Origin of the sequence: Aeromonas sp. s6 (genome assembly GCF_040907815.1) — a bacterium.
In the GTDB taxonomy this organism is placed as follows: domain Bacteria; phylum Pseudomonadota; class Gammaproteobacteria; order Enterobacterales; family Aeromonadaceae; genus Aeromonas; species Aeromonas caviae.
Map to the genome: position 1 here is coordinate 1 of NZ_JBFOCN010000011.1, position 53,534 is coordinate 53,534.

At 60.6% G+C, this 53,534-nt stretch carries 63 protein-coding genes and 1 pseudogene (1 of these 64 running past the window's edge); 19 read left to right on the plus strand and 45 right to left on the minus strand.

Annotated features, from left to right (window positions below):
- A pseudogene (locus AB5Y50_RS00470) lies at positions 1-589 on the plus strand (IS5 family transposase); the annotation flags it as partial.
- A gap of 160 nt (positions 590-749) precedes the next feature.
- On the opposite strand, the gene rplQ reads toward AB5Y50_RS00470, so the two are convergent.
- The 28 genes from rplQ to rpsJ all read right to left on the minus strand — a co-directional run bounded on the left by rplQ (position 750) and on the right by rpsJ (position 14,372).
- A complete protein-coding gene (rplQ, locus tag AB5Y50_RS00475) occupies positions 750-1,133 on the minus strand; it encodes a 50S ribosomal protein L17 (RefSeq protein WP_005307999.1) in 384 nt (127 codons plus the stop codon).
- Between the two features lie 43 nt (positions 1,134-1,176).
- Positions 1,177-2,166 carry a DNA-directed RNA polymerase subunit alpha gene (rpoA, locus tag AB5Y50_RS00480; protein WP_005307997.1) on the minus strand — a complete coding sequence of 330 codons (990 nt, stop codon included), beginning with the start codon at positions 2,164-2,166 and terminating at the stop codon, positions 1,177-1,179.
- A 25-nt stretch (positions 2,167-2,191) separates the two neighbouring features.
- A complete protein-coding gene (gene rpsD, locus AB5Y50_RS00485) occupies positions 2,192-2,812 on the minus strand; it encodes a 30S ribosomal protein S4 (RefSeq protein ID WP_010672568.1) in 621 nt (206 codons plus the stop codon).
- 39 nt (positions 2,813-2,851) lie between these two features.
- Positions 2,852-3,241, minus strand: coding sequence for a 30S ribosomal protein S11 (rpsK, locus tag AB5Y50_RS00490; RefSeq protein ID WP_005319702.1), 390 nt, complete (start codon positions 3,239-3,241; stop codon positions 2,852-2,854).
- A 14-nt stretch (positions 3,242-3,255) separates the two neighbouring features.
- Complete coding sequence (rpsM, locus tag AB5Y50_RS00495) at positions 3,256-3,612, minus strand: 30S ribosomal protein S13 (protein WP_005307991.1); 357 nt, start codon at positions 3,610-3,612, stop codon at positions 3,256-3,258.
- 139 nt (positions 3,613-3,751) lie between these two features.
- Positions 3,752-3,865: a 50S ribosomal protein L36 gene (gene rpmJ / locus AB5Y50_RS00500; RefSeq protein ID WP_005319705.1), complete on the minus strand. Its 114-nt coding sequence runs from the start codon at positions 3,863-3,865 to the stop codon at positions 3,752-3,754.
- Between the two features lie 27 nt (positions 3,866-3,892).
- The gene (gene secY / locus AB5Y50_RS00505) at positions 3,893-5,221 is read right to left on the minus strand and encodes a preprotein translocase subunit SecY (protein ID WP_010672567.1); all 1,329 of its coding nucleotides are present in this window, start codon (positions 5,219-5,221) and stop codon (positions 3,893-3,895) included.
- Between the two features lie 8 nt (positions 5,222-5,229).
- The gene (gene rplO / locus AB5Y50_RS00510; protein WP_005307987.1) at positions 5,230-5,667 is read right to left on the minus strand and encodes a 50S ribosomal protein L15; all 438 of its coding nucleotides are present in this window, start codon (positions 5,665-5,667) and stop codon (positions 5,230-5,232) included.
- Between the two features lie 2 nt (positions 5,668-5,669).
- On the minus strand, positions 5,670-5,849 hold the full coding sequence (gene rpmD / locus AB5Y50_RS00515; protein WP_005307985.1) for a 50S ribosomal protein L30: 180 nt from the start codon (positions 5,847-5,849) through the stop codon (positions 5,670-5,672).
- A gap of 6 nt (positions 5,850-5,855) precedes the next feature.
- On the minus strand, positions 5,856-6,356 hold the full coding sequence (gene rpsE, locus AB5Y50_RS00520; protein ID WP_005340605.1) for a 30S ribosomal protein S5: 501 nt from the start codon (positions 6,354-6,356) through the stop codon (positions 5,856-5,858).
- A gap of 14 nt (positions 6,357-6,370) precedes the next feature.
- Positions 6,371-6,724 carry a 50S ribosomal protein L18 gene (rplR, locus tag AB5Y50_RS00525; protein ID WP_010672566.1) on the minus strand — a complete coding sequence of 118 codons (354 nt, stop codon included), beginning with the start codon at positions 6,722-6,724 and terminating at the stop codon, positions 6,371-6,373.
- A gap of 9 nt (positions 6,725-6,733) precedes the next feature.
- Positions 6,734-7,267, minus strand: a complete 534-nt coding sequence (gene rplF, locus AB5Y50_RS00530; RefSeq protein ID WP_010672565.1) for a 50S ribosomal protein L6 — start codon at positions 7,265-7,267, stop codon at positions 6,734-6,736.
- Positions 7,268-7,280: 13 nt separating this feature from the next.
- Positions 7,281-7,673, minus strand: coding sequence for a 30S ribosomal protein S8 (rpsH, locus tag AB5Y50_RS00535; RefSeq protein WP_010672564.1), 393 nt, complete (start codon positions 7,671-7,673; stop codon positions 7,281-7,283).
- A 19-nt stretch (positions 7,674-7,692) separates the two neighbouring features.
- Positions 7,693-7,998: a 30S ribosomal protein S14 gene (rpsN, locus tag AB5Y50_RS00540; protein WP_005331161.1), complete on the minus strand. Its 306-nt coding sequence runs from the start codon at positions 7,996-7,998 to the stop codon at positions 7,693-7,695.
- A 10-nt stretch (positions 7,999-8,008) separates the two neighbouring features.
- Entirely contained in the window at positions 8,009-8,548 is a 540-nt protein-coding gene (rplE, locus tag AB5Y50_RS00545) for a 50S ribosomal protein L5 (protein WP_005331162.1), read from the minus strand.
- Between the two features lie 13 nt (positions 8,549-8,561).
- Complete coding sequence (rplX, locus tag AB5Y50_RS00550; protein ID WP_005307977.1) at positions 8,562-8,879, minus strand: 50S ribosomal protein L24; 318 nt, start codon at positions 8,877-8,879, stop codon at positions 8,562-8,564.
- An 11-nt stretch (positions 8,880-8,890) separates the two neighbouring features.
- Complete coding sequence (gene rplN / locus AB5Y50_RS00555) at positions 8,891-9,259, minus strand: 50S ribosomal protein L14 (RefSeq protein WP_005307975.1); 369 nt, start codon at positions 9,257-9,259, stop codon at positions 8,891-8,893.
- Between the two features lie 148 nt (positions 9,260-9,407).
- Positions 9,408-9,656 carry a 30S ribosomal protein S17 gene (gene rpsQ, locus AB5Y50_RS00560; RefSeq protein WP_005307966.1) on the minus strand — a complete coding sequence of 83 codons (249 nt, stop codon included), beginning with the start codon at positions 9,654-9,656 and terminating at the stop codon, positions 9,408-9,410.
- Complete coding sequence (gene rpmC / locus AB5Y50_RS00565) at positions 9,656-9,847, minus strand: 50S ribosomal protein L29 (RefSeq protein ID WP_005307965.1); 192 nt, start codon at positions 9,845-9,847, stop codon at positions 9,656-9,658. Before rpmC ends, rpsQ begins: the two co-directional genes overlap by 1 nt.
- Positions 9,847-10,260, minus strand: a complete 414-nt coding sequence (gene rplP, locus AB5Y50_RS00570; RefSeq protein WP_010672562.1) for a 50S ribosomal protein L16 — start codon at positions 10,258-10,260, stop codon at positions 9,847-9,849. Before rplP ends, rpmC begins: the two co-directional genes overlap by 1 nt.
- Positions 10,261-10,273: 13 nt before the next feature.
- Entirely contained in the window at positions 10,274-10,987 is a 714-nt protein-coding gene (gene rpsC, locus AB5Y50_RS00575; RefSeq protein ID WP_005331168.1) for a 30S ribosomal protein S3, read from the minus strand.
- Positions 10,988-10,990: 3 nt separating this feature from the next.
- Positions 10,991-11,335, minus strand: coding sequence for a 50S ribosomal protein L22 (gene rplV / locus AB5Y50_RS00580; protein WP_010672561.1), 345 nt, complete (start codon positions 11,333-11,335; stop codon positions 10,991-10,993).
- Between the two features lie 10 nt (positions 11,336-11,345).
- The gene (gene rpsS / locus AB5Y50_RS00585; protein ID WP_005307960.1) at positions 11,346-11,624 is read right to left on the minus strand and encodes a 30S ribosomal protein S19; all 279 of its coding nucleotides are present in this window, start codon (positions 11,622-11,624) and stop codon (positions 11,346-11,348) included.
- Positions 11,625-11,646: 22 nt separating this feature from the next.
- Positions 11,647-12,468, minus strand: coding sequence for a 50S ribosomal protein L2 (gene rplB / locus AB5Y50_RS00590; RefSeq protein WP_010672560.1), 822 nt, complete (start codon positions 12,466-12,468; stop codon positions 11,647-11,649).
- Between the two features lie 15 nt (positions 12,469-12,483).
- The gene (gene rplW / locus AB5Y50_RS00595) at positions 12,484-12,783 is read right to left on the minus strand and encodes a 50S ribosomal protein L23 (RefSeq protein WP_342690021.1); all 300 of its coding nucleotides are present in this window, start codon (positions 12,781-12,783) and stop codon (positions 12,484-12,486) included.
- On the minus strand, positions 12,783-13,388 hold the full coding sequence (gene rplD, locus AB5Y50_RS00600; RefSeq protein ID WP_005340616.1) for a 50S ribosomal protein L4: 606 nt from the start codon (positions 13,386-13,388) through the stop codon (positions 12,783-12,785). Before rplD ends, rplW begins: the two co-directional genes overlap by 1 nt.
- A 17-nt stretch (positions 13,389-13,405) precedes the next feature.
- A complete protein-coding gene (gene rplC, locus AB5Y50_RS00605) occupies positions 13,406-14,038 on the minus strand; it encodes a 50S ribosomal protein L3 (RefSeq protein WP_010672559.1) in 633 nt (210 codons plus the stop codon).
- 22 nt (positions 14,039-14,060) lie between these two features.
- Positions 14,061-14,372 carry a 30S ribosomal protein S10 gene (rpsJ, locus tag AB5Y50_RS00610; protein ID WP_005307944.1) on the minus strand — a complete coding sequence of 104 codons (312 nt, stop codon included), beginning with the start codon at positions 14,370-14,372 and terminating at the stop codon, positions 14,061-14,063.
- Positions 14,373-14,727: 355 nt separating this feature from the next.
- Between rpsJ and AB5Y50_RS00615 the strand changes: the two genes are divergently transcribed.
- Positions 14,728-15,642 (plus strand): DMT family transporter, encoded by a 915-nt coding sequence (locus AB5Y50_RS00615; protein ID WP_041214072.1) that lies wholly within the window; start codon positions 14,728-14,730, stop codon positions 15,640-15,642.
- Between the two features lie 35 nt (positions 15,643-15,677).
- On the opposite strand, the gene envZ is transcribed toward AB5Y50_RS00615, so the two are convergent.
- Together envZ and ompR are read right to left on the minus strand one after the other, a co-directional pair.
- Positions 15,678-16,988: a two-component system sensor histidine kinase EnvZ gene (gene envZ, locus AB5Y50_RS00620; RefSeq protein WP_010672557.1), complete on the minus strand. Its 1,311-nt coding sequence runs from the start codon at positions 16,986-16,988 to the stop codon at positions 15,678-15,680.
- Positions 16,985-17,704, minus strand: coding sequence for a two-component system response regulator OmpR (gene ompR, locus AB5Y50_RS00625; protein WP_010672556.1), 720 nt, complete (start codon positions 17,702-17,704; stop codon positions 16,985-16,987). The genes envZ and ompR overlap by 4 nt, the downstream gene beginning before the upstream one ends.
- 202 nt (positions 17,705-17,906) lie before the next feature.
- Between ompR and greB the strand changes: the two genes are divergently transcribed.
- Together greB and AB5Y50_RS00635 are read left to right on the plus strand one after the other, a co-directional pair.
- Positions 17,907-18,380, plus strand: a complete 474-nt coding sequence (gene greB, locus AB5Y50_RS00630) for a transcription elongation factor GreB (protein WP_010672555.1) — start codon at positions 17,907-17,909, stop codon at positions 18,378-18,380.
- Between the two features lie 268 nt (positions 18,381-18,648).
- On the plus strand, positions 18,649-20,955 hold the full coding sequence (locus AB5Y50_RS00635) for a Tex family protein (RefSeq protein WP_103261585.1): 2,307 nt from the start codon (positions 18,649-18,651) through the stop codon (positions 20,953-20,955).
- Between the two features lie 58 nt (positions 20,956-21,013).
- Here AB5Y50_RS00635 and AB5Y50_RS00640 read toward each other — a convergent pair whose 3' ends face one another.
- The 3 genes from AB5Y50_RS00640 to bioH form a co-directional block, all read right to left on the minus strand.
- The gene (locus AB5Y50_RS00640; protein ID WP_042015263.1) at positions 21,014-21,775 is read right to left on the minus strand and encodes a putative metalloprotease CJM1_0395 family protein; all 762 of its coding nucleotides are present in this window, start codon (positions 21,773-21,775) and stop codon (positions 21,014-21,016) included.
- 1 nt (position 21,776) lies between these two features.
- Positions 21,777-22,010 (minus strand): hypothetical protein, encoded by a 234-nt coding sequence (locus tag AB5Y50_RS00645; protein ID WP_010672552.1) that lies wholly within the window; start codon positions 22,008-22,010, stop codon positions 21,777-21,779.
- 72 nt (positions 22,011-22,082) lie between these two features.
- Positions 22,083-22,847 carry a pimeloyl-ACP methyl ester esterase BioH gene (gene bioH, locus AB5Y50_RS00650; protein ID WP_069784165.1) on the minus strand — a complete coding sequence of 255 codons (765 nt, stop codon included), beginning with the start codon at positions 22,845-22,847 and terminating at the stop codon, positions 22,083-22,085.
- Between the two features lie 38 nt (positions 22,848-22,885).
- Between bioH and AB5Y50_RS00655 the strand changes: the two genes are divergently transcribed.
- Positions 22,886-23,614: a ComF family protein gene (locus tag AB5Y50_RS00655; RefSeq protein ID WP_029313494.1), complete on the plus strand. Its 729-nt coding sequence runs from the start codon at positions 22,886-22,888 to the stop codon at positions 23,612-23,614.
- Positions 23,615-23,762: 148 nt separating this feature from the next.
- The gene (gene nfuA / locus AB5Y50_RS00660; RefSeq protein WP_010672549.1) at positions 23,763-24,341 is read left to right on the plus strand and encodes a Fe-S biogenesis protein NfuA; all 579 of its coding nucleotides are present in this window, start codon (positions 23,763-23,765) and stop codon (positions 24,339-24,341) included.
- 69 nt (positions 24,342-24,410) lie between these two features.
- Here the strand turns inward: nfuA and gpsA are convergent, their stop codons facing one another.
- From gpsA to AB5Y50_RS00675, 3 genes are read right to left on the minus strand one after another with little or no spacing between them, the layout of a single operon-like run.
- Entirely contained in the window at positions 24,411-25,415 is a 1,005-nt protein-coding gene (gene gpsA / locus AB5Y50_RS00665) for an NAD(P)H-dependent glycerol-3-phosphate dehydrogenase (RefSeq protein ID WP_069784166.1), read from the minus strand.
- A 2-nt stretch (positions 25,416-25,417) separates the two neighbouring features.
- Positions 25,418-25,888 carry a protein-export chaperone SecB gene (secB, locus tag AB5Y50_RS00670; RefSeq protein WP_010672547.1) on the minus strand — a complete coding sequence of 157 codons (471 nt, stop codon included), beginning with the start codon at positions 25,886-25,888 and terminating at the stop codon, positions 25,418-25,420.
- Positions 25,889-25,935: 47 nt separating this feature from the next.
- Positions 25,936-26,367, minus strand: coding sequence for a rhodanese-like domain-containing protein (locus AB5Y50_RS00675; RefSeq protein WP_010672546.1), 432 nt, complete (start codon positions 26,365-26,367; stop codon positions 25,936-25,938).
- 348 nt (positions 26,368-26,715) lie between these two features.
- Between AB5Y50_RS00675 and gpmM the strand changes: the two genes are divergently transcribed.
- Both gpmM and AB5Y50_RS00685 read left to right on the plus strand, forming a co-directional pair.
- Positions 26,716-28,245, plus strand: a complete 1,530-nt coding sequence (gpmM, locus tag AB5Y50_RS00680; RefSeq protein WP_039039496.1) for a 2,3-bisphosphoglycerate-independent phosphoglycerate mutase — start codon at positions 26,716-26,718, stop codon at positions 28,243-28,245.
- Positions 28,246-28,254: 9 nt separating this feature from the next.
- Positions 28,255-29,658: a peptidoglycan DD-metalloendopeptidase family protein gene (locus AB5Y50_RS00685; protein ID WP_039039497.1), complete on the plus strand. Its 1,404-nt coding sequence runs from the start codon at positions 28,255-28,257 to the stop codon at positions 29,656-29,658.
- A gap of 206 nt (positions 29,659-29,864) precedes the next feature.
- Here the strand turns inward: AB5Y50_RS00685 and AB5Y50_RS00690 are convergent, their stop codons facing one another.
- Positions 29,865-30,515: a Qnr family pentapeptide repeat protein gene (locus AB5Y50_RS00690; RefSeq protein WP_041214078.1), complete on the minus strand. Its 651-nt coding sequence runs from the start codon at positions 30,513-30,515 to the stop codon at positions 29,865-29,867.
- An 88-nt stretch (positions 30,516-30,603) separates the two neighbouring features.
- On the opposite strand from AB5Y50_RS00690, the gene AB5Y50_RS00695 reads away from it, so the two are divergent.
- Both AB5Y50_RS00695 and AB5Y50_RS00700 read left to right on the plus strand, forming a co-directional pair.
- Complete coding sequence (locus tag AB5Y50_RS00695; protein ID WP_039039499.1) at positions 30,604-31,611, plus strand: substrate-binding domain-containing protein; 1,008 nt, start codon at positions 30,604-30,606, stop codon at positions 31,609-31,611.
- Between the two features lie 110 nt (positions 31,612-31,721).
- Complete coding sequence (locus tag AB5Y50_RS00700; protein ID WP_069784167.1) at positions 31,722-32,111, plus strand: nuclear transport factor 2 family protein; 390 nt, start codon at positions 31,722-31,724, stop codon at positions 32,109-32,111.
- A gap of 55 nt (positions 32,112-32,166) precedes the next feature.
- Here the strand turns inward: AB5Y50_RS00700 and AB5Y50_RS00705 are convergent, their stop codons facing one another.
- The 4 genes from AB5Y50_RS00705 to AB5Y50_RS00720 form a co-directional block, all read right to left on the minus strand.
- Positions 32,167-32,859 (minus strand): AraC family transcriptional regulator, encoded by a 693-nt coding sequence (locus tag AB5Y50_RS00705; RefSeq protein WP_082189139.1) that lies wholly within the window; start codon positions 32,857-32,859, stop codon positions 32,167-32,169.
- Positions 32,860-32,995: 136 nt separating this feature from the next.
- Entirely contained in the window at positions 32,996-33,637 is a 642-nt protein-coding gene (locus AB5Y50_RS00710; RefSeq protein WP_039039502.1) for a bifunctional 4-hydroxy-2-oxoglutarate aldolase/2-dehydro-3-deoxy-phosphogluconate aldolase, read from the minus strand.
- A 9-nt stretch (positions 33,638-33,646) separates the two neighbouring features.
- On the minus strand, positions 33,647-35,443 hold the full coding sequence (edd, locus tag AB5Y50_RS00715; RefSeq protein WP_069784169.1) for a phosphogluconate dehydratase: 1,797 nt from the start codon (positions 35,441-35,443) through the stop codon (positions 33,647-33,649).
- Between the two features lie 60 nt (positions 35,444-35,503).
- Positions 35,504-36,013: a gluconokinase gene (locus AB5Y50_RS00720; RefSeq protein WP_041214083.1), complete on the minus strand. Its 510-nt coding sequence runs from the start codon at positions 36,011-36,013 to the stop codon at positions 35,504-35,506.
- 165 nt (positions 36,014-36,178) lie between these two features.
- Here AB5Y50_RS00720 and AB5Y50_RS00725 point away from each other — a divergent pair, with 165 nt between their 5' ends.
- From AB5Y50_RS00725 to AB5Y50_RS00740, 4 genes are all read left to right on the plus strand, one after another.
- Positions 36,179-37,540, plus strand: coding sequence for a GntP family permease (locus tag AB5Y50_RS00725; protein ID WP_223918078.1), 1,362 nt, complete (start codon positions 36,179-36,181; stop codon positions 37,538-37,540).
- Positions 37,541-37,692: 152 nt separating this feature from the next.
- Positions 37,693-39,042 carry a CDP-diacylglycerol--serine O-phosphatidyltransferase gene (gene pssA, locus AB5Y50_RS00730; protein ID WP_053288825.1) on the plus strand — a complete coding sequence of 450 codons (1,350 nt, stop codon included), beginning with the start codon at positions 37,693-37,695 and terminating at the stop codon, positions 39,040-39,042.
- 176 nt (positions 39,043-39,218) lie between these two features.
- Entirely contained in the window at positions 39,219-41,288 is a 2,070-nt protein-coding gene (gene recG / locus AB5Y50_RS00735) for an ATP-dependent DNA helicase RecG (protein ID WP_010672534.1), read from the plus strand.
- A gap of 254 nt (positions 41,289-41,542) precedes the next feature.
- The gene (locus AB5Y50_RS00740) at positions 41,543-43,603 is read left to right on the plus strand and encodes an AsmA-like C-terminal region-containing protein (protein WP_069784170.1); all 2,061 of its coding nucleotides are present in this window, start codon (positions 41,543-41,545) and stop codon (positions 43,601-43,603) included.
- A gap of 46 nt (positions 43,604-43,649) precedes the next feature.
- Here AB5Y50_RS00740 and AB5Y50_RS00745 read toward each other — a convergent pair whose 3' ends face one another.
- The gene (locus AB5Y50_RS00745; RefSeq protein WP_010672532.1) at positions 43,650-44,558 is read right to left on the minus strand and encodes a bifunctional GNAT family N-acetyltransferase/hotdog fold thioesterase; all 909 of its coding nucleotides are present in this window, start codon (positions 44,556-44,558) and stop codon (positions 43,650-43,652) included.
- A 173-nt stretch (positions 44,559-44,731) separates the two neighbouring features.
- On the opposite strand from AB5Y50_RS00745, the gene AB5Y50_RS00750 reads away from it, so the two are divergent.
- The gene (locus tag AB5Y50_RS00750) at positions 44,732-45,412 is read left to right on the plus strand and encodes a spermidine synthase (protein WP_053288961.1); all 681 of its coding nucleotides are present in this window, start codon (positions 44,732-44,734) and stop codon (positions 45,410-45,412) included.
- A gap of 65 nt (positions 45,413-45,477) precedes the next feature.
- Here AB5Y50_RS00750 and dtd read toward each other — a convergent pair whose 3' ends face one another.
- From dtd to typA, 3 genes are all read right to left on the minus strand, one after another.
- A complete protein-coding gene (dtd, locus tag AB5Y50_RS00755) occupies positions 45,478-45,915 on the minus strand; it encodes a D-aminoacyl-tRNA deacylase (RefSeq protein WP_010672529.1) in 438 nt (145 codons plus the stop codon).
- A gap of 126 nt (positions 45,916-46,041) precedes the next feature.
- The gene (locus AB5Y50_RS00760; protein ID WP_039039511.1) at positions 46,042-46,914 is read right to left on the minus strand and encodes a virulence factor BrkB family protein; all 873 of its coding nucleotides are present in this window, start codon (positions 46,912-46,914) and stop codon (positions 46,042-46,044) included.
- Between the two features lie 177 nt (positions 46,915-47,091).
- Positions 47,092-48,903: a translational GTPase TypA gene (gene typA / locus AB5Y50_RS00765; protein ID WP_042882265.1), complete on the minus strand. Its 1,812-nt coding sequence runs from the start codon at positions 48,901-48,903 to the stop codon at positions 47,092-47,094.
- Between the two features lie 350 nt (positions 48,904-49,253).
- Between typA and glnA the strand changes: the two genes are divergently transcribed.
- The 4 genes from glnA to glnG form a co-directional block, all read left to right on the plus strand.
- Entirely contained in the window at positions 49,254-50,663 is a 1,410-nt protein-coding gene (gene glnA, locus AB5Y50_RS00770; protein ID WP_010672526.1) for a glutamate--ammonia ligase, read from the plus strand.
- Between the two features lie 192 nt (positions 50,664-50,855).
- Entirely contained in the window at positions 50,856-51,425 is a 570-nt protein-coding gene (locus tag AB5Y50_RS00775; RefSeq protein WP_010672525.1) for a DUF4124 domain-containing protein, read from the plus strand.
- A gap of 86 nt (positions 51,426-51,511) precedes the next feature.
- Positions 51,512-52,567, plus strand: coding sequence for a nitrogen regulation protein NR(II) (glnL, locus tag AB5Y50_RS00780; protein WP_069784172.1), 1,056 nt, complete (start codon positions 51,512-51,514; stop codon positions 52,565-52,567).
- Between the two features lie 9 nt (positions 52,568-52,576).
- Positions 52,577-53,534 carry the 5' portion of a nitrogen regulation protein NR(I) gene (glnG, locus tag AB5Y50_RS00785; RefSeq protein WP_010672523.1) on the plus strand. It continues 461 nt past the right edge of the window, so only the first 958 of its 1,419 coding nucleotides appear in the window; the start codon lies at positions 52,577-52,579; its stop codon lies off the right edge, out of view.

The following is a 53,534-nucleotide window of genomic DNA, read 5'->3' on the forward strand; positions in this document are numbered from 1 at the left end:
AAGGGCTCATCGATTTCGACCTGTGGTGCCTGGACGGCTCCAATGTCAGAGCATCCAAAGATGCTGCCGGTGCACGTAAAAAAACACCTCAATGAATCAAGCCCTTGGCCGTTCGCGGGGAGGTTTCGGCAGCAAAATTCACTTGGTCACGGACGGTCATGGCTTACCACTGAGCTTCTGCCTGTCACCGGGGCAATCAGCAGAAATCAGCTATGCAACAAGCGCGTTGGCCATGGCGAGGATACCAACGTCATCAGGTCGCTACCGAACACGGCCAGCGCATCTTGCCGCAGACAAGGCCTATAGCAGCAAAGCCTTTCGAGCCGAGCTACGGCGGAGAAGGATAAAAGCGGTCATTCCGCAACGCAGCGACCAGCAACGGCGCCATAAGGGGCGTCCATTGGTACTGGACAAGGTGCATTACCGCAGGCGCAATGTCGTGGAGCGGTGCTTCGGTTGGTTGAAGAAGTTTCGCCGGTTTTCAACGAGATATGAAAAGCTAGCCAAGAGTTTTGCAGCCTTTATCAAACTGGCTTTCTGCCTTCGCTACTTGCGCGAGTTATGTGTGGACAGAAAACCAGCATTTTGAGAACACAGCCTAGAGGCAGTAGAGGCAGTAGAGGCAGTAGAGGCAGTAGAGGCAGTAGAGGCAGTAGAGGCAGTAGAGGCAGTAGAGGCAGTAGAGGCAGTAGAGGCAGTATCAGAATCCACCAAAAGAAAAGCCGGGACAAGCCCGGCTTTTTCTTTTATCACTCAGCAGCTGCTTCAGCAGCGGCCGGGCGGTCTACCAGCTCAATGTAAGCCATAGGAGCGTTGTCGCCAGCACGGAAACCGCATTTCAGAATGCGAGTATAACCGCCGGCGCGCTCCAGGTAGCGCGGGCCCAGTTCATTGAACAGCTTAGCCACGATCGCGTTATCGCGAGTACGGGCAAATGCCAAGCGACGATTAGCAACGCTATCAGTCTTGGCAAGGGTGATCAGCGGTTCAACTACACGACGCAGCTCTTTTGCCTTAGGCAGAGTCGTCTTGATGATCTCATGACGAACCAGGGAGCTGGCCATGTTGCGGAACATAGCCTGACGATGGCTGCTGTTCCGGTTCAGTTGACGACCACTCAAACGATGGCGCATGACCTTATCCTTCTAACTAAATCTGTGAAACCCGTAATCTGGATTACTCGTCAGCGATGCTGGCGGGCGGCCAGTTCTCAAGGCGCATGCCAAGAGACAGACCACGGGAGGCCAACACGTCCTTGATCTCAGTCAGGGACTTCTTACCGAGGTTAGGAGTCTTAAGCAACTCAACTTCGGTACGCTGTACCAGATCACCAATATAGTGGATAGCTTCTGCCTTCAGACAGTTCGCTGAACGAACTGTCAGCTCCAAATCATCGACAGGACGCAGCAGAATCGGATCAAACTCGGGTTTCTCTTCTTTCTTCTCGGGCACGCTGACATCGCGCAGATCCACGAAGGCTTCCAGTTGCTCTGCCAGAATAGTGGCGGAACGACGGATGGCTTCTTCCGGATCCAGAGTACCATTGGTCTCCATGTCGATAACCAGCTTGTCCAAGTCGGTGCGCTGTTCCACACGTGCCGCCTCGACATTGTAGGCGATGCGAACGATGGGGCTGAACGCGGAGTCCAGCAGCAGGCGACCGATAGGACGCTCTTCATCATCGTTGTGAACACGAGCAGAAGCAGGCACATAACCACGACCGCGCTGAACTTTCAGGCGCATGCTGATCTCAGCATTTGCACCAGTCAGGTGGCAGATTACGTGCTCCGGGTTTACGATCTCGACTTCATCACCGTGAGTGATATCACCAGCGGTAACGGGGCCTGTTCCAGACTTGGTCAGGGACAGAGTTACCTCGTCCTTGCCTTCCAGCTTCACAGCGATACCTTTCAGGTTGAGCAGGATTTCAAGAATGTCTTCCTGTACACCTTCTTTGCTGCTGTACTCGTGCAGTACTCCGTCGATCTCGACTTCAGTAACCGCACAACCGGGCATAGATGACAGCAAAATACGACGCAGGGCATTGCCCAGCGTGTGGCCAAAGCCACGCTCAAGCGGCTCGAGAGTCACTTTCGCGTGAGTCGGGCTAACTTGCTCGATGTCAACTAGCCGCGGTTTAAGAAAATCTGTTACAGAACCCAGCATTGTGTCCTCTCTTTAGAAGCTAGCTTTACTTGGAGTAAAGCTCGACGATCAGCTGTTCGTTAATGTCGGCAGACAGGTCGGAACGCTCCGGCAGGCGCTTGAAGGCACCTTCCATCTTAGCAGCGTCAACCTCTACCCAAGTCGGCTTCTCGCGCTGACCAGCAACTTCCAGGGAAGCTTTGATACGCGCTTGCTTCTTAGCCTTCTCGCGAACGCAGATCACGTCCTCAGGGGATACCTGGAAAGAAGGAACATTCACAACGCGGCCGTTTACCATGATGGCTTTGTGGCTCACCAGCTGACGAGATTCAGCACGAGTGGCGCCGAAGCCCATGCGGTAGACGACGTTGTCCAGACGACCTTCCAGCAGCTGCAACAGGTTTTCACCGGTGTTACCCTTTTGACGGGCAGCGTCGCGGTAGTAGTTGCGGAACTGTTTTTCCAATACGCCGTAGATACGACGTACTTTTTGTTTCTCGCGCAGTTGCACACCGTAGTCGGACAGACGCGCTTTACGCGCACCGTGTTGACCAGGAACGGTGTCAATCTTGCACTTAGAATCAATCGCACGAACACCAGACTTCAGGAAGAGGTCGGTGCCCTCACGACGGCTAAGCTTAAGCTTAGGACCGATATATCTTGCCATCTTCTTTCTCCAACAATCCTAGACCAAGTAGCTACAGCGTTACACGCGGCGCTTCTTGGGAGGACGACAACCGTTGTGCGGGATCGGAGTCACATCAGTAATGTTAGTGATGCGGAAACCAGCCGCGTTCAGAGCGCGGATGGAAGACTCACGACCGGGACCCGGACCTTTGACCATGACTTCCAGGTTCTTCACGCCGTATTCTTTGGCGATCTCACCAGCACGCTCAGCAGCTACCTGGGCAGCAAACGGAGTGGACTTACGGGAACCACGGAAACCGGAACCACCAGAGGTAGCCCAAGACAGAGCATTGCCCTGACGGTCAGTAATGGTCACGATTGTGTTGTTGAAAGATGCATGAACGTGCGCAATACCGTCGCTCACTTGCTTTTTAACGCGCTTGCGAGCACGAGTCGGAGTTTTAGCCATTTTCTACCTTCCCGTTACTTCTTGATAGCCTTGCGCGGACCCTTACGGGTACGAGCGTTGGTCTTGGTACGTTGACCACGAACAGGCAGGCTACGACGGTGACGCAAACCACGGTAGCAACCCAGATCCATCAATCGCTTGATGTTCATGGAAATCTGACGACGCAGGTCACCTTCGACGGTGAATTTACCTACTTGTTCACGCAGACTCTCGATCTGAGCTTCGTCCAGGTCTTTAATTTTCACATTCTCAGCGATACCGGCTGCGGCACAGATGGCCTTGGAGCGGGTACGACCGACGCCATAAATAGCAGTCAACGCAATGACTGCATGTTTATGGTCAGGAATGTTAATGCCAGCGATACGGGCCACTATTCACTCCTACATATAGTAGATAACGACCACCACAAAGCCCGTGAGCGGATACGTGGCGGTCAACCAATACACAACAAAAGTTGGCTGGCTATATTAGCCAGCACAACTATTTGTTGCAAGTACTAACCGTAAAAAATTAGCCTTGGCGCTGTTTATGCTTTGGCTCGCTGCAAATCACACGCACCACACCGTGACGCTTGATGATTTTGCAGTTACGGCAGATTGCCTTAACGGAAGCACGAACTTTCATTGCTTAACTCCGTAACTACGCCGACCTTTAGCGGCCGTAGCCCTTCAGGTTGGCCTTCCTCAGGACGTCGCCATATTGATGAGACATCATATGGGTCTGAACCTGAGCCATGAAGTCCATGATAACTACCACGATAATCAGCAGCGAGGTGCCACCGAAGTAGAACTGTACGTTCCAGGCAGTCATCAGGAACTGGGGTACCAGACAGATAAAGGTAATATAGAGCGCACCTGCCAATGTCAGGCGTGTCATAACCTTATCGATGTAACGTGCTGTCTGCTCGCCCGGGCGGATCCCCGGGATAAAGGCTCCACTCTTCTTCAGGTTATCTGCTGTCTCGCGGGGGTTGAACACCAGCGCGGTATAGAAGAAGCAGAAGAAGATAATGGCTGCTGCATAGAGCATCTCGTACAAGGGCTGACCCGGCTGCAGGACCATAGAGACCTGTTGCAGAATGTCAGCGATCTTGCCCTCGCCCTGACCAAACCAGGAGGTAATGGTACCCGGGAAGAGGATGATGCTGGATGCGAAAATCGCAGGAATCACACCGGCCATATTCACTTTCAACGGCAGGTGTGTGCTTTGCGCAGCGAATACCTGGCGGCCTTGTTGACGCTTGGCATAGTTAACGACGATACGACGCTGACCACGCTCCACGAACACCACAAAGTAAGTCACAGCGAAAACAATCAAGCCCAGCAACAACAACAGCAGGATGTGCAATTCCCCTTGACGTGCCTGTTCGGCCGTAGCGCCAATGGCATGAGGCAGACCGGCGACGATACCTGTGAAGATAATCAACGAGATACCATTACCAATCCCACGCTCGGTAATCTGTTCACCCAACCACATCAAGAACATGGTACCGGTGACCAGACTCACAACGGCTGTGAAATAGAAGCCCAAACCCGGATGAGTCACGAGTCCTTGCATCATATTCGGCAGACCTGTTGCAATACCAATGGCCTGGAACGTTCCCAAAACCAGCGTGCCCCAACGGGTATATTGGCTAATCTTGCGACGGCCGGATTCACCTTCTTTCTTGAGTTCAGCAAGAGCAGGGTGAACCACAGTCAGCAGCTGGATAATAATCGACGCCGAAATGTACGGCATGATCCCCAGTGCAAGAATAGAAGCACGCGAGAGTGCACCACCACTGAACATGTTGAACATCTCAATGATGGTGCCCTTCTGTTGTTGGAACAACTCGGCCAGTACGGCGGCGTCAATACCAGGGATCGGCACATAAGAGCCTGCACGGAACACGATAATTGCCCCGAGAACGAAGAGCAGACGGCTCTTCAGTTCGCTCAGACCACCTTGTGCTTTAACATCCAATCCTGGTTTCTTAGCCATTGTACTGATTATTCCTCGATTTTACCGCCAGCGGCCTCGATGGCTGCACGTGCACCCTTGGTGACGGACAGACCACGAACGGTCACAGCACGGTCAATGTTGCCAGACAGAACAACTTTAGCGAACACGATGTTTTTGGTAATAACACCGGCTTGCTTCAGAGTGCTCACGTCGACCACATCACCTTCTACCAGGGCGATTTCGTTCAGGCGCACTTCGGCAGAAACCAAAGATTTGCGAGAGAAGAAACCGAACTTCGGCAGACGGATTTTCAAAGGCATCTGGCCGCCTTCGAAACCGTTGCGGACCTTGCCGCCACCGGAACGAGAGGTCTGACCTTTAACACCACGACCACCGGTCTTGCCCAGACCAGAACCGATACCACGGCCCGGACGGTGCTTGACGCGCTTGGAGCCAGCGGCCGGAGACAGAGTATTCAGACGCATGCTTAGCCCTCCACCTTAACCATGTAATAAACCTGGTTGATCATGCCGCGTACGCAGGGAGTATCTTCCAGCTCAACGGTGTGACCAATGCGACGCAGACCCAGACCACGCAGAGTCGCCTTGTGCTTTGGCAGACGGCCGATAGAGCTGCGAGTTTGAGTTACTTTTACAGTGTTAGCCATGTCGCATTACCCCAGAATTTCTTCAACGCGCAGACCACGCTTGGCCGCGATCTGTTCCGGTGATTGACCGTGAACCAGAGCGTCGACAGTTGCGCGAACAACGTTGATTGGGTTGGTGGAACCGTAGGTCTTGGCCAGCACGTTGTGGATACCAGCAACTTCCAGTACGGCACGCATGGCGCCGCCTGCAATGATACCAGTACCTTGGGAGGCCGGCTTCATGAACACGGTGGAACCAGAGTGAACGCCACGCACCGGGTGGTGCAGGGTGCCGTTGTTCAGCTCAACCTTGTTCAGGTTACGCTTAGCCTGTTCCATCGCCTTTTGAATTGCGGCTGGAACTTCACGGGCCTTACCGTAACCGTAACCTACACGGCCGTTACCATCACCCACCACGGTCAACGCGGTGAAGGACATGATACGACCACCTTTAACAGTTTTCGAAACACGGTTTACTGCAATGAGCTTTTCTTGCAGTTCGCCGGCTTGAGATTCGACTTTAGCCATCTTCGACTCCTAGCTTAGAACTGAAGACCAGCGTCACGAGCAGCGGCAGCCAGAGCGGCTACACGACCGTGATACTTGAAACCGGAACGATCGAAAGATACGTTCTGAACGCCTTTGGCAATAGCACGCTCAGCGATAGCCTTACCTACAGCGGTAGCAGCATCTGCGTTACCGGTGTATTTCAGAGCTTCACTGATGGCTTTCTCTACTGTGGAAGCAGAGGCCAGAACTTCGGAACCGTTGGCTGCAATAACCTGCGCATAGATATGACGCGGGGTACGGTGAACAACCAGACGGGTAGCTCCCAGTTCCTGCATCTTTTTCCGAGCACGAGTAGCACGACGGAGACGAGCTGCTTTCTTGTCCATAGTGTTACCTTACTTCTTCTTAGCTTCTTTAGTACGCACTTGCTCGTTGGCATAGCGTACACCCTTGCCCTTGTAGGGCTCCGGAGCGCGGTAAGCACGGATATCGGCGGCGACTTGGCCAACCAGCTGCTTGTCCACACCACGCAGAACGATCTCGGTGGCGGACGGACATTCAGCGGTGACACCAGCCGGCAGCGCATGCTCTACCGGGTGAGAGAAGCCCAGTGCCAGCGCAACAGCATTGCCCTTGATGGAGGCTTTGTAACCTACACCAACCAGCTGCAGCTTGCGCTCGAAGCCTTGGGTAACACCGACTACCATGTTGTTGACCAATGCACGGGCAGTACCGGCCTGAGCGTCAGCACCAGCGATGCCGTCGCGCGGGGCGAACTTCAGTACATTGTCTTCTTTGGTCACTTCTACACCGGCGTGGATGGAACGAACCAGGGAACCCTTGCCACCTTTGATGGACAGTTCTTGGCCGTTCAGAGTCACCTCTACGCCAGCAGGAATAGTGACGGGTGCCTTAGCAACGCGAGACATTTCCGACCTCCTATTAAGCGACGTAGCAGATGATCTCACCACCCATGCTTGCCTTGCGGGCAGCACGGTCGGTCATCACACCTTTAGACGTGGACACGATAGCAACACCGAGACCGCCCATTACTTTCGGCAGATCAGTAGTGCGCTTGTAAATACGCAGGCCGGGACGGCTCACGCGTTGGATCAGTTCTACAACCGGCTTGCCCTGGAAATACTTCAGTTCGATTTCCAGTTCCGGTTTCACGTCACCAGCTACGTTGTAGCCAGCGATGTAACCTTCTTCTTTCAGCACTTTGGCGATAGCCACTTTCAGCTTGGAAGAAGGCATGGAAACCGCAACTTTGCTCGCCGCCTGACCGTTACGGATGCGGGTCAGCATATCCGCGATCGGATCTTGCATGCTCATAGTCTAACTCCCGAGATTCTTACCAAGAGGCCTTTTTGAGGCCCGGAATTTCGCCCTTCATGGCATGCTCACGCACCTTGATGCGAGAGAGGCCAAACTTCCGCAGGAAACCGTGCGGACGACCAGTGATGTTGCAACGGTTACGCTGGCGGGACGGACTGGAATCACGGGGCAGCTGTTGCAGTTGCAAGACAGCATCCCAACGCGCTTCTTCAGAAGCGTTCATATCAACGATGATAGCTTTCAGCTCGGTACGCTTGGTCGCGAACTTGGCTGCCAGCTTCGCACGCTTTGCTTCACGTGCTTTCATGGATGTTTTAGCCATAACCCTAACCTTACTTGCGGAATGGGAAGTTAAAGGCAGCCAGCAGAGCACGGCCTTCTTCGTCGGTATTCGCGGAAGTGGTGATGGTGATATCCAGACCACGGACGCGATCGACCTTGTCATAGTCGATTTCCGGGAAGATGATTTGCTCACGCACGCCCATGGAGTAGTTACCACGGCCATCGAACGCCTTGGCGTTCAGACCACGGAAGTCACGGATACGCGGTACGGAGATGCAAATCAGCCGTTCCAGGAACTCCCACATACGCTCGCCACGCAGGGTTACTTTACAACCTATCGGGTAGCCTTCACGAATCTTGAAGCCCGCAACAGATTTGCGTGCTTTGGTGATCAGCGGCTTCTGACCGGAAATGGCAGCCATATCGGCAGCAGCATTTTCCAGCAATTTCTTGTCAGAGATCGCTTCACCAACACCCATGTTCAGGGTGATTTTCTCGATCCGAGGGACTTGCATGATAGTCTTGTAACCGAACTGCTTGGACAGTTCATTTACTACATCGGATTTGTAGTAATCATGCAGTTTCGCCATCGTTAAACTCCAATTACTTCACAAGTTCGCCGGTGGATTTGAAGAAACGGACTTTCTTGCCGTCTTCAATCCGGAAACCAACGCGGTCAGCCTTGCCAGTGGCAGAGTTGAACAGCGCGACGTTAGATACATCGATGGGGGCTTCTTTGGTGACGATGCCGCCAGCCTGACCCAGTGCGGGTACCGGCTTTTGGTGTTTCTTCACCTGGTTGATGCCTTCCACGATTACCTTACCTTTTGCAATCAGGACTTGAGTGACTTTGCCACGCTTGCCCTTGTCTTTGCCGGTAAGAACAATTACTTCGTCTTCGCGACGGATTTTAGCTGCCATCGTTCGACTCCTTACAGTACTTCGGGTGCCAGGGACACAATCTTCATGAACTTCTCGTTACGGAGTTCACGGGTCACCGGGCCAAAAATACGAGTACCGATTGGCTGTTGGTTGTTGTTAAGCAACACAGCCGCATTGTTGTCGAAACGGATGACAGAGCCGTCCGGACGACGAACGCCTTTACGGGTGCGTACGACCACCGCGTTATACACATCACCTTTCTTCACTTTACCGCGAGGAATGGCTTCCTTGATGGAAACCTTGATGATGTCGCCGATGCCGGCATAACGGCGGTGCGAACCACCCAGAACCTTAATACACATTACACTGCGAGCGCCGGAGTTGTCGGCAACACCCAGCATACTTTGCATCTGGATCATCTTAGTGCTCCGCTTTGTTTACTTCTTATCCCTGATGGGATCTGGCTGCCTTCAAAAGGCGCGAAACTATAACACAGCTATTTTTGAAAAGGTAGCCTAAAAAACAAACGGCCCCGATGGGGGGCCGTTTGGGCTAAAAAGTACCGAATTAGGCCTTTTCTACGACAGCAACCAGGGTCCAGGACTTGGTCTTGGACAGCGGGCGGCACTCGCGGATTTCCACGAGATCGCCAGCCTTGCACTCGTTGTTCTCGTCATGCACGTGCAGCTTGGTAGTGCGCTTGATGATCTTACCGTAGATCGGGTGCTTTACCTTGCGCTCGATAGCGACGGTGATGGACTTGTCCATCTTGTCGCTAATTACACGACCTTGCAGAGTACGGATCTTGTCAGTCATTACGCACCTGCCTTCTCAGTCAGTACAGTCTTGATACGTGCGACGTCACGACGCACTTGTTTCAGAGTGTGAGTCTGAGCCAGCTGGCCGGTGGAAGCTTGCATGCGCATGTTGAATTGCTCACGCAGCAGACCCAGCAGCTCCTGGTTCAGTTCTTCGACGCTCTTTTGACGCAGATCTTGGGCTTTCATCACATCACCGTCTTAATTACGAAAGTGGTCTGAACAGACAGCTTAGCTGCGGCCAGGGCAAACGCTTCACGCGCCAGAGCCTCAGGTACACCATCCATCTCGTACAGAACCTTGCCAGGCTGGATCGGGCAAACCCAGTATTCCACGTTACCCTTACCTTTACCCATACGAACTTCGAGGGGCTTTTCGGTGATGGGCTTGTCCGGGAACACACGGATCCAGATCTTGCCTTGACGCTTAACGTGACGGGTCATGGCACGACGGGCTGCTTCGATTTGACGAGCAGTCAGTTGACCACGAGATGTCGCCTTCAGGCCAAAGGTACCGAAGGATACTTCGTTACCGGCATTGGCCAGACCGCGGTTACGACCCTTGTGGGTCTTGCGGAATTTAGTACGCTTAGGTTGCAACATTTACCGAATCTCCTTACTTGGCAGCGCGGCGCTTGTTGTCACGCTTGGGCTTCGCAGGAGCCTGCTCTTGAGCAGCGGCAGCATTGACTGCAGCCAGACCGCCCAGAACTTCGCCCTTGAAGATCCAAACTTTAACGCCGATCACACCGTAAGTGGTGTGGGCTTCAGAAGTTGCGTAGTCGATGTCGGCGCGCAGGGTGTGCAGGGGCACACGACCTTCACGGTACCATTCGGTACGCGCGATTTCAGCACCGCCCAGACGACCGGAAACTTCCACTTTGATGCCCTTGGCACCCAGGCGCATGGCGTTCTGTACGGCGCGCTTCATAGCACGACGGAACATTACGCGACGCTCCAGCTGGGAAGTGATGCTGTCGGCAACCAGTTTGCCATCCAGCTCCGGCTTGCGGACTTCGGAAATGTTGATCTGAGCAGGCACGCCAGCGATTGCGGCTACAGCTTTGCGCAGTTTTTCAACGTCTTCGCCTTTCTTGCCGATCACGACACCCGGACGAGCGGTGTGAATGGTCACACGAATGCTCTTGGCCGGACGCTCGATAGTGATCTTGGACAAGGAAGCGTTTTTCAGCTCCTTGGTCAGGAACTGGCGTACTTGGAAATCGCTGTACAGGTTGTCAGCGAAGTCTTTGGTGTTCGCGAACCAGGTAGAATTCCAAGGCTTGGTAATACCCAGGCGAATGCCATTAGGATGTACTTTCTGACCCATTGCTTATCTCCCAGCCTTAGCGTCGGATACCACTACAGTGATGTGAGCGGTACGCTTGAGGATACGATCCGCGCGACCTTTGGCACGCGGGCGGATGCGCTTCATGGAGGGACCTTCGTCTACCATGATGGTGGCAACACGCAGGGTGTCGATATCGGCACCTTCGTTGTGCTCAGCGTTGGCAATGGCAGATTCCAGCACTTTCTTCACCAGAACAGCAGCCTTTTTCGGGCTGAAGGTCAGGATGTTCAGAGCCTTGTCTACGGACAGACCACGTACTTGATCGGCTACCAGACGAGCTTTCTGGGCAGAAGTACGGGCATAACGGTGTTTAGCGATAGCTTCCATCATTTATCCCTTAGCGCTTCTTAGCCTTCTTATCAGCAGCATGGCCGCGATAAGTACGAGTCGGTGCGAATTCACCCAGTTTGTGACCGATCATTTCTTCGGTAACGAAAACCGGAACGTGCTGACGACCATTATGGACAGCGATGGTCAAACCGATCATGTTCGGGATGATCATTGAACGACGGGACCAGGTCTTAACCGGCTTTTTATCCCCGCTTTCCACCGCTTTCTCTACCTTCTTCAGCAAGTGCAGGTCGATAAATGGACCCTTCTTGAGAGAACGTGGCATGGTGATTCCTCTATGTTAACAATTACTTGTTACGACGACGTACGATGTACTTGTCGGTACGCTTGTTCTTACGGGTCTTGAAGCCCTTAGCCTTCTGGCCCCATGGGGACACAGGCTGCATGCCCTTGTTACGACCCTCACCACCACCGTGCGGGTGATCAACCGGGTTCATCGCCATACCGCGAACGGTCGGACGAATACCACGCCAGCGGTTAGCACCGGCTTTACCCAGTTGACGCAGCATGTGCTCGGAGTTACCCACTTCACCGATGGTAGCGCGGCACTCGGCCAGAACTTTACGTACTTCGCCGGAACGCAGACGCAGAGTTACATAGTTACCTTCACGAGCCAGGATCTGGATAAAAGTACCAGCGGAACGAGCCAGCTGGGCACCTTTACCAGGCTTCATCTCAACGGCGTGAACGGTAGAACCGACCGGGATGTTGCGCATCGGCAGGGTGTTACCTACCTTGATGGCAGCATCAGCACCAGAGGCGATTGCATCACCAGCTTTCAGGCCTTTCGGAGCCAGGATGTAACGACGCTCACCGTCTGCATACAGCACCAGGGCGATGTTTGCGGTACGGTTAGGATCGTATTCCAGACGCTCAACTTTGGCCGGAATGCCGTCTTTGTCGCGCTTGAAGTCGATCAGACGGTAGTGTTGCTTGTGACCACCACCGATATGACGAGTGGTGATACGACCGTTGTTGTTACGGCCACCGGACTTGCTTTTGCTGTCCAGCAGAGCGGCGAAGGGCTTGCCCTTGTACAGCTCTTGGTTGACGATCTTGACGACGTGGCGGCGGCCCGGAGAAGTAGGCTTGCACTTAACGATTGCCATTTTTCAGAACTCCTCTTACTCGGCTGCGCCCATGAAGTCGATGTCCTGACCAGCTTTCAGGGTCACATAAGCCTTTTTCCAATCGGAACGACGGCCTACGCGTGCACCTGCGCGCTTGGTCTTACCCTTCATGTTCAGGGTACGGACGGTCTCAACTTCGACCTCGAACAGTTTCGCAACTGCAGCTTTGACTTCCGCCTTGGTGGCATCAACAGCAACTTTGAACACGATAGTGTTCTGCTTTTCTGCGACCATGGTGCTCTTTTCAGAGATGTGCGGAGCCTTCAGAACTTTCAGCAGACGCTCTTCACGGATCATGCCAGCATCTCCTCGATTTGCTTAACTGCGTCAGCAGTCATCAGAACCTTGTCGAAAGCGATCAGGCTGACCGGGTCGATACCGGCAACGTCACGCACGTCAACTTTGTACAGGTTACGAGCAGCCAGGAACAGGTTCTCATCGACTTCAGCAGTCACGATCAGAACGTCAGTCAGTTCCATTTCTTTCAGCTTGGCGATCAGTTCTTTGGTCTTCGGCGCTTCGATGCCGAACTTCTCAACAACGATCAGGCGCTCTTGACGTACCAGCTCGGACAGGATGCTACGGATAGCGCCGCGGTACATCTTCTTGTTTACTTTCTGGCTGTGATCTTGCGGCTTAGCAGCAAAGGTCACACCACCGGAACGCCAGATGGGCGAACGGATGGAGCCAGCACGGGCACGACCAGTACCCTTCTGACGCCACGGCTTTTTGCCGCCACCAGACACTTCAGAGCGAGTCAGCTGCGCACGAGTACCCTGACGGGCACCAGCGGCATATGCAACGACAACCTGGTGAACCAGAGCTTCGTTGAATTCGCGCCCGAAGGTAGTCTCGGAAACTTCAAGAGCGCTCTTGGCGTCTTTCATTACCAATTCCATTACTATCTCCTCAGACGTTACGCTTTGACGGCAGGTTTGACGATCACGTTGCCGTTGGTTGCACCCGGTACTGCGCCTTTGATGAGCAGCAGGTTGCGTTCAGCGTCAACACGAACCAGTTCCAGGTTCTGAGTCGTTACACGCTCAGCACCCATGTGACCAGCCATCTTCTTGCCCTTGAATACACGGCCCGGGGTCTGGTTTTGACCGATGGAGCCAGGTACACGGTGGGACAGGGAGTTACCGTGGGTCATATCCTGGGTACGGAAGTTCCAGCGCTTAACAGTACCGGCAAAACCTTTACCCTTGGATGTGCCGGTAACGTCTACCAGCTTAACGTCAGCGAGAAGATCTACTTTCAGCTCGCTACCAACAGTGAAAGTTTCACCGTTGTTCAGGCGGAATTCCCACAGACCGCGACCGGCTTCTACACCAGCTTTGGCGAAGTGGCCAGCTTCCGGCTTGGTTACGCGGCTGGCTTTCTTGGCGCCAGTGGTAACCTGAATAGCGTTGTAGCCGTCGGTTTCTACAGATTTGACCTGAGTTACACGGTTAGCTTCAACTTCGATAACAGTCACCGGGATAGAAACGCCATCTTCAGTGAAGATGCGAGTCATACCCACTTTGCGACCTACAAGACCGATTGTCATTGTTATCAACCTCTTTCCGTAATTAACCCAGGCTGATCTGGACGTCTACACCAGCTGCCAGATCCAGACGCATCAGAGCGTCTACGGTCTTGTCAGTCGGCTCAACGATGTCTACCAGACGCTTGTGAGTGCGGATCTCGTACTGATCACGCGCGTCTTTGTTGACGTGCGGGGAGATCAGAACGGTGAAACGCTCTTTGCGAGTCGGCAGCGGGATAGGACCGCGAACCTGCGCGCCAGTGCGCTTAGCAGTTTCAACGATTTCCGCAGTGGATTGATCGATCAGGCGATGATCAAAAGCCTTCAGGCGGATACGGATTCTTTGGTTCTGCATTGACAGAGCTCCAATAGATAAAAGAACATAAACCAACACCGCCCGACCGGGACTACTCCCGCCAGAGGTGTGATTTTTCACGTTTCCTCCCATATCGGGAGGACTGTATGGCTGGCAACTCGTAAACGGGAAGCTCAGCAAGCAGACATATCGTCTGGCTGCCTCATGGGCAAGCGGAGGGGATTATACGGATTTTTTCCACTCACGCAAGTGAAGGCGGACAGATTGTGCGCAATTTTATGTGACAGATGGATCTCGCCAACGGCTGGGCAAGCCCTTGCCTGGCAGGGGTAACGACAATGTTGCAAACAGGCTGATAGACTGCGCCCTCGCCCCTGTCTGCGGAACCCATCCCATGCTCAAGAATCAGAAGAAAGCCTACCAGTACGGGCTCTGTGCCGTCGCCCTCTGGTCCACGGTGGCCAGCGCCTTCAAGATCTCCCTCGCCTACTTTGAACCGGTACAGCTGCTGCTGGTCGCGGCCTGCACCTCGACCCTGACCCTGGGGTGCATCGTGGCCTGTCAGGGCAAACTGCCACTACTGCTCGACTACATCAAGAGTCGCCCCCTCTACTACCTCGCTCTCGGGGTCCTGAACCCCTTTCTCTATTACCTGCTGCTGTTCAAGGCATATGATCTGCTGCCCGCCCAGCAGGCGCAGACTCTCAACTACACCTGGGCCATCACCCTCAGCCTGCTGGCCGTTCCCTTCCTCGGTCAAAAGCTGCGCCGCCGCGATGGCGTCGCCATCGTGCTCGGCTATTTCGGCGCCCTGGTGATCGCCACCAGGGGGGACGTGTTCGGTCTGCAGTTCGACAGCCCCCTCGGCGTCACGCTGGCGCTGGTGTCGACCCTGATCTGGGCCGGTTACTGGATCCTCAACACCCGCAATCAGGGGGATCCCGTCGTCAGCCTACTGCTCGGCTTCCTCATCAGCCTGCCCTTCATCATCGTGGCGACCTGGTTGCTCTCGGACTTTGCCATGACTGCCTGGCAGGGATGGGCTGGCGCCATCTATGTGGGGCTGTTCGAGATGGGTTTCGGTTTCGTGCTCTGGCTGATGGCCCTGCGCCACGCCACCAACACGGCCCCCATCAGCAACCTTATCTTCATCTCGCCGTTTGCCTCTCTGGTGCTGCTCAACCTGTTGATCGGCGAAACCATTCACCCGGCAACCCCCATCGGGCTGGTTCTCATCGTCGCCGCCCTGCTTATCCAGCAACTCAAATATGGCAAGCGCTACCGCAAGGTGAGCGACCCCCACCCCTGACAGACAAAGGGCGTATCCCTCGATACGCCCTGCTTTCAATCCATCCACTCCAGCGGCTGGTTCTTGGGTAGCCGGATCTCCACCTGCAAGCCCCCCAGTTCGGAGCGCCCCAGCCTGATGGTGCCGTGATGCTGGGAGACTATCTTGGCAACGATGGCCAGCCCCAGCCCACTCCCGCCACCGGTGCGCGCCACATTGCCCTGGGTGAAGGGCTTGAGCACCCGGGAGTAGTCCTCTTCTGCAATCCCCGGGCCATTGTCGGAGAGTCGCAGCCGCACCCAGTGACCATCATCCCTGAGCTCGGCCTGCAACCGAGTCGCACCATAGCGCAGGGAGTTGCCCGACAGATTGTTGAGGATACGGCGAATGCTGATGGGATGGCAGGCCACACGCACCGCCTCCTCCGGCAGGAGCAGCTCCACTTCCAGTCCCTGATCGGTCTGCATCAGCAACGCATCGTGAATGAGCTGGGTCAGGTCGACGGGCCGGGCATCGAGCCCCTCGTTCGGGCGAATGTAATCGATGAACTGATCGATGATACCGTTCGACTCATCGATGTCCGCATTGATGCTCTCCTTGAGGTACTCATCCCCCGAGGACATCATCTCGGTTGCGAGACGAATGCGGGTGAGAGGGGTGCGCAAATCGTGGGATACCCCGGCCATCATCAGGTTGCGCTCCTCGATCAGCCCCTTGATGGAGCTCGACATGTGGTTGAAGGTGCGGGTCAGACGGCGCACCTCCCGCGAGCCCTGCTCCCCCAGGGCATCGGGAAAGTTGCCGCGCGCCACCGCCACGGCTCCCGCTTCCAGATCCTCCAGCGGCCGCACCAGCTGACGGGCAAAACGCCAGGCTGCAAACAGGGTCACCACCAGCAAGACGCTCATATAGAGGATGAGCGGTTCGATGTCGTCATCTTCAATTTCCGTCAGGGGAATGCGCACCCACATCTGGCTGGCCTGGGGAGGCTGGATCCAGATGATGTAGTGATCCTGGATTTCAACCCTGACCCTGGTATCCCCTTTCAATTCGCGGCTGATGCTCTGCTCCAGATAGGGGTAGGGCTTGGAATCATTCAGCCCGTGCTGCTCCGCCTCGCTCTGGGTATAGATGTCGCTGCCAGTGGTCACATAGACCAGCGCCTCGGCATCTTCACTGAGCGCCAGCTGGTTGTTGTCCACCGGGAAGATGAGTTTGACCTGGTTTGCCAGCAGGTGGCTGATCTGCTTGACGGTCGGCGCCAGCAGGTAGTTGTAGAAGGTAACGTAGGAGACGACTTGATAGACCACCAGCACGGCAGCCAGAAACCAGAGCATGCGGGAGAACATGCTGCCCACTTTCTTCATGCGTTCTCACCGTCCGGTACGAACACATACCCCAGACCCCAGACGGTCTGCAGATAGCGGGGCTGGGCCGGGTCCTGTTCCAGCAGGCGGCGCAGGCGGGAGACCTGCACATCGATGCTACGCTCGGTGGCCGTGTACTCGCGACCACGGGCCAGGTTCATCAGCTTGTCACGGGAGAGCGGTTCGCGAGGATGACTCACCAGCACCTTGAGCACGGCGAACTCCCCGCTGGTCAGGGCAACCGGTTCGCCATCACGGCTCAGTTCACGGGTCGCCAGATTGAGCTGGTAGGCCCCGAAACTCACCATCTTCTCCGCCGCGGAAGGGGCGCCGGGCAGCTCCACGGTATGGCGGCGCAGCACGGCGCGGATCCGGGCCAGCAGCTCACGGGGGTTGAACGGCTTGGGCAGATAATCGTCGGCCCCCATCTCCAGACCGACGATGCGATCCACCTCGTCTCCCTTGGCGGTGAGCATCAAGACGGGGATCTGGTTGCCGGCCTCGCGCAGGCGGCGGCAGATGGAGAGGCCATCTTCCCCCGGCAGCATCAGATCAAGCACCATCAGGCTGAAGTTTTCACGCGTCAGCAGGCGATCGGCCTGCTCCCCGTTGGCAACACCCCGCACTACAAACCCCTGCTCGGTGAGGTAGCGCTCCAGCAAGGAACGCAGTTTCAGATCGTCGTCCACCACCAGGACCTTGTATTGCTGACTCATTGCCACCTCTCTTCTCTGTCTCCCCTCATACTAGAGCCGCCCCCTGCAACCACAAAGCATAAATATGTTACCGGTTATTGCCCTCATTCGGCCCCAGAGCCGGGAAGGATGGATGGCCAGCTCTGCTTTTTGCTCGACAGGGCGGCGACAATGACTAAGATCCCGGGCTACCGGATGCAATTGGCGAGGGAGTGATAACCCCATGAAAACCAAACTCATTACCCGTGAAGGCTACACCAGGCTCCGGCAGGAGCACGACATGCTCTGGCGGGAGGAGAGGCCCGATGTCACCAAAAAAGTGGCCTGGGCGGCGAGCCTGGGTGATCGCAGCGAGAATGCCGATTACCAGTACAACAAGAAACGCCTGCGGGAGATCGACCGCCGCGTGCGCTACCTGCGCAAGTGCCTGGAAGAGCTGACCATAGTCGACTACTCCCCCTCCCAGGAGGGCAAGGTCTTCTTCGGTGCCTGGGTCGAGGTGGAAAACGACGAGGGTGAGACCAAGCGCTTTCGCATCGTCGGCTATGACGAGATCTTCGGCCGCAAGGATTACATCTCCATCGACTCCCCCATGGCCCGCGCCCTGCTCAAGAAAGAGGTGGGCGATGAAGCCATGGTGCGAACGCCAGTGGGTGACGCCTGCTGGTACATCAATGAGATCAGCTATCCCAAATAAGCCAGGCCGACCCTCACTGCCAAATCGGCTGACAAGGCCAGGAGAGACCGAGCATGTCCGCCCACTGGGTATGAGAAACGTCATTTCTGCCAGGGTGGCATCCCGCTGCCCGACCCCATATAGTGCTCACACCCGGCGCCTTGCGGCGCCAACCGGCCCGCGCGGCAGTGGCCTGGCAGGTATCTAAAGTATCGCCAGGACAGACCCCCTGTTCGGCGACATAGCCCCACGCTGGCCAGTTAGACAGGACCCGACCAAGAGACCCTCGATGCAAAGCCACGTAATAGAACATCAGATCGCCGGTGAGCTGAATGCCCGCCCGGAACAGGTGCAGGCAGCCGTTCGCCTGCTGGACGAAGGCGCGACCGTTCCCTTCATCGCCCGTTACCGCAAAGAGGTGACCGGCGGTCTGGACGACAGCCAGCTGCGTACCCTGGAGAGCCGCCTCGGCTACCTGCGTGAACTGGCGGATCGCCGCCAGGTGATCCTGCGCTCCATCGAAGAGCAGGGCAAACTGACCCCCGAGCTGGCCCGCGAGCTGAACGAGGCCGACAGCAAGACCCGTCTGGAAGACCTCTACCTCCCCTACAAGCCCAAGCGCCGCACCAAGGGACAGATGGCCATCGAGGCGGGGCTGGAGCCACTGGCGGATTTGCTGCTGGGTGACCCCATGAAGGATCCCGAACAGGAGGCGGTTCGCTTCCTCAATGCCGAGCAGGGGATCACCGACGGCAAGGCCGCCCTCGACGGTGCCCGTTACATCCTGATGGAGCGTTTCGCCGAGCAGGCCGATCTCCTTGAGAAGTTGCGGGACTACCTGTGGCAGAACGCCACCCTGTGTGCCCGCGTGGTGGCCGGCAAGGAGCAGGAAGGGGCCAAGTTCAAGGACTACTTCGAACATAACGAACCCCTGCACAAGGCCCCCTCCCACCGGGTGCTGGCCATGTTGCGCGGCCGCAACGAGGGGATCCTCAACCTGGCGCTGGTCACCGGCGAGGATGAGGGTACCAGCCCTTGCGAGGGGATTATTGCCCATCACCTCAAGCTCAACCTGCAAAATCGCCCGGCCGACAAGTGGCTGCAAGGGGTGGTGAGCTGGACCTGGAAGATCAAGCTCTCCCTGCAGATGGAAACCGAGCTGATCGGCCGCATCCGCGAGTCAGCAGAGGAGGAGGCGATCAAGGTGTTCGCCATGAATCTCAAGGATCTGCTGATGGCGGCACCGGCCGGCATGCGCTGCACCATGGGGCTGGATCCCGGCATCCGCACCGGGGTCAAGGTGGCGGTGGTGGATGCCACCGGCAAGCTGGTCGATCACGCGACCATCTATCCGTTCGAACCCAAGCGCCAGGTTGACCAGAGTCTCAAGACTCTGAGCGAGCTGTGCCAGAAGCACAAGGTCGAGCTCATCAGCATCGGCAACGGCACCGCATCCCGGGAAACCGACCGCCTGGTGAGCGATCTGTTCGAGCGCTACCCGGCCGCCAAGGCGCAGAAAATCGTGGTCAGTGAAGCGGGGGCATCGGTCTACTCCGCCTCCGAGCTCGCCTCCCAGGAATTCCCGGATCTCGACGTCTCCATTCGCGGCGCCGTCTCCATCGCCCGCCGGTTGCAGGATCCCCTGGCCGAGCTGGTCAAGATCGACCCCAAGAGCATAGGTGTGGGCCAGTACCAGCACGACGTCGGCCAGAGCCAGCTGGCCCGCCGCCTCGACGCGGTGGTCGAGGATTGCGTGAACGCGGTGGGGGTGGATGTGAATACCGCCTCGGTCGCCCTGCTCAACCGGGTTTCCGGCCTCTCCCAGACCCTGGCCCAGAACATCGTCGCCTACCGGGATGAGAACGGCGCCTTCCAGCATCGTCAGCAGCTGCTGAAAGTAAGCCGACTCGGGCCCAAGGCATTCGAGCAATGCGCCGGCTTCCTGCGCATTCGGGGCGGCAGCAACCCGCTGGACGGCTCGGCGGTGCACCCGGAATCCTACCCTGTGGTGGAGCGGATCCTCGCCAAGCTGGAGCAGACCGTGGGCAGCCTGCTCGGCAACAGCAGCCTGCTGCGCACCCTCAAGCCCACCGACTACACCGACGAGCAGTTCGGGGTGCCTACCGTCACCGACATCATCGGCGAGCTGGACAAGCCAGGCCGCGACCCTCGTCCCGAGTTCAAGACCGCCGCCTTCAAGGAAGGGGTGGAGAAAATCAGCGATCTGGTGCCCGAGATGGTGCTGGAGGGTGTGGTCACCAACGTCACCAACTTCGGCGCCTTCGTCGACATCGGCGTCCATCAGGACGGGCTGGTGCACATTTCTTCCCTCACCGATCGCTTCGTCAAGGATCCCCGCGAGGTGGTCAAGGCCGGTGACATCGTCCGGGTCAAGGTGCTGGAAGTCGACGTACCGCGCAAACGCATCAGTCTGACCATGCGTCTGGATGAAAAAGCCGGCCAACCTGCACGCAAACCGACCGAGCCGCGTCACACCGGCAACGCCCGACCGAAACAGGCGCCCCGTCAGAGCGCTCCGACCGAGGGAGCCATGGGCAACGCCTTCGCGGCCGCCCTGTCGAAACTGAAGAAATAAGCCACCAGAATGCAAAAAAGCCCCGAAAGGGGCTTTTTCATGCCTGCACGGAGCGGGATCAAACGTCCTGACTCAGGCTATGCGGGGAGGCTGGCCTCACCGCTTGCTGATAGTGCCTGGCAATCACCTGGTTTCGATTGTCCATATAAGCACCGAGCGGGCCTGTGGTTTCCTGCCTGAGAGTCATCAGATCCTTGCGGGCCTGTGCCTCCTTGCCAGAGGCGGCACGGGCCACACTCATGTCTTGTGACGATGGTTCATCGGGCGCGAGTGCAGCGGCACGCACCTGCTGCATCTTGGCGATGGTCGCGGCGGGATCCCCGGGAATGGTCCCCATGTCGATGACCACCTCCCCCCCGGTGGCATAACGCTTGCCATCCGGCCCACGGGAAAACTGGTAGGTAGGGCTCCCCGCATGCTCGCCGCCGGCTGCCTGGTGAGCCTGCTCGTGCTTGCGAACTTCGAGATCCCGTTCGACCAGCGCAGCCACCTGACGCTGCTGCTTTTGCTGCTCCTGCTGTTCACCCTCCTGACGTTGTCGACGCTCCCCCTCCTCCCCCGTTGCCTCGACAAAACGGTGCGCCACCATCACGGGGCCGGTCTGGCCGTTCTCTTTCGTGGACGAGGATGGGGTGGCGGGATTGGCCTGGGCGGCCCGGGATCTCTCTTTCTGGGAACCGACGCCGGACTCGGCGTTGGACGCTTCGCTCTGGCGGCTGGGGGGCACCAGTTCTGCACGGCGGTTGTCAGTCTGTGCCGATTCCGTCTGCGGCTGCAGTTGATTCGGAATGATGGTCGGCAGACTGACGTTGATGTTCATGTCACACCCGGATATCGATCAGGGTGCCCAGCATGTCGCTGGCCGTCTGGATCACCTTGGCGGATGCCCCGGCATGCAGCTCGGCCACCTTGAGATTCACCAGTTCATCCGGCAACTGCACCTGATCACCCGCTGGCGTATTGAGACGGGCGATCTGGCTGGACGCCTGTCCGGCCAACTGCTCGGCCCGTTGGAACCCCTGCACGCCCGCCGTCATGGCTGATTCGATACGCATTGGCACACTCCTCTGTAGGGTTGGCTAATTATCCACCAACCTGACGAGTTATTGAAGCCTGCCGCTCAAATCTCAGTCAATGAACCGCCGCAGGAGGGTGATGAACTGCTCTGGATGGGAGATGAAGGGAGCATGGGATGCCTTCTCCAGCACCAGACTGTGGCTGGCAGGATAACGCGCATCCAGCAAGGGAATGGCGGCCTTCGGCACCAGGGTATCTAGCCTGCCGTAAAGACGCAGCCAGGGCAGATCCAGGCCGATCAGTTCATCCCGCAGATCGACCTCGGCCAGCAGGCCCAGACCCGCCTCCAGGGCCGCAAGCCGGGGAGCGGGTCGCTCCGCCAGCCAGTGACGCAACTGGCGAATGTCGTTTCTGGCGTGCTCGCTGCCCATGGCCTGGATCGCGAGGAAGCGCTCTATGGTCTGCATGAAGTCGCCGGCCAGCATCTGGTTGAACCCCGCCAGCACCTTGGGGGCAATCCCGGGCCACTCGTCGCGGCCCATGAAGCAGGGAGAACTGGCTACGGTAATGAGAGAGTGAAGGCGTTCAGGCATGGTCAGCGCCAACTGACTCGCCACCAGACCACCGAGGGACCAGCCGAGCAGATGGCATTTTTCAGGCAATATGGCCGCCACCTGCTCTGCCAGCCAGGGCAGGGTGTAGTCTGTCCCTGCTTGCAGGGGGCTGTTGCCAAAGCCGGGTAGGTCCACCAGATGCAGCCGATAGTGGGCAGCCAGTTCTTGGGCAATACCGTGCCAGACGGCCCCGTTCATGCCCCAGCCATGCAACAACACCAGGTCCGGGCCCTGGCCAAACCGCTCAACCGATACGCTCATCTAGACTCAAGATCCCTGTTTATCTGCTTGGAGCCTGCATGTTAAAGCGGCTGCTCGCCAAAGCAAGTCCGATCCTTGGCACCCAGTCCGACTGGCTCGGTCTGTGCCTGCTCTGTCGCCAACCCTGTGACGAGACGCCCTTGTTGTGCTCCTGGTGCCGCCACGCCCAGCGCCAGCACGACAGACGATGCCTGATGTGTGCAGCACCGCTGCCGGAGCAACATCGCGAGAGCGAACTGCTGTGCGGACGATGCCAGCGCAGACCCGCCCCCTGGGAGCGTTTGCAGGTGATCGGCGATTATCAGGCTCCTTATGCCCAACTCATCCCCCGGCTGAAGTATTCCGGTCAGATCCTGCTAGCGCCGCTGCTTGCCCGCCTGCTGGCAGACCATCTGGACCTCGCCAACCCACCGCAGGTCATCATCCCGGTTCCCCTGCACTGGTGGCGCCAGTGGTGGCGCGGCTTCAATCAGGCAGAAGAAATCGGCCATGCCCTGAGCGCACTCACCGGCATTCCTTGCGACACCCGCGTACTGCGCCGGACAAGGTCGACCCCGCAACAGACCCGGCTCAGTGCCGGCCAGCGGCGACGCAATCTGCGTGGCGCCTTCGAAATAGAACCTCACCACTACCGGCATGTGGCACTGCTTGATGATGTGGTCACCACGGGCGCCACCGCAGGTCAGCTCACCCGGTTGCTTCATGAGCACGGCGTCACCACGGTAGAGGTGTGGGCCATCTGCCGTACCCTCCGACACCTGAAATAACCGGGCAGGGATCCGGCCCGGGAGTCCGCTGGCGGCATGATTCCGATACGCCCGGGCTCACAGGCTCGCCATCGGCACGCTACCCAAGCCCCGCCAAGCGAGTTATCATGAATACCCTAGTCGTACACTCAGGTTTATGAGGATAGTGATGATCAGCATTTCCGACACCGCCCAGGCCCACTTCCGCAAGTTGCTGGAGAAGCAGCCTGATGGCACCAACATCCGGGTGTTTGTGGTCAATCCGGGAACCCAGAATGCCGAGTGCGGCGTATCCTATTGCCCACCCGACGCGGTCGATCCGGAAGATCAGCACCTGCCGTTCAGCGGCTTCGACTGCCTGGTCGATCCCCTGAGCGCCCCCTTCCTGGTGGATGCCACCATCGATTTCGTCACCGATCAGATGGGCTCCCAGCTCACCCTGAAAGCCCCGAACGCCAAGATGCGCAAAGTGGCCGATGACGCCCCGCTGATCGACCGTATCGAGTACGTGTTGATGTCCGAGGTGAACCCCATGCTGGCCGGTCACGGCGGCAAGGTCACCCTGGTCGAGCTGACCGACGACAAACTGGCCATCCTGCAGTTTGGCGGCGGTTGCAACGGTTGCTCCATGGTCGACTACACCCTGAAAGAGGGGATCGAGAAGCAGTTGCTGGAGAAATTCCCGGGCGAGCTCAACGGCGTCAAGGATGCCACCGAGCACCAGCGCGGCGACCACTCCTACTACTGATTTGCCCCCTTGCGGCAAAGAAAAGGCCCCGCCAGCTGGCGGGGCCTTTTGCATTCTGCGGCTGGCAGATCACTCGTCCTTCTTGTCTCGCGACAGCAGGGCGATGGCCGCCTCTTTCGGATTCTTGCCCTCGTAGAGCACCTTGAAGATCTGTTCGCAGATGGGCATCTCGACGCCACAGCGGGCCGCCAGCAGATGTACTTCCTTGGTGTTGCGATAGCCTTCCACCACCTGGCCTATCTCGGCCATGGCGGTGTCAACCGACTTGCCCGCTCCCAGCGCCAGACCGAAACGGCGGTTGCGCGACTGGTTGTCGGTACAGGTCAACACCAGATCCCCGAGCCCCGCCATCCCCATGAAGGTCTTGGCATCGGCCCCGAGGGCGGCGCCGAGGCGCTGCATCTCCACCAGACCCCGAGTGATGAGCGCGGTTCTGGCGTTGGCGCCAAAGCCGAGTCCGTCAGAGAGACCGGCACCGATGGCGATGACGTTCTTCACCGCCCCGCCCAGCTGCAGACCGATGAAGTCCGGATTGGTATAGACCCGGAACGAGCGGCCGCAGTGCAGCAGGTGGGAGAGATCGTCGGCAAAGTCGTCGTGGGTCGAGGCCACCGAGATGGCGGTCGGCAGACCGGCAGCCAGCTCGCGGGCGAAGGTCGGGCCCGAGATGACCGCCAGTGGAATGGCATCCCCCAGCACCTCCCGCGCCACCTCTTGCAGCAGACGGCCGCTGTCCGGCTCCAGCCCCTTGGTGGCCCAGGCGATCCGGGTATCCGGGCGCAGGAAGGGTTTGACCCGGGCCAGTACCTGGCCGAACACATGGCTCGGCACCACCAGCAGCAGCACGGGAGCGGCTTGCACCGCCGCCTGTAGATCCGACGTCAGTTGCAGATCGGCCGGGAAGGGGACATCCGGCAAGAATGCCTTGTTGCAGCGATCCTGTTCCAGCTCGGCGACATGGGCAGGGTCGTGACCCCACAGCAGGGTCGGATGACCATTGCGCGCCAGAGAAATGGCAAGGGCGGAGCCATAAGACCCCGCCCCCAGGACCGAGATTGTGATCTGGTCGGCCATTATCAGGCTTCCGCAGTCGCCTGCTGGGCCTGTACCTGCGCCATGTGCTGGGCGAACAGGGCGTCGAAGTTGACCGGAGCCAGGTTCAGTTGCGGGAAGGAACCCTTGCTCACCAGGTTGGACACCGCTTCGCGGGCATACGGGAACAGGATGTTCGGGCAGAAGGCCGCCAGGCAGTGGGCCAGTTGCGGCTCCGGCAGGTTGCCGATGGTGAAGATGCCGGCTTGCTGCACTTCGCACAGGAAGGCGGTCTCGGTTTCCAGCTTGCAGGTGACAGTCAGGGTCAGCACCACTTCATAGACGCTGTCGGCCAGGACATTGGTCTTGGTGTCCATGTCCAGCTTGACGTCCGGCTGCCACTCTTTCTGGAAGATGTGCGGGGTATTCGGGGCTTCGAAGGAGACATCCTTGGTGTAGACACGCTGGATGTGGAATTCCGGTTGCACTTCCTGGTTGTTGATTTCGTCAGCCATTTCGTTTGATTCCTTTTTAAGATAATGAGTGGGCGCAGGCCCTTAAATCAGCGTTTTTTGGTCACCGGCAGATTGTCTGCACGCCATTGGGCCATGCCACCGCTGAGCACATACACCTGCTTGAAACCGGCCTTGCTCAGTTGGCGACCCGCGCCACCAGCGGTCATCCCCGACTCGCACACCACTATGATGGGGGCATCCTTGTGCTTTTCAACCGGGCCCAGATTATTCGCCTGGATCTGGGCGAGCGGCAGGTGATGGGCCCCGGCCAGATGACCCTTGGCAAATTCATCCTGACTGCGAATGTCCACGACGGTGGCATTTTCACGGTTGATAAGCAGGGTAGCGGCGTGGTTGTTGACCGCCTTCACCGGAGAAAAACGAGCACGCACAGTGGTGTACACCAGGGTGCCTGCCAGGCCCAACCAGGCTGCGGTCAGCAGCGGATTGCGGGCCGCGAAATCCAAATACTCTTGCATCTTCTACTATCCAGGGACCAAGACAAGGGCCCGAGTATACATGGGGCCCTGCATAAGATCAGCCATCTTGGCGGCAAAGCGAGAGCAAGCTCCCATCAGGGATGGCTGCCGATTCTTCCTCCTCCAACCGGGCCGAACGAGAGGATGCGCCATGCCGAAAAGAGGGGGGAAACAGAGGAAAACCCGCCGAGGCAGACAAGCCGGCAACATGCCTAAAACAGCGGGATAACAGTTAAAAAGCGAGGCTGGAGAGGGACTTGGCTATCAGGTGACTATTTCGGCAGATGTAGTAATATTACGCTAGTTTCACTTCCCGCAATTCATTCCTATCCGAGAGGACATAGCCTTATGTCAACAGCTAAGAAACCGCTGGTTCTGGTCATCATGGACGGTTGGGGCTACAGCACCAAGCAAGAGTACAACGCCGTTGCTGCTGCCAAGACCCCCAATCTGGATCGCCTGGCCCGTGACTACACCAGCACCCTGATCTCCGGCTCCGGCCTGGACGTGGGTCTGCCTGACGGCCAGATGGGCAACTCCGAAGTGGGCCACACCAACATCGGTGCCGGTCGCGTCGTCTATCAGGAGCTGACCCGCATCTCCAAGGACATCCAGGACGGCGACTTCTTCCAGAACGTCGAGCTGGCCAAGGCTGTCGACGCTGCCGTGACCAAGGGCAAGGCCGTGCACATCATGGGGCTGATGTCCCCGGGTGGCGTACACAGCCACGAAGAGCACATCATGGGCATGATCGAGATGGCCGCCAAGCGTGGCGCCGAGCAGATCTACTTCCACGCCTTCCTGGATGGCCGCGACGTCCCGCCGCGCAGTGCCCAGTCCTCCATCGAGCTGTTCGACGCCCTGTTTGCCCGACTGGGCAAGGGTCGTTTCGCCTCCATGATCGGTCGTTACTACGCCATGGACCGCGACAACCGCTGGGATCGCGTGCAGCAGGCCTATGACCTGATGACCCAGGGCAAGGGCGAATTCACCGCCGACAACGCCACCGACGCGCTGGCCGCTGCCTATGCCCGCGACGAGAACGACGAGTTCGTCAAAGCCACCCGCATCGGCGACGCTGTACCGATGATCGACGGCGATGCGCTGATCTTCATGAACTTCCGTGCCGACCGCGCCCGCGAAATCACCCGCGCCTTCGTCGATACCGACTTCACCGGCTTCGCCCGCACCGCCACCCCGGCCCTGCACTTCGTGATGCTGACCGAATACGCGGCCGACATCAAAACCGCCTGCGCCTATCCGCCCACCGCCCTGGTCAATACCTTGGGTGAGTGGCTGGCCAAGCAGGGCAAGACCCAGCTGCGCATCTCCGAGACCGAGAAGTACGCCCACGTCACCTTCTTCTTCAACGGTGGCGAAGAGGCCTGCTTCAGCGGCGAAGATCGCGAAATCGTAGCGAGCCCGAAAGTGGCTACCTATGACCTGCAGCCGGAGATGAGCTCCGAAGAGCTGACCGACAAGCTGGTTGCGGCCATCAAGAGCGGCAAGTACGACGTCATCATCTGCAACTACCCGAACGGCGACATGGTCGGCCACACCGGCGTGTTCGATGCGGCCGTCAAAGCCTGTGAAGCGGTCGACCACTGCATCGGTCGCGTCACCGACGCCCTGGCGGAAGTGGGCGGCGAGTGCCTCATCACCGCCGACCATGGCAACGCCGAGAAGATGATGGACGAAGAGACTGGTCAGGCCCACACCGCCCACACCAATCTGCCGGTTCCCCTCATCTACTTCGGTCGTAAAGCCGAGGTCGCCGAAGGTGGCAAACTGTCCGATCTGGCCCCCACCATGCTGACCCTGATGGGTCTGCCGGTGCCGCCGGAAATGACTGGCAAGCCCCTGATGATTCTGAAATAATCCTGCCCCATGCGGGGATGCGAAATTATTTCACAGAAAACCAGTCGCGTCGGCCTGTTGGCCGGCGCGCTGTTTTTTTGCCTGATCGGCGGTACCGGCACAGCCCAGGCTGCGAACCAGCAGCTGGGGGCCATGCAGTCCCAGATCAAGGAACAGCAACAGACCCTCAAGCTCAGCAAGCAGGAGCTTGCCAAGCTCAACACCCAGCTCAAGGCTGACGAGCAGGCCATTTCGGCTGCCGCCGCCAAACTCGAGCAGACCAGACAGCAACTCCGGCAGAACCAGCAGAAGCTGGCGTCCCTGCAGCAGGACAAGCTGGCACTGGAGCAGCAAGCCAAACACCAGAAGCAGTTGCTGGCCAAGCAGGCGGAAAGCGCCTTCCAGGCGGGCAACCACGATTACCTCAAACTGCTGCTCAACCAGCAGGATCCGGCCAAACTGAGCCGCGCCCTCGACTATTTCGACTACCTCAACAAGGCCCGTATCGAGGCCATTGAAGCCCTGCGCGCCACCCGTGACAAGCTGGCCAAGAACCAGCAGGCCACCAGGGAGACTGAGAACCGCCTCCAGACCCTGCTCGGCGAGCAGCAGGAGCATCACCAGAGCCTGCTGGCCAGCCAGCAGAGCCGTGCCAAGGTGCGCAACCAGTTGCAGCAGTCGGTGCAGGCCGACGAGCAGAAGCTCGACAAGCTGGTCAAGGCGGAGAAGGCGCTCAAGGCGCGGCTGGAAGAGCTGCGTCGTCAGCAGGAAGAAAAGGAACGCCGCGAACGGGCCGAGCGGGAGCGCCTCGCCAAGATCAAGGCCGAGCAGGAGCGCCAGCGCCGTCTGGAGGCCCAGCGCCTGGCAGCCGAGCAGAAGCGCATCGAGGAGCAGCAGCGGATCGCGGCCCAGCAGCGCCAGGTCGGCGAACAGCAGCGGCTAGCGGCCCAGCAGCAGCGCGTCGCCGAACAGCAGGCCAAGGTGGCGCAGCAGCAAGCTGCTGCCCGCAACAGCGCCAAGGCAAGCAGCAACGGCTACGGCGGTCTGAGCACGGGTGGCAACCTGCGCTGGCCGGTGCAGGGCCCCATCCTCATCTCCTACGGCTCGCCGCGTACCGCCGAGCTGAAGTGGAAGGGCACCCTAATCGGCGCCAGCGAAGGGACCCAGGTCAAGGCGGTGGCACCGGGCCAGGTGGTCTACGCCGACTGGCTCGACGGCTTCGGCATGCTGCTGGTCATCGACCACGGCAAGGGCTACATGAGCCTCTACGGCCACAACCAGTCGCTGCTGCGCCAGGTGGGACAAAAGGTGGAGCAGGGTGAGCCCGTGGCTCTGGTCGGCGACAGCGGCGGACAGGAGCGCTCCGGCCTCTACTTCGAGATCCGCTATCAGGGCGAGGCCATCAACCCGACCAAGTGGCTGGCCAGACGCTAAGCCCGCCTTGGCGGTGCCCGATCGGAGTCCGCTACCTCATCCCCAGCCCTTCTCCCGCGAGGGGAGCAGGGAGCAAAAGACAGCAACACCGCGTCGTTTACCACTTCACCCGACAAAAAGTCTGCATCGCGCAGGCTTTTTGCTTGCCAGGGGGGGCACCACACCGCCCGCCCCGATGATGAAAACTTACCTCTTTTCCACCCCGCTCAGGGGAAGACCACCAGCCCGATCTGCTCCAGCAGCCCCTGCTGCTGATCTTCAGTGATCTGCACCCCGGCGAGGTTGACCCGGCGCAGATCCAGACCGGGCAGATCGCACTGGCGCAGATCGCAGCCTTGCAGGTTGAAGCTGGTCCAGTCGATTTGCCCGAACTCGGAGCCGCTGAGATCCGAGCCCGCCAGGGAGGCGCCAAGCAGGTTGGCCCCCTGCCAGCGGTTGCCGGCAAGCTCGCACCGCTCCAGCAGGCAGCTTTCGAAGTTGGCGTAGCTGAAGTTGTTGCCGGTGAGGTGGGCCTCGCAGAAGTAGCTTTTGGCGGTGATCCGGTTGGCGAAGCTGGCGTGGGCGAAGTTGATCCCCATGGCCTGGCAGTCGCGCATCTCCAGCCCAAGACACTGGCTGCGGCCGAAGTCCGCCAGGGTGAGATCGCAGCGCAGGAAGCTCGCCTCCCGCAGATCGCAGCCCTGAAACAGGCATCCCAATTCCCGTTCCCTGTCATAGAAGCTGCAGTCGACGAAGCGGCACTCCCCGAGATCGAGCCAGGAGAAGTGACAGCCGATGAAGCGGCACCCCTGGAACTGCTCCCCCTCCACCTCCTGCTGCTCGAAGTGGATCCCCTCGAAACACCTGCCCTTGATCATCCCCTGCCCCCTGTTGATGGCGTCATATGCTGACATTGCCGTGCAAAAACGGTAATGTTACGTGTAACATTTTTTGCCGGATCCCCAGATGAACGACACCCGCAAGCGCCGCCCTACCCTGCAGGACATTGCCGACCTGACCGGTGTCACCAAGATGACCGTCAGCCGCTACCTGCGCGACCCGTCCGCCGTGGCCGAAGGGACCCGCGAGCGCATCGCCGCCGCGGTGGAGGAGCTCGGCTACATCCCGAACCGGGCGCCGGACATGCTGTCGAACGCCACCAGCAAGGCGATAGGCATCCTGATCCCCTCCCTCTCCAACCAGGTCTTCTCGGCGGTGATCCACGGCATCGAGGCGGTGACCCGGCCCGCCGGCTACCAGACCCTGCTCGCCCACTACGGCTACAGCCCGGAGCGGGAGGAGGAGCAGGTCGCCTCGCTCCTCTCCTACAACGTGGACGGGCTCATCCTCTCGGACACCCAGCACACCGAGCGCACCCGCAAGATGATCGCCACCGCCGGCATCCCGGTGGTGGAGACCATGGATCTGCCCCTCTCCCCCATCGACATGGTGGTGGGCATGGATCACCGGGCCGCCGCCCGGGCCATGGTAACAGAGATGCTGCGCCGGGGACGGCGCAAGGTGATCTACCTCGGTGCCCGGCTCGACGTGCGCACCCAGCTGCGAATGGAAGGCTACTACCAGGCGATGGCCGATTTCGGTCTGACCGGCCAGCACCTGCTGACGGAGCAATCCTCCAGCTTCACCCTGGGGGGAGAGCTGCTGGCCCAGGCCATGGCGCGCTTCCCCGATCTCGACGGCCTGTTCTGCACCAACGACGACCTGGCGGTGGGGGCCCTGCTGCAATGCCAGGCCAGGTGGATCCCGGTACCCCAGCAGGTGGCCATCGCCGGCAGCAACGCCCTCGACATCGGCCACGCCATGACCCCCAAGCTCGCCAGTATCGTCACCCCCCGCGAGACCATAGGTCGCGAAGCCGCCATCATGCTGCTGGCCCGCCTCGGCGGCCAGCCGCTGGCGACCAGGTGCAAGGACATCGGCTTCTCCCTCTATGAGGGGGAAAGCCTCGGCTGATCCCCGGCCATCATGGCGCGTTCGACCGCCATGATGGCGCCTTCTCCCCTCTCCCCTCGCCGTCCCCTGGCCTATGCTGGCTCCTCCATCCCCCCTGTCAGGAGCAGACCATGCACCACACCGAACGATTGAAAGCCTGCCTGCAGCGCGTCATCTGCGATCCCGCCTTCCCCATGGCGGAGCTCGACGACTGGTTCACCCCCGACTACTGCCAGGAGGTGAACGGCGAGCGGCTCGACTACCCGGCGTTTCACCAGCACATCGCCACACTGCGCCGCCATCTGGCCGGGGCGAGCATCGAGTTTGTCGCCACCCTGGAGCAGGGGGAGCGGGTGCACTCGACCCATGTGGTACGGGCCACCCGCCAGGACGGCGGCACCCTGGTCTGCAAGGTGAGCGGTCTCTTCACCTTTCGCGGCGATCGGATCTGCCACACCGACGAGGTGACCTGTCTGCTGGCAGGCAGCAAGGAGGATGCAGATATCGGCTCGCGGCGCTGACTGCCGGCAACCCGCAGACACCGCCATGGCGGGCAGGAAGGCAGACGACGGACCCTCAGGCCGCCGGTTCGCGCCGGGCAAGGCGCTGGAGGGCGCGGGACAAGGCGCCGGGATCTTCGTAGCCGAGCCGATCGGCGATCTGGGCCAGCGTGAGCCCCCGGTGCTGCAACTGGCGCGCCCGTCCCAGCACCACCTGCTCCCGCCACTGGCGAAAGCTGCACCCCAGCTGCTGGAGGAAGAGCCGGTTGAGGGTACGCACCGAGGCGCCGCAATCTGCCGCCAGCGCCGCCAGCGTCAGATGGATGGCGGGCGCCTGGCACACCCTGTCCAGCACCCGCAACAGGCGCGGGTCCAGCTCCCCGGCGAGGTGAATGCGCGCTGCGAGCGGGTCGGCGCGCTCCAGCTCCTGGCCAAGCACCGTCAGATAGGCCCCCTTCACCTCCTCCTCGGCCAGCTCGGGCAGGCGGGCGAAGAGGCCCGCCAGCAGCGGGCTGGCCTGCAAGGGGCCGAAGGCGGTGCGGGCCGACGTCGGCACATAGAGGAGGGAGAGCCGGGAGCGGCGCAGCACGCGAAACTCGTGCTCCCACCCCGCCGGAATAAAGCAGATCTGGCCCGCCACCAGCAGTTCTCCCTCCCCTCGCCCCGTGATGATGCCGCCCCCGTCGTGCAGATAGCAGTATTGGGCATGGGGGTGGCAGTGCAGCGCGGTGAAGTGCCCTTGCGGGTAGGATGGATGCAGACAGGACATGAAGGCTCCAGGGGAGAGGGGCGGCCCCCGACCTTAAGCCAGGGCGAGGTCGGAAGCAAACGCCCCCCCCTCCGGGGGCGGAAAAACAGCAGGCCACCCGGGGGTGGCCTGTTTAATTTTTCTAAACGATATTTGCTTAGCGTTTAACCAATTCAACCGCTTCCCGGGAGAGGCGGGTCACCTCCTCCCAGTTGCCGCTCTTGACGGCGTCTGCCGGCAGCATCCAGGAGCCGCCGACGGTGGCCACACATTTCAGCGCCAGGTAGTCGGCCACGTTTTTCGGGCCGATGCCGCCGGTGGGGCAGAATTTCACCTGGGGCAGGGGCGCCGCGATGGCGGAGAGTGCCTTGGTGCCGCCGTTCGCCTCGGCCGGGAAGAATTTGAGGTGGTCGTAGCCTGCTTCCAGCGCCTGCATCACCTCGGACGGGGTGGCCACCCCCGGGATCAGCGGCGCCGTGCTCTTGGCCGCATGGGCCAGCAGGGCCGGGGTCATGCCCGGGGAGATGACGAAGCGGGCACCGGCAGCGACGGCGGCATCAAACTGCGCGCAGTTGAGCACGGTACCGGCACCGACCATGGCATCCGGCATCGCCTTGGCGATGAGGGCGATGGCGTCCAGCGCCACCGGGGTGCGCAGGGTGATCTCGAACACCGAGATGCCGCCATCCAGCAGGGCCTTGGCCATCGGCAGGGCCTGCTCCAGGTCGTTGATGACCATCACGGGTACCAGGGGGGAGGCGGCAAACACCTCGGCAGGGGTCACTTTCCAGTTCTGCATAGCTCTTCCTTAGTCAAAGATGGTGGCGCCGCACTCGGCGCTCGATACCGCGCGACGCATCACGCTGAACAGTTCACGGCCCCACCCCTCTTGTTCCAGGGTGAGGTCGATCTCGGCCTGGGTACGGCCGCTCAAATCGGTCAGGCAGTCGAGGCGGCCAGACTCGGCATCCACCCGCAGCAGGTCGCCATCGGTGAGCAGGCCGATGGCCCCGCCGTGCAGCGCTTCCGGGGTGACGTGGATGGCGGCCGGGATCTTGCCGGAGGCGCCGGAGAGACGGCCGTCGGTGACCAGGGCCACCTTGTGACCCGCCTTCTGCAGGTTGCCAAGCACCGGCATCAGCTTGTGCAGCTCCGGCATGCCGTTGGCGGCCGGGCCGTTGTGGCGCACCACGATGACGGCGTCCTGGTTCAACTCACCGGCCTTGTAGGCCGCCTCCACCGCATGCTGGGAGGAGAAGACCCGGGCCGGGGCCTCGATGACCCGATACTCGGGCGCGACGGCGGAGACCTTGACCACGGCGCGGCCCAGGTTGCCCGCCAGCAGCTTGGTGCCGCCGGTGGCCTGGAACTCGCTGCCAGAGGGGGAGAGCACGCTCGGATCCGCGCTCTCGCCCACCGGTTGCCACACCAGCTTGCCATCCACCAGTGCCGGACGGCTGAGGTAGTCCTGCATCTCGCCGAAGACCGGGGTGGCATCCAGGTGGATCAGCCCCTCTTCGGCCAGACGACGCATCAGGCCGGGCACGCCCCCCGCCTGTTCGAAGGCGTTGACGTCCGCCGGGCCGTTCGGGTACATGCGCACCAGGAGCGGCACCACGTCGGAGAGATCGCTCAGGTCGTCCCAGGTCAGCTCCAGCCCGGCGGCGCGGGCCAGCGCCACCATGTGAATGCTGTGGTTGGTGCTGCCGCCGGAGGCGAGCAGGGCCACCAGGCCGTTGACCAGAGCGCGCTCGTCGATCACCGCACTCAGGGGGCGATAGGCCGGGGAGCCCGGGATCATGGCGCTGATGCGGCGGGCCGCTTCCTCGGTGAGGGCGTGGCGCAGCTCGCTGTGGGGATGCACGAAGGCGGAGCCCGGCAGCATCAGGCCCATGGCTTCGAACACCAGCTGGTTGGTGTTGGCGGTGCCGTAGAAGGTGCAGGTGCCCGCCGCGTGGTAGGCGCCGCACTCCATCTTGAGCAGGGCGTCGCGGCCCACTTCACCGGCAGCGTACTGCTGGCGCACCTTTACCTTCTCGTCGTTGCTGATGCCGCTCGCCATGGGGCCGGCAGGCACGAAGGCGGTGGGCAGGTGGGCGTGGGAAAGCGCCCCCATGATCTGGCCCGGGGCAATCTTGTCGCAGATGCCGAGCAGCAGGGTGGCGTCGAAGGTGTTGTGGGAGAGGGAGACCGCGGTGGCCTGGGCGATGAGATCCCGGGAGAAGAGGGACATGTCCATCCCCGGCTGGCCCTGGGTCACGCCGTCGCACATGGCGGGCACGCCGCCGGCGACCTGGGCGCTGTGGCCGAGCTCGGCCAGGGCGCCCTTGATGATGTCCGGGTAGCCCTGATAGGGCTGATGGGCACTCAGCATGTCGTTGTAGGCGGTGACGATGGCCACGTTGGCGCGGGTCATGTCGAGGATCCGCCCCTTCTCGTCACAGCTCGAGGCGGCCACGGCGTGGGCCAGGTTGCCGCAGGAGAGGGAGGCGCGGGTCTTGCCCTGATCGGCCTGGCGCTGGATGCGGGCCAGGAAGCGGGCACGGCGGGCGGTGCTGCGCTCGCGGATGCGGTTGGTCACCTGGGTGATCACGGGATGGGTCATAGCTTTCTCTCCAACTCTATATACGGGCGCGGTCGGCCGCAGCCGGGCGCGCGACATGGCTCATTGCGCCTGCGTCAGCGCGGTGACGGCACGGTCGACCACCTGTTCGAAGGTCCCGTCGATATCGATGCGAAACACGCCGGGCTCGTCATCCGGTCGCTCCAGGGTATCAAACTGGCTTTGTACCATGGCTTCGCGCATGAAGTGGCCCTGCCGTGCCCGCATCCGTTCGAGAATGAGGGACTGGCTGCCATCCAGAAACAGGAAACTCACCGAGTCGTTACCCTCGCGGATCTGGTCGCGGTACTGCTTCTTGAGGGCCGAGCAGACGATGACGCCGAGCTCGTTCTTGCGCTCCAGGCTGTAGGCCGCATCGCGGATCCGCTCCAGCCAGGGGGCCCTGTCTTCGTCGTTGAGCGGGTTGCCCGCCGCCATCTTCTGGATGTTCGCGCGAGGGTGCAGATCATCGCCGTCGATGAACTTGGCCCCCAGGGCATTGGCCACCTTGAGGCCGATGCTGGACTTGCCGCTGCCACACACACCCATCACGATAATGCACTTGCCCGCCATTATTTGACCTCTCTCTCACTTTTCAAAAAACGTTCGCCTGATGGGTTCTAAGCTACCACGTTACCGGTAACATGTTACCGGTAACGTTTCGCAATGTGAAGTGCAGCACAGAAATGTGCAGAACAACAACTAGAACCATTTGAGGACAATTTTATGGACGGAGCAATGAACACACCCGATGTCGCCTATCTGCTCTCGGTAGCGGGCGGAGCCATTGTCATGTTGCTGGTGCTGATCATGCGATTCAAGGTACATGCCTTCGTGGCATTGACCCTGGTCAGCATGCTGACGGCCCTGGCCACCGGGGTCACCTATGACCAGGTGATCCCCACCATGCTGACCGGTTTCGGCGGCACCCTGGCCTCGGTCGCGCTGCTGGTCGGCCTCGGCGCCATGATAGGCCGGATCCTGGAGATGACGGGGGGCGCCAAGGTACTGGCCGATACCCTGATCAACCGCTTCGGCTCCCACCGCGCCCCCTTCGCGCTGGGTGTGGCCTCCCTGCTGTTCGGCTTCCCGATCTTCTTCGACGCCGGCCTCATCGTCATGCTGCCCATCATCTTCAGCGTGGCGAAGCAGTTCGGCGGCTCCGTCCTCAAGTATGCCCTGCCCTCCGCCGGTGCCTTTGCGGTGATGCACGCCTTCCTGCCGCCCCACCCGGGCCCGGTGGCCGCCAGCGAGCTGCTGGGTGCCAACATCGGTCTGCTCACCATCGTGGGCCTGCTGGTCGCGCTGCCCACCTGGTATCTGGGTGCTTACCTGTTCGGGCTCTGGTCCGGCAAGAAGTTTGAGCTGCCCCTGCCCCCGAGCTTCACTGCCAGTGCCGAGCAGCTCTCCGACAAGGCGCCGAGCTTCGGCCAGGTGATCTCCATCCTGCTGCTGCCGCTGGTGCTCATCTTCATGGATACCGGCCTCAATACCCTGAGCGTCATGGGCGTCATCGACAAGGGTGCGGACTGGGTCAACGTGCTGCGCATGGTCGGCAAGACTCCGGTCGCCCTGCTCATCACTGTGCTGTACGCCCTCTGGATGTTCCGCCAGAGCCAGGGCAAGGTGCAGCTCGAGAAGTTCTGCAACGACGCCCTGGCCCCGGTCTGCGCCGTCATCCTGGTCACCGGTGCTGGCGGCATGTTCGGCGGCGTATTGCGGGCGAGCGGCATCGGCACCGCGCTGGCCGACGTGCTCTCCGATACCGGCATGCCGGTGATCCTGGCAGCCTTCCTGGTGTCCGCCGCGCTGCGGGTCGCTCAGGGTTCCGCCACCGTGGCCCTGACCACTACCGCCGCCCTGATGGCGCCGACCGTGGCCGCCACCACCGGCCTGAGCGAACTGGATCTGACCTTCATCGTCATTGCCATCGCCGGGGGTGCCACCGTGCTCTCCCACTTCAATGACTCCGGCTTCTGGCTGGTCAGCCGCTTCCTGAACATGGACGAGAAGACCACCCTCAAGACCTGGACCGTGATGGAGACCCTGCTCGGCACCATCGCCTTCCTCATCGTGGCCACGGCCAGCGCCATCCTCTGACGGAAACACATCGGGGCCGCATCCGTCGGCCCCGATGTGATATTGCACCGACTTTTTACGGATTCTTGCTTGGGCCCATCGCCACAGATTGCTAGAATTGCCTATTCTTCGCCCCGAGTGGAACGCTTCATCCCGTGATTTCAGGCTTCTCTATGCATTCATCGGCACATTATCGACAGTTGCTGACCCGCTTACCCCAGATCGCGGTTGCCGCGGATCAGTTCCAGATACTCAGCAGCGCCAAAGACTTCAAGAGCCGGATCCTGTCGCTCATCTCCCATGCGACCCAGCGCATCTATCTGATCGCGCTCTATCTGCAGGATGACGAGGCGGGACGGGAGATCCTCTCCGCCCTCTATGCCGCCAAGCAGCGCAATCCCTCTCTCGACATCAAGGTGTTCGTCGACTTCCACCGCGCCCAGCGCGGCCTGATCGGCAAGGGCAAGCAGGGGGGCAACCACCTGATGTACCAGGCCATGGCCGCCAGCCACCAACACCAGATCGAGATCTACGGCGTGCCGGTCAAGGGCCGCGAGCTACTCGGGGTGCTGCACCTCAAGGGCTTCATCTTCGACGACACCCTGCTCTACTCCGGCGCCAGCCTCAACGACATCTACCTGCACCAGCAGGAGCGCTACCGCTTCGATCGCTATCACCAGATCCACAGCCCGGCACTGACCCGCAGCATGGTCAACTACGTGGATGACGTCTTCCTCGGCAGCGAGGCCGTCCAGCGGCTGGATCGCACCGGCATCCCCGGCGCCAAGCAGCTCAAGGGACCGATCCGCCGCTTCAAGCAGCGTCTGCGCCTCTGCCAGTACCGCTTCGAGAGCATCCAGCCCAACGATCGGGAGATCGCCGTGACCCCCATGGTGGGCCTGGGCAAGCGGGGCAACCAGCTCAACCGGATGATCCGCAACCTGGTGCGGGCTACCGAGCGGGAGATCTTCATCTGCACCCCCTACTTCAACCCCCCCAAGGAGTTGAACAAGGACGTGGAAGGGCTGCTCAGACGCGGCTGCAAGGTGACCATCGTCGTGGGCGACAAGACCGCCAACGACTTCTTCATCCCGCCAGAGGAGAAGTTCTCCACCATAGGCGGTCTGCCCTATCTCTACGAAACCAACCTGCGCAAGTTTGCCGAGCGCAACCAGCACCACATCGACAACGGCCGGCTCAACCTCATGCTCTGGTGTTGCGACAAGAACTCCTATCACCTCAAGGGGATCTTCGTGGACGAGGAGTGGGCCCTGCTCACCGGCAACAACCTCAATCCCCGAGCCTGGGCGCTGGATCTGGAGAACGGCCTGCTGGTACACGACCAGCACCATCACCTGCGCGAGCAGTTCAGTGCGGAGCGGGAGAACATCCTGGCCCACACCCGCCGCATCAGTCACTTCGACCAGATAGAGCAGATCAAGGATTACCCGGATCAGGTGCGCAAGCTGCTGGCCCGGATCCACAGGGTCAAGGCTCACCTCCTGCTCAAGCGCATCATCTGACCGCCAGGGCGCCCCGTCAGTGAAAAGGCCTGCCGTTTCCGGCAGGCCTTTTTCATGGATGACCCTCCCCCCGCTCCCTTGCCCACCAGCCCGGAACGGCACAACGCGGCTTGCATCGAGGCCGCAACAACCCCTATCATCTGGACATATTTACAGTGTTTTCGGGCATCTAATTGATGAAATTGGATAAAATCTCCCTCGACAGCCTCAAGGGTGTCGGCAGCAAGATGCTGGAGAAACTCGAGCGGCTGGGGCTGGCCACGGTACAGGACCTGCTGTTCCACCTCCCCCTGCGCTACGAGGACCGCACCCAGGTGTGGCCCATCGGCGATCTGCCGCCCGGCCTGCACGGTGCCGTCGAGGGCGAGATCCAGGACACCCAGCTGGTAATGGGGCGCCGCCGCATGCTGGTGTGCCGTATCAGCGACGGCACCGGCAGCCTGACCCTGCGCTTCTTCAATTTCACCGCTGCCCAGAAAAACAGCCTGGCCCAGGGCCGCCTTATCCGCTGCTTCGGCGAGACACGTCCCGGCAAGTACGGCCTGGAGATGGCCCACCCCGAGTACAAGCTGCTCGGCGAGGAGCAGGCCGGCCAGACCGAAGAGGCCCTCACCCCCGTCTACCCCACCACAGAGGGGCTGCGCCAGCTCACCCTGCGCAGCCTCACGGATCAGGCCCTGGCCCAGCTCGACCTCTACGGGGTCGAGGAGCTGCTGCCTGCCGGCCTCTATCCCCAGCAGATCGATCTTGCCGCCGCCCTGAAGCTGCTGCACCGCCCGCCTCCCTCGGTGGCGCTGGCCCTGCTCGAGAGCGGCCAGCACCCGGCACAGCAGCGGCTGGTACTGGAAGAGCTGCTGGCCCACAACCTCTCGGTCTTGAAGGTGCGCGCCCAGGCACAGACCCAGCTGGCCCGCGCCCTCAAACCCGCTCCCGAGCTGGTCCGGCAACTGCTCGGCGCCCTGCCGTTCACCCCCACCGGCGCCCAGAGCCGGGTGGTGGCGGAGATAGCCAGGGATCTGCAGCAGAGCCACCCCATGATGCGGCTGGTGCAGGGGGACGTGGGCTCAGGTAAAACGCTGGTCGCGGCGCTGGCCGCCCTGCAGGCCATCGGCAACGGCTGCCAGGTGGGGCTGATGGCCCCGACCGAGCTGCTGGCCGAACAGCACGCCATCAACTTCGCCAGGTGGCTGGAGCCGCTCGGCATCAAGGTGGGCTGGCTGGCGGGCAAGCAGAAGGGCAAGGCGCGGGAAGAGGCGCTGGCCGCCATCGCGGACGGCAGCGTCAAGATGGTGGTGGGCACCCACGCCATCTTCCAGGAGCAGGTGGTATTCCAGCGCCTCGCCCTGGTCATCATCGATGAACAGCACAGGTTCGGCGTGCATCAGCGCCTCGCCCTGCGAGAAAAAGGAGAGCGGGAAGGGGTGCATCCCCACCAGCTCATCATGACCGCCACCCCCATCCCCCGCACCCTGGCGATGACCGCCTATGCGGACCTCGACACCTCCATCATCGACGAGCTGCCGCCGGGCCGCACTCCCATCACCACAGTCGCCCTGCCGGACAGTCGCCGCCAGGATGTGATCGAGCGGGTGAGGCTCGCCTGCGAGGAGGGCAAGCAGGCCTACTGGGTCTGCACCCTGATCGAGGAGTCGGAGGTGCTGGAGTGCCAGGCCGCCGAAGACACCGCCGCCGAGCTGCAAACCCTGCTGCCCGGCCTGCACATCGGCCTGGTACACGGCCGGATGCGCCCCGTCGAGAAACAGCGGGTGATGGAGGAGTTCAAGGCGGGCATACTGCAACTGCTGGTCGCCACCACCGTCATCGAGGTGGGGGTGGATGTGCCCAATGCCAGCCTGATGATCATCGAAAACCCCGAGCGACTGGGGCTGGCCCAGTTGCACCAGCTCCGCGGCCGGGTCGGGCGGGGGTCGGTGGCCTCTCACTGCGTGCTGCTCTATCATGCCCCCTTGTCCAAGACCGCCCAGAGCCGCCTCGGGGTACTGCGGGAGACCAACGACGGCTTTCTCATCGCCCAGCGGGATCTGGAGCTGCGTGGCCCAGGCGAGCTGCTCGGTACCCGCCAGACCGGCCTGGCCGATCTCAAGATCGCCGATCTGGTGCGCGACCAGCCGCTCATCCCTCAGGTGCAGAAGATGGCGCGCTTCCTGATGGACAAACACCCGGCTCATGTCGAGCCCCTGATCCGCCGCTGGCTGGGCCTGCGAGACCACTACTCCAATGCTTGACCAAGGCAGATGCAGAAGAGGGTCACCTTGCCTGATGGACAAACACCCGGCTCATGTCGAGCCCCTGATCCGCCGCTGGCTGGGCCTGCGGGACCACTACTCCAATGCTTGACCAAGGCAGATGCAGAAGAGGGTCACCTTGCCTGATGGATAAACACCCGAGCCATGTCGAACCCTTGATACGATGCTGGCTCGGTCTACGGGATCACTACTCGAATGCCTGACCAAGCAACAGAAACAGGAGGAAAGCACTGATGAATTCCTGGCTCCGCGGCCTGCTCTACACCCTCGCCTTCCTGCTGCTCTTTGTCTGGGTCGGTCTCGGCCTGTTCGATGCCGAGCGCGCCAAAGGCCCCATCGCCAACTGGCTCAGCCAGCAGACCGGGGTGCCCGTCACCATAGGCCGGCTGGTGTTCAATCCGCTGCACCCCTACACCCTGCTGGCGGAACAGGTGCGCTATGGGGATGCGGTACAGCTGGAAAAACTCTATCTGGAGATCGAGCACATCGACTGGTTGAACCGGGATGTGCGCATCGCCCACCTGGACCTCATCCGTCCCGTCATCAAGCTGCCGCTCCCCAACCAGTTGCCAAGCCTGCCGGTTCACTCCCTCACCATCAGCGACAGCACCATCGACAACCTGAGCCTGCAGAGCGAGGCCCTGACCCTGCGCGGCCTCAGTGCGTCCCTGAGTGACTGGGAACTGATCGACCCGAGACGCCAGCCCCAGGCCAACCTCACCCTGGGCATCAACCAGCTGGAGACCCCCATGTTCACCCTGGCCCGTCTCAGCCTCAAGGGGCGGCTGGAGGGGCAGGTGCTCAGCACCGACAGACTGACCACCAACCTGTTCGACGGCCTGCTCGAGACCGGCATGGTGCTGAACTGGCCAGAGCGCAGCCTGCAACTGCACGATCTCAAGGCCCGCGCCATGCGACTCGAGCTTGGTGACATCCCCCCTGGCGAGTTCCCCCTGCGCCGCATCACCCTGGACAGGGGTCAGCTTGCCCAGGTGAGCATCAATGCCATCGATCAGGAGCTCTCCCTCAACAACTTCAACGGCCAGCTCACCGCCTTCGACTGGCAGGCGGGCAGCCAGCCCAGCGGCTATCTGGCGGGCACCCTAGGCGACATGGGCCGCGGCTTGTTCCAGCTTGAGGCCGTCGAGGGCAAGCTCGCCTTCTCCTCCCGGCAGCTGGATGCCGAGCTGCGGGGCAAAGCATACGAAGGGGAGTTCAACGTCGAGCTGGCCCTCGACACCCAGCAGCAGAAGCTCGTCCTGAAGGATCTGGCCCTGAGCGGCATGGACATCAGTTTGCCCCAGGGGTGGTGGCAGGATTGGCAGGGCTGGCGCCCGCAACAGATCGACATCCGCAAACTGGCCTTCGACAAGCTCAAGGTGCTCTCTTTCGACGACACCCTGCCCCTCTCCCTGACCGGCTGGCAACTCTACCTGAACGATCTCGCCCTGCGGGGCAACCAGCCAGGCCCCCTGCTGGGGCGCGCCCGCATCGAGAGCAAGTGGTTCGAGCTGGTGTGGGACGGTCTCAGTGCTCGCAACGGCACCCTGGATGGCGAGCTGACCCCCAGCTCCTGGCAGCTCAACACCTTCACCACCTCCCTGCCCGACGAGGGCTCCCTCAACCTGAGCGGCCAGTGGGGCAGGACGCCCGGGCAGGAGAGCCGCCTGCAGTTGCAGGGCAAGCAGCTGGATCTGGAGCAGTGGGGCAAGTTGCTGCACTCCCCCGTCTCCTTCGCGGGCAAGGTGGATCTGGCGGCAGATCTGCAGGCCGACCTCAACGGGCAGCCCGGCGAGCAGACGGCCAACTGGCGCCGGACCCTTCAGGGCAGCCTGAGCCTGGAGAGCAAGGATCCCTTCTGGGACAAGGTCGGCATCGACCCCTTGCTGGATGACTGGTTCAGGGAGCAGACCCCCCCCGATCTGACACCGCAGATGCTGTGGCAGGCGATGCAACGCGGAGACACCCCCTTCTATCAGATCAGGCTGGATGCCAGGGCGGAGCAGGGCAAGGTGCGGATCGAGCAAGGTGGTGCCTCCACCATCACCCACCTGCTGGCACTGCAAGGGGGTGTCGACCTGGCCGCAGACCAGTGGCAGCTCGACCTCGGGGTCCTGAACAAGGGGCGCTGCGCCGAGCTGCTCGCCCGCTGGCGCGGCCCCCTCAATGCGCCCGACCTGGGCTGGAGTTTCCCCACGGGACAGGACGCCTGTGGCTGGGAGGCGGGTGTGCGCTACCCCGCCCAGGGACGAAGCGGCCCGCTCTGGCGCCCACGGCCACCGGCCGCCCAATAACGAACAAGGCCTCGCGAAGAGGCCTTGTTGCTGTGAACATCAGGGATCAGCGTGCGCCGCGCTTGATGGGCAGTACCACGTACTGACCGACAAACTCCACCGCCAGCTTGCGGCCGCTGAACAGCTGCACCCGCAGGCTGAATTTGGCGGACTCTCCGCCCCTCAGCGGCTCGAGCACGGCGGGCATGCCCTCCCGGGCCACCCGCGCCTCCGGTTCTTCGCTCACCGGCCGGTAATACTTGATGTTGCCCTCGGCCAGCACGGTATCCCCTCCCAGCCCTGCCTCCTTGAGCTGCAACCAGATGAGACCCCAGCCCGCCAGCACGCACTGGCTGTAGATGCTGCCGGCGAACATGGTGTCGTGGACGTTGAGATTGGCCGCCAGGTTGGCCTTGAGGTGGAAGGTCTGGCCATCGTAGTGGGTGATGTGCACCCCCATCTTCTCGCTGATGGGAATGCCCCGCGACCAGCGGGTGGTGAGATCCTGGCACCACTCCGGACGGTACTGGATGGTCTGCATGGGACTCAGGGACTTGATCATCTGGCGGTGAGGGATGCGGCCGAAGGAGACGGGGCCTTCCCCTACCTCGAGGAAGCCGCAGCGGCGATAGAACTCCACCGCCTCCTGGCGGGCGTTCATCACCAGCCGTTTCACCTTCTCGTCGCGGGCAAGCTGCTCGAGATCCTCCACCATGCGGGCGCCCAGCCCCTGGCCGCGAAATTCGGGTCGCAGCGCCATAAAGCGGATTTGGGCTTCATCGCCGCCCACAAAGAGGCGACCCACGGCGATGGGCGTTCCGTCGGGTGAGAGCATCAGCCGGTGAATGGCGACGGTATCGTACTCGTCACGCTCGGAGCCAAGGGGCAGATTGAAGGGTTTGCGCAGTAGTTCCCAGCGCAACTGATAGTAAGCATCCAGCTCCGCTGGTGTTTCTGGGGTGACTACCCGGTACATAAAGCGATCCTTGAGTGTGCGCCGACTGGCAGATGGAAGGACTGACGCAACCATTTCTCCCGGCGCAGCCTGTAGTAGGTATCCAGCTCGGCTGCCGTTTGGGGGGTGACCACCCGGTACATAACAACATCCTTGAGTTACACTGGTCGAAAGCCATCTTGCCGTGCAAATTCATGGACTTCAATCTGCAAGCGTACCAAGCCGATCACTTATTGCACCTCAGCGCCAAACCCGAACGCCGCGTTTCGGTGCTTGAAAATGCCCGTCATCGCTGGCTGGAAATGGACGGCGTGGTGCAATCCGCCATGAGCCTCCACCAGCCGGCCCGCCTCTGTCTGCCTCATCAACGGAGCATCGCGGAGCAGTTGCCAAAGCGGGCAAGCCGGATCCTGGAGCTGGGGCTGGGCGGAGGGGATCTCACCCGTCACCTGGCGGCACGCTGGCCCGATGCCCACCACGACTGCGTGGATCTGGATGCCGAGATCCTCACCCTGTTCCAGCAGTTCTTCCTCCCCTCGTCAGGGGGCTCGCCTCGGCTGCATCACGCCGATGCGCTGCACTTCCTGTACCAGAGCCAGGAGCTCTACGATCTGGTGCTGCTGGATTTGTTCAGCCAGGACGGCAACCCCCTGCTGCTGTTCCAGGCCCCGCTCTATCAGGCGCTGGCCAGCCGCCTGAGCGGAACCCTCATCATCAATCTGCTGCCCCGCACCCGGCTCGAACAGGCACAGGCTCTGCGACTGGCAGAGGAGTGGATAGGCCCGACCCACGTCCACGACGTGTCCGGCTACCGCAACGTCATCCTGCACGCGACCCGTCAGCATGGCCAGGGCGGGCGAGCACCGGCAGGGTGAAGAACCTGCGAAGTGTGCAGGCATCGCGTCCTGCCGTCCGCTGAGTCCTGCCCTGCCTGCCACCCTTATACCTGCAGCCAGAAGGTGACGGGGCCGTCGTTGAGCAGCCTGACCTTCATGTCGGCGGCGAAGCGGCCGGTTTCGGTCGGCACGCCGCTCTCCCTGGCGCGAGCCACGAAGTACTCATAGAGTCGCTCTGCATCTGCGGGATGGGCGCCACCGGAGAAGCTGGGTCTCATCCCCTTGCCGGTATCCGCCGCCAGGGTGAACTGGGAGACCACCAGCAGGCTGCCGCTCACCTGGCTCACGTTGAGGTTCATCTTGCCGTTCTCGTCCGAGAAGATGCGATAGCCGCTCACCTTGTGCAGTAGCTTGTCCGCCTTGGCCTCGTCATCCCCCTGCTCCACCCCGAGCAGCACCAGCAACCCCTGGCCGATGGCCCCGGTCACCTCTCCCTCTACCGTTACGCTGGCCTCGCTGACCCGCTGAATCAGTGCAATCACATCCCTCTCCTCTCAAAACAGCACGACCGCCCATCCTGCGGGATGAGCGGTCGTCGATGCTACCAATAAATGCCCTGCCCGGGCCAACGCCTTTGTGTCGGGATCCGGTGTGATGGCCGGCCGGCGTCAGGCCAGTTCCTCTGCACCGGGCTTCTCGTACTCCCCGAGGCAGGCGGTGGTCTCGGCCCCCAGCAACACCACCAGCCAGCTCAGATATACCCAGACGAACAGGATGGGAATGGTCGCCAGGGCGCCATAGATGGCCTGGTAGGAGGGGAAGTTGGTGATGTAGATGGCAAAGCCGCGCTTGGCCAGTTCGAACAGGGTGGCCGCCACCAGGGCACCGATGAAGGCGTGGGTCAGCCGCACGCGGCAGTTGGGCACCACGGTATAGATCAGCAGGAAGGTGAGCACGGAGAAGAGGAACGGCAGGCTGCGCAGCAGCAGATAGCCGATACCGAACAGGCTGTCAGCCGCGAACAACCTGAGCGAGAGAATGTAGGAGGAGATGGCGATGCTGGCACCGATGAGCACGGGGCCCAGGGTCAGGATCATCCAGTACATGGCGAATGCCTGGGCCAAGGGCCGGCTTCGGGTGGACCGCCAGATGTAGTTGAGATTCTTGTCGATGGCCGAGATGAGCATCAGGGCCACCACGATCAGGGCACCGATACCGACGGCCGTGGTGTTGGTGGCGTTGGCCACGAAGCCGTCGATGTACTCCTTGAGCATCTCGCCGGCGGTGGGGACGAAGTTGTGATAGACGAACTGCTCCATCGCCTGCTTCAGGCTCTGGAACACCGGAAAGGCCGACATCATGCCGAACACCACGGCGATCATGGGCACCAGGGAGAGCAGGGTGACATAGGCCAGGTAACCGGCGGTCACCGTCAATCTGTCCTGCTGGAAGCGGCCCCAGACAAACTGGGCGAAGTGGGCACCATCGTGGCGCAAGAAGGAGAGTGCATGGGCCAGACGGCCGCGGATCTGCTGCTGCATCTTGTTTCTCGTAAGCGTGATCATGCAGACATTGTGTCAGATAGGGTGGTCATTTGGCCACCCGCAGACCGGCCGGATGCGCCTCCATCGAGCTCAGGCACCATGCGCCCTCATGTCGAGCCCATAAAAAAAGAGGCCTTAAGGCCTCTCTTTGGTCTGTCGATGAACAGCTATCGATCAAGCACGACCGGCGCGCTTGCGATCCAGTTCGGTCAGCAGCTTTTTACGGATACGGATGGCCTTGGGGGTGATCTCCACCAGCTCGTCGTTGTCGATGAACTCGAGAGCCTGCTCCAGGGTCATGCGGATCGGCGGAGTCAGCACCTGGGCTTCGTCGGTACCGGAGGCACGCATGTTGGTCAGCTGCTTGCCTTTCAGGCAGTTGACGGTCAGGTCGTTGGAGCGGGAGTGGATCCCGATCACCTGGCCTTCGTACACTTCGGTCGCGTGACCGATGAACAGACGACCACGATCTTGCAGACCGAACAGGGCGAAGGTCAGGGCCTTGCCGGTGGCGTTGGAGATCAGCACACCGTTCTGACGCTCACCGATGCTGCCACCCTTGTGCGGACCGTAGTGGTCGAAGGTGTGGTACAGCAGACCGGTACCAGAGGTCATGGTCAGGAACTCGGTCTGGAAGCCGATCAGACCACGGCTCGGGATGATGAAGTCCAGACGGACGCGACCCTTGCCATCCGGGGTCATGTTGGTCATCTCGCCTTTACGCAGGCCGAGCTGCTCCATCACGGAACCCTGATGCGCTTCTTCCACGTCCACAGTGACGGTTTCGAACGGTTCTTGCAGTTCGCCATTCACGGTACGCAGGATTACTTCCGGGCGGGATACCGCCAGTTCGTAACCTTCGCGACGCATGTTTTCGATCAGGATGGAGAGGTGCAGTTCACCACGGCCGGAGACGCGGAACTTGTCCGGATCTTCGGTCTCTTCCACGCGCAGGGCCACGTTGTGGACCAGCTCCTGGTTCAGACGCTCCAGAATGTTGCGGGAGGTGACGAACTTGCCTTCTTTACCGGCGAACGGCGAGGTGTTGACCTGGAAGGTCATGTTCACGGTCGGCTCGTCAACGGAGAGCGGCGGCAGGGCTTCGACGGCACTGTTGTCACAGATGGTGTCAGAGATCTTCAGCTCGCCCAGACCGGTGATGGCGATGATGTCGCCCGCTTGCGCGTCGGTCACTTCGGTACGGGACAGGCCCAGGTAGCCCAGCACCTGACCTACCTTGCCGGTACGCGGTTTGCCGTTGGCACCGACGATGGTGACCTGCTGGTTGGTCTTGACGCGACCACGAGTGATGCGGCCGATACCGATGACGCCCACGTAGGAGTTGTAGTCCAGCTGGGAGATTTGCATCTGGAAGGCACCGTCAACGTCGCCCTTCGGGGCTTCCACGTTGTCGACGATGGCCTGGAACAGGGGTTCCATGTTCTCGGACGGGACGTCCTGATCCAGGGTGGCCCAACCGTTCAGTGCAGAGGCGTAAACAACCTTGAAGTCCAGTTGCTCATCGGTGGCACCCAGGTTGTCGAACAGATCGAAGACCTGATCCATTACCCAGTCAGGACGAGCACCCGGACGGTCGATCTTGTTGATGACCACGATGGGCTTCAGACCCTGGGCGAACGCCTTCTGGGTCACGAAACGGGTCTGCGGCATCGGGCCGTCAACGGCGTCGACCAGCAGCAGCACGGAGTCAACCATGGAGAGTACGCGCTCAACTTCACCACCGAAGTCGGCGTGACCCGGGGTATCCACGATGTTGATGCGGTAGTCGTTCCAGCGGATCGCAGTGTTCTTGGCGAGAATGGTGATGCCACGTTCCCGTTCCAGATCATTGGAGTCCATGATCCGTTCCTGACCTTCGCTGGTGCGATCCAGAGTGCCGGATTGCTGCAGCAGCTTATCAACCAGAGTCGTTTTGCCGTGGTCAACGTGCGCAATAATCGCAATATTGCGTAAATTCTCTAACATTCTCGCCTCAAATCACCGGGTAAAATTGGGCGCTAATTGTACTCTCGCCTTTGTGATCTGCCTAGCAGAATTGCAACACATTCACGCACAACAAAGGATCAGGATCATGGACCCCGCAGCAAAAGGCTGCTTAGATGGCCTGGATACGCTGGCGCACCATCTCGGTGCACCAAAACGATCCAAGGTTGCACCACTTTAATGCAGCAACCGGCATGAGAACGGGTTTCTCGACAGCCTGAAACGGTGCAAGTGCCCTGAAATCAAGCTGTCACAAACTTGGCACGATACTGGCTTATGTGAATGTGACGACGCATTCACCCAAAGAGTTTTAACACCGGAGGTTACTTAGCATGTCAGCCCAGAACGTTTTGGCCCTGATCCAGGAACACGAAGTCAAGTTTGTTGATCTGCGTTTTACCGACACCAAGGGTAAAGAGCAGCACGTATCCATCCCTTCCCACCAGGTTGACGAAGACTTCTTCGAAGACGGCAAGATGTTCGATGGTTCCTCCATCGGCGGCTGGAAGGGCATCAACGAGTCTGACATGGTGCTGATGCCGGACCCGGCTTCCGCCAAACTGGACCCGTTCACCGAAGAGACCACTCTGAACATCGTCTGTGACGTGCTTGAACCCGCCACCATGCAAGGCTATGACCGTGATCCGCGCTCCATCGCCAAGCGTGCCGAAGATTTCCTGAAGTCCAGCGGCATCGCTGACACCGTGCTGTTCGGGCCGGAGCCGGAATTCTTCATGTTCGACAACATCACTTTCTCCAACACCATGGGCCACAGCTTCGTGAAGATCGAATCCGAAGAAGCTGCCTGGAACTCCGGTACCGACTACGAGCACGGCAACAAGGGTCACCGTCCGTTCGTCAAGGGTGGTTACTTCCCGGTTGCCCCGGTTGACTCCTCCCAGGACATCCGTGCCGCCATGTGCCTGGTGCTGGAAGAGATGGGCCAGGTCGTCGAAGCTCACCACCACGAAGTGGCGACTGCCGGTCAGAACGAGATCGCAACCCGCTTCAACACCCTCACCCTGAAGGCTGACGAAGTGCAGGTCCTGAAGTACGTGATCCACAACGTGGCCCACGCCTACAACAAGACCGTCACCTTCATGCCGAAACCCATGTTTGGCGACAACGGCTCCGGCATGCACTGCCACCAGTCCCTGGCCAAAGACGGCGTCAACCTGTTCGCAGGTGACCTGTATGGCGGTCTGTCCGAGATGGCACTGCACTACATCGGCGGCATCATCAAGCACGCCAAGGCCATCAACGCCTTCGCCAACCCGACCACCAACTCCTACAAGCGTCTGGTGCCGGGCTATGAAGCACCGGTCATGCTGGCCTACTCCGCCCGCAACCGCTCTGCCTCCATCCGTATCCCGGTCGTGCCGAGCCCGAAAGCCCGCCGCATCGAAGTACGCTTCCCGGATCCGGCTGCCAACCCGTACCTGGCCTTCGCTGCCCAGCTGATGGCCGGTCTGGACGGTATCATCAACAAGATCCATCCGGGCGATGCCATGGACAAGAACCTGTACGATCTGCCGCCGGAAGAAGCCGCCGAAGTGCCGACCGTTGCCGGTTCCCTGGACGAAGCGCTGTCCGCACTGGATGCAGACCGTGAGTTCCTGACCCGTGGTGGCGTGTTCAGCGATGACTTCATCAACTCCTACCTGGAACTGAAACAGCAGGATGTTGACCGCGTGCGCATGACTCCGCACCCGCTGGAGTTCGAGCTGTACTACTCCGTCTAATCCGCTTTCCCATGACAAACCCGCCATCTGGCGGGTTTTTTTTCATTCTGGCAACGGAAATACCGCCAAACGGGCACGATCGTGCAGAAAGATGATCCCGTTCACGGAGCCGTACCACCCTCGGCTGTTCACACCCCGACCCCATGGTTTTTCTCTGATAGGATTAAGGTGAACCCCGTCAAGGAGAGATGGATGAACACTGTACCCTGGCTGCTGAGCCTCCTGCTGATGGCCTCCTGTTCCGCACAGGCCGCCCGCGTCTACTCCTGGGTCGATCCCCAGGGGGTGACCCACTACACCGATGCCCCCCCTCCCGGCAAGAGCGCAAAAGAGGTGGACCTGCGGGTCTCGCCGCTCATCGGCACAGCCCCCCACTCGGTCCAGGTGGACAACTTCAACAGCCTGACCGGTGTCGATGCCAGGAAAGCCCTGGAAGCGGCTCCCCTGGAGATCGACCTCATCTCTCCGGAACCGGGCAGCACATTGCGCGACAATACCGGCAACATCGTCTTCCAGGGCGAGATCTCTCCCCAGGTCCCGGTGCAATACGATGTGCGCCTGATCCTGAACGGCAAGGCGGTGCCCCTGGTTCACAACAGCCTGGCCATACGGGTGGAAAACCTCGATAGGGGCGCTTACGAGGCACGGCTCGAGTTGCTCGCCAAAGACGGTACGATCCTTGCTAAATCTAAGCCAACCACCTTTTACCTGCACAGGGCGTCGGTGAATCAGGCTCCCAGAGCCGCCCCCAAGGCCAATTAGGGGTGATGTGACGCACCGATGCGGGTAAACTTGATGCACTATATTGGTGCATTCTAGGTATACAGCACCGCTTTAGGGAGAAACCTGTGCCAACCCGCTCGGACAACGCCAAGACACTCTTGGACAATCTGCTGACCGCCGTCATTCTCATGGATGAACGTCTCTGCATTCAATTCGTCAACCCGGCGGCAGAGCAGCTGCTTTCCCTCAGCGAACGACGACTGATCGGCATCGAACTGCCCCACCTGCTGGAGCACATCTCTCTCGATCTGCAGCGTTTCAAACAGTGCCTCATTTCGGGGCAGGGCTTCACCGACAGCGAAGTCACCCTGGTGGTGGAGGGGGAGCCCAGGCTGGTAGAGATCAGCGTCAGCCCCATGGCCGATCATGAACAGCGACTGATAGTGGTAGAACTGCGCAAGATCGATCAGCAGAAGAAGATCAGCCAGGAGCTGCAGCAACACGCCCAGCAGCAGGCCGCCAAGGAGCTGGTGCGCGGCCTGGCGCACGAGATCAAGAACCCCCTGGGGGGATTGCGCGGCGCGGCCCAACTGCTGCAAAAGGAGTTGCCCGACCCGGCCTTGCGTGAATACACCGGCATCATCATCGAGCAGGCCGATCGCCTGCGGGTGCTGGTCGACAGGTTGCTCGGTCCCCAGCGTCCCGGCCGTCACCAGATGCACAACGTTCACTCCGTGCTGGAGCAGGTGCGCCGTCTGGTGGACCTGGAGCTGCCGCCGCAGATCCGCATCGAGCGGGACTACGACCCCAGCATCCCCGAATTCGAGATGGAATCGGACCAGCTGCAACAGGCGTTCCTGAACATAGTGCGCAACGCCGCCGAGGCCCTTGGGGATCAGGACGGCCTCATCCGCATCAAGACGCGCACCGCCTTCCAGATCACCATCCATGGTCAGCGCTATCGCCTGGCGGCCGAAATCAAGATCATCGACAACGGCCCCGGCATTCCCGACGCCATTCGCGACACCCTCTTCTACCCCATGATCACCGGCAAGGAAGGGGGAACGGGCCTGGGCCTCTCCATCGCCCAGAACCTGATCGATCAGCACAAGGGGCGCATCGACTGCATCAGCTGGCCGGGCCACACCGAATTCACCATTTATCTACCACTTCGCAAATAAGGGAACCTCATGACAGCAAAAGTGTGGATCGTCGATGACGACAGCTCCATCCGGTGGGTTCTGGAGCGCACCCTTGGCAGCGAAGGCTTCGAATGCGAAAGTTTCGCCGACGGCGAAGCCCTGCTGAGTTCACTGGAGATGCGCTCACCGGACGTGATCCTCTCGGATATCCGCATGCCGGGCATCGACGGCCTGAGCCTGCTGGAGCAGATCCATCGCCGCCAGGCCGATCTGCCCATCATCATCATGACAGCCCACTCGGACCTCGACAGCGCGGTCAACGCCTACCAGCGAGGTGCCTTCGAATACCTGCCCAAGCCGTTCGACATCGACGAGGCGGTCACCCTGGTACGCCGGGCCGAGAACCACCTCAAGGAGCAACGTACCAAGCGCAAGGCTCGCCAACAGGAAGCCACCACCACCCCGGAGATCATCGGCGAAGCCCCTGCCATGCAGGAGGTGTTCCGCGCCATCGGCCGGCTGTCGCGCTCCAGCATCTCGGTGCTCATCAACGGCCAGAGCGGTACCGGCAAGGAGCTGGTTGCCCATGCCCTGCACAAGCACAGCCCCCGGGCCCACAAGAACTTCATCGCCCTTAACATGGCGGCCATCCCGAAAGATCTCATCGAATCCGAGCTGTTCGGTCATGAGAAGGGAGCCTTCACCGGCGCCAACAACATTCGTCACGGCCGCTTCGAACAGGCCGATGGTGGCACCCTGTTTCTCGACGAAATAGGCGACATGCCGCTGGACGTGCAGACCCGGTTGCTGCGGGTACTGGCGGACGGGCAGTTCTACCGGGTTGGCGGCCACCAACCGGTGCAGGTGGATGTACGGATCATTGCCGCCACCCACCAGAATCTGGAGAAGCGGGTCGCCGACGGCGAGTTTCGGGAAGACCTGTTCCACCGCCTCAACGTCATCCGCATCCATATTCCGGCCCTCAAGGAGCGCCGGGAGGACATCC

Excerpts from the sequence above, each read along its gene's own strand:
- rplC (WP_010672559.1), bottom strand. The coding sequence starts at position 14,038 with ATGACAATCGGTCTTGTAGGTCGCAAAGTGGGTATGACTCGCATCTTC.
- envZ (WP_010672557.1), bottom strand. The coding sequence starts at position 16,988 with ATGAAGAAAGTGGGCAGCATGTTCTCCCGCATGCTCTGGTTTCTGGCT.
- edd (WP_069784169.1), bottom strand. The coding sequence starts at position 35,443 with ATGACCCATCCCGTGATCACCCAGGTGACCAACCGCATCCGCGAGCGC.
- AB5Y50_RS00725 (WP_223918078.1), top strand. The coding sequence starts at position 36,179 with ATGAACACACCCGATGTCGCCTATCTGCTCTCGGTAGCGGGCGGAGCC.
- AB5Y50_RS00690 (WP_041214078.1), bottom strand. The coding sequence starts at position 30,515 with ATGATCAAGGGCAGGTGTTTCGAGGGGATCCACTTCGAGCAGCAGGAG.
- bioH (WP_069784165.1), bottom strand. The coding sequence starts at position 22,847 with ATGAGCGTATCGGTTGAGCGGTTTGGCCAGGGCCCGGACCTGGTGTTG.
- pssA (WP_053288825.1), top strand. The coding sequence starts at position 37,693 with ATGCATTCATCGGCACATTATCGACAGTTGCTGACCCGCTTACCCCAG.
- rplE (WP_005331162.1), bottom strand. The coding sequence starts at position 8,548 with ATGGCGAAACTGCATGATTACTACAAATCCGATGTAGTAAATGAACTG.
- greB (WP_010672555.1), top strand. The coding sequence starts at position 17,907 with ATGAAAACCAAACTCATTACCCGTGAAGGCTACACCAGGCTCCGGCAG.
- rpmC (WP_005307965.1), bottom strand. The coding sequence starts at position 9,847 with ATGAAAGCCCAAGATCTGCGTCAAAAGAGCGTCGAAGAACTGAACCAG.
- AB5Y50_RS00745 (WP_010672532.1), bottom strand. The coding sequence starts at position 44,558 with ATGTACCGGGTAGTCACCCCAGAAACACCAGCGGAGCTGGATGCTTAC.
- AB5Y50_RS00720 (WP_041214083.1), bottom strand. The coding sequence starts at position 36,013 with ATGGCGGGCAAGTGCATTATCGTGATGGGTGTGTGTGGCAGCGGCAAG.
- rplQ (WP_005307999.1), bottom strand. The coding sequence starts at position 1,133 with ATGCGCCATCGTTTGAGTGGTCGTCAACTGAACCGGAACAGCAGCCAT.
- AB5Y50_RS00760 (WP_039039511.1), bottom strand. The coding sequence starts at position 46,914 with ATGCAGCAGCAGATCCGCGGCCGTCTGGCCCATGCACTCTCCTTCTTG.
- AB5Y50_RS00675 (WP_010672546.1), bottom strand. The coding sequence starts at position 26,367 with ATGCAAGAGTATTTGGATTTCGCGGCCCGCAATCCGCTGCTGACCGCA.
- AB5Y50_RS00685 (WP_039039497.1), top strand. The coding sequence starts at position 28,255 with ATGCGGGGATGCGAAATTATTTCACAGAAAACCAGTCGCGTCGGCCTG.
- nfuA (WP_010672549.1), top strand. The coding sequence starts at position 23,763 with ATGATCAGCATTTCCGACACCGCCCAGGCCCACTTCCGCAAGTTGCTG.
- rplR (WP_010672566.1), bottom strand. The coding sequence starts at position 6,724 with ATGGACAAGAAAGCAGCTCGTCTCCGTCGTGCTACTCGTGCTCGGAAA.
- rplF (WP_010672565.1), bottom strand. The coding sequence starts at position 7,267 with ATGTCTCGCGTTGCTAAGGCACCCGTCACTATTCCTGCTGGCGTAGAG.
- rplO (WP_005307987.1), bottom strand. The coding sequence starts at position 5,667 with ATGCGTCTGAATACTCTGTCTCCGGCCGCTGGCTCCAAGCGCGTCAAG.
- secY (WP_010672567.1), bottom strand. The coding sequence starts at position 5,221 with ATGGCTAAGAAACCAGGATTGGATGTTAAAGCACAAGGTGGTCTGAGC.
- glnA (WP_010672526.1), top strand. The coding sequence starts at position 49,254 with ATGTCAGCCCAGAACGTTTTGGCCCTGATCCAGGAACACGAAGTCAAG.
- rpmD (WP_005307985.1), bottom strand. The coding sequence starts at position 5,849 with ATGGCTAACACTGTAAAAGTAACTCAAACTCGCAGCTCTATCGGCCGT.
- rplX (WP_005307977.1), bottom strand. The coding sequence starts at position 8,879 with ATGGCAGCTAAAATCCGTCGCGAAGACGAAGTAATTGTTCTTACCGGC.
- rplN (WP_005307975.1), bottom strand. The coding sequence starts at position 9,259 with ATGATCCAGATGCAAAGTATGCTGGGTGTTGCCGACAACTCCGGCGCT.
- rplP (WP_010672562.1), bottom strand. The coding sequence starts at position 10,260 with ATGTTGCAACCTAAGCGTACTAAATTCCGCAAGACCCACAAGGGTCGT.
- rpsC (WP_005331168.1), bottom strand. The coding sequence starts at position 10,987 with ATGGGTCAGAAAGTACATCCTAATGGCATTCGCCTGGGTATTACCAAG.
- AB5Y50_RS00695 (WP_039039499.1), top strand. The coding sequence starts at position 30,604 with ATGAACGACACCCGCAAGCGCCGCCCTACCCTGCAGGACATTGCCGAC.
- AB5Y50_RS00615 (WP_041214072.1), top strand. The coding sequence starts at position 14,728 with ATGCTCAAGAATCAGAAGAAAGCCTACCAGTACGGGCTCTGTGCCGTC.
- rplB (WP_010672560.1), bottom strand. The coding sequence starts at position 12,468 with ATGGCAATCGTTAAGTGCAAGCCTACTTCTCCGGGCCGCCGCCACGTC.
- rpsS (WP_005307960.1), bottom strand. The coding sequence starts at position 11,624 with ATGCCACGTTCTCTCAAGAAGGGTCCATTTATCGACCTGCACTTGCTG.
- rplD (WP_005340616.1), bottom strand. The coding sequence starts at position 13,388 with ATGGAATTGGTAATGAAAGACGCCAAGAGCGCTCTTGAAGTTTCCGAG.
- AB5Y50_RS00775 (WP_010672525.1), top strand. The coding sequence starts at position 50,856 with ATGAACACTGTACCCTGGCTGCTGAGCCTCCTGCTGATGGCCTCCTGT.
- AB5Y50_RS00710 (WP_039039502.1), bottom strand. The coding sequence starts at position 33,637 with ATGCAGAACTGGAAAGTGACCCCTGCCGAGGTGTTTGCCGCCTCCCCC.
- AB5Y50_RS00700 (WP_069784167.1), top strand. The coding sequence starts at position 31,722 with ATGCACCACACCGAACGATTGAAAGCCTGCCTGCAGCGCGTCATCTGC.
- AB5Y50_RS00645 (WP_010672552.1), bottom strand. The coding sequence starts at position 22,010 with ATGCGTATCGAATCAGCCATGACGGCGGGCGTGCAGGGGTTCCAACGG.
- AB5Y50_RS00750 (WP_053288961.1), top strand. The coding sequence starts at position 44,732 with ATGGACTTCAATCTGCAAGCGTACCAAGCCGATCACTTATTGCACCTC.
- AB5Y50_RS00635 (WP_103261585.1), top strand. The coding sequence starts at position 18,649 with ATGCAAAGCCACGTAATAGAACATCAGATCGCCGGTGAGCTGAATGCC.
- typA (WP_042882265.1), bottom strand. The coding sequence starts at position 48,903 with ATGTTAGAGAATTTACGCAATATTGCGATTATTGCGCACGTTGACCAC.
- AB5Y50_RS00740 (WP_069784170.1), top strand. The coding sequence starts at position 41,543 with ATGAATTCCTGGCTCCGCGGCCTGCTCTACACCCTCGCCTTCCTGCTG.
- rplV (WP_010672561.1), bottom strand. The coding sequence starts at position 11,335 with ATGGAAGCTATCGCTAAACACCGTTATGCCCGTACTTCTGCCCAGAAA.
- gpmM (WP_039039496.1), top strand. The coding sequence starts at position 26,716 with ATGTCAACAGCTAAGAAACCGCTGGTTCTGGTCATCATGGACGGTTGG.
- secB (WP_010672547.1), bottom strand. The coding sequence starts at position 25,888 with ATGGCTGACGAAATCAACAACCAGGAAGTGCAACCGGAATTCCACATC.
- AB5Y50_RS00655 (WP_029313494.1), top strand. The coding sequence starts at position 22,886 with ATGTTAAAGCGGCTGCTCGCCAAAGCAAGTCCGATCCTTGGCACCCAG.
- rpsJ (WP_005307944.1), bottom strand. The coding sequence starts at position 14,372 with ATGCAGAACCAAAGAATCCGTATCCGCCTGAAGGCTTTTGATCATCGC.
- rpoA (WP_005307997.1), bottom strand. The coding sequence starts at position 2,166 with ATGCTGGGTTCTGTAACAGATTTTCTTAAACCGCGGCTAGTTGACATC.
- ompR (WP_010672556.1), bottom strand. The coding sequence starts at position 17,704 with ATGAGTCAGCAATACAAGGTCCTGGTGGTGGACGACGATCTGAAACTG.
- AB5Y50_RS00705 (WP_082189139.1), bottom strand. The coding sequence starts at position 32,859 with ATGTCCTGTCTGCATCCATCCTACCCGCAAGGGCACTTCACCGCGCTG.
- gpsA (WP_069784166.1), bottom strand. The coding sequence starts at position 25,415 with ATGGCCGACCAGATCACAATCTCGGTCCTGGGGGCGGGGTCTTATGGC.
- rpsH (WP_010672564.1), bottom strand. The coding sequence starts at position 7,673 with ATGAGCATGCAAGATCCGATCGCGGATATGCTGACCCGCATCCGTAAC.
- rpmJ (WP_005319705.1), bottom strand. The coding sequence starts at position 3,865 with ATGAAAGTTCGTGCTTCCGTTAAGGCAATCTGCCGTAACTGCAAAATC.
- AB5Y50_RS00640 (WP_042015263.1), bottom strand. The coding sequence starts at position 21,775 with ATGAACATCAACGTCAGTCTGCCGACCATCATTCCGAATCAACTGCAG.
- rpsN (WP_005331161.1), bottom strand. The coding sequence starts at position 7,998 with ATGGCTAAAACATCCATGAAAGCACGTGAAGCAAAGCGTGCGAAGCTG.
- rpsK (WP_005319702.1), bottom strand. The coding sequence starts at position 3,241 with ATGGCTAAAACTCCGACTCGTGCTCGCAAGCGCGTTAAAAAGCAAGTG.
- recG (WP_010672534.1), top strand. The coding sequence starts at position 39,219 with ATGAAATTGGATAAAATCTCCCTCGACAGCCTCAAGGGTGTCGGCAGC.
- rpsQ (WP_005307966.1), bottom strand. The coding sequence starts at position 9,656 with ATGACTGACAAGATCCGTACTCTGCAAGGTCGTGTAATTAGCGACAAG.
- rpsD (WP_010672568.1), bottom strand. The coding sequence starts at position 2,812 with ATGGCAAGATATATCGGTCCTAAGCTTAAGCTTAGCCGTCGTGAGGGC.
- rpsE (WP_005340605.1), bottom strand. The coding sequence starts at position 6,356 with ATGGCTAAAGTCGAATCTCAAGCCGGCGAACTGCAAGAAAAGCTCATT.